The following is a 44814-nucleotide window of genomic DNA, read 5'->3' as shown; positions in this document are numbered from 1 at the left end:
GTCAAGGGCTTCTTTCGTTTAGGTACTTTCCTTGTGAAGTATCTCGCCTGTTCTAGAACTCCCATATCTAGTTTTTTTGTATATTGCTGTAAATATTACTTACTGGCCGTATGAGAATTTGTTTGATCATCGTCTGTCTTCTCTTGTTGAATGTGAGATCAGGTATTTGCCAAGATAGACAGGATTACATTTTTGTTTCTTATCAAAACTACCTTCCAACCCCGAAGATAGGTATTATCGATTTTTATAGGCAGTTAAATGAAAAATGGAAACGTGATATGGATATGCTTAATGATGAGGCTCATGTTGGATTCGAGGTTTATAAGGATAGCACTATCAGAGTTGTTTCTAGCAATTTTGGTCATGTAGATAAGACTGAAGAAATGAATCAAAAATTTTCGTCCATATCAAAGTGGATACCGGCAAATAAAGATGGTAGATCGACCAATATAGCGCGTGAATATATCATTCATCTTGGGGAAAGGTCCTCTATTGGGGAATTGGGGACATATACGCGGAGTAAGGATACAATGGTTGTCATCGATCCAGGTCATATCCAATTTATTGGCGGCAAATGGTTGAATGCACTGTATTATCAAACACTTGATTATTTTTATACAAATGGCAGGCTAAAAAGAATTGAAATATTGGTTTCAAGAAATAGGAATAGGTTTTATGGCTATTTGTCATTTAAAGAATTTGAACAATTTTTCGTATTCTATTACGGTTTACCTACTTATTATGATAATTCTCCCAGTTTAGCTGTTAAAAGCAGTTATTTTGATTTGGAGAATGCAGTTAAGGATAGTTTGTATAAATTATCTTGGGAAGATTTTCGTGATGGCCGTATCAGTTTAACATTTGATCCTGAGAAAATAATGGTCACATATGATTTTTATTGAGTAACTTTGCAGCGGAATGGGTACATTATTGGACAACGGAATTAAACCGTATAATCATTACGGGGCTTATTTAAAGCAAAAGTATAACGGACAGAAAGTGTTTAAAGTGATTGTGGATGGTAATTTTACCTGCCCCAATCGTGATGGTAGTAAGGGCTATGGTGGTTGTACGTACTGTAATGTAGATTCTTTTACACCGGATACTGCCCGGAAAATTCCTTCTATACGCGAGCAGGTGGAATCGGGTATTGAAAGAGCACGTAATAGCTATGGCGCTGAGAAGTTTATTATTTATTTCCAGCCAAATACAAATACATATGCGCCGACTCATCTACTGAAGATGATGTATGATGAGGCTTTAAGTATTGATCCTGAAAATACTTTGGGTCTTTCTGTGGGTACACGTCCTGATTGTTTGGATTTTGAAAAGATTGCATTGTTGGAGTCTTACACAGATCGTTACGATGTAGATTTGGAGATGGGTATGGAATCTATCTACAATGATACATTGGAGCAGATCAATAGAGGCTGTTCTCACGACGAATTTGTTCAGGCCATGAATATGCTGAAAGATACTCCGTTGGAGCTTTGTGTGCATACCATCTTTGGCTTCCCGTGGGAATCTGAAGAAATGATGTTGAAATATGCAGATGAAATCAACCGCTTTCCACAAATTAAATTTGTGAAGTTGCATCACTTACATATTGTAGAGGGATCTATTATGGGCGTTAAGTTCAAACGTGAGCCTTTTGAACTTTTCTCGATAGAAGGTTATACGGAATTCTTAGCAAAGTTTATTCCTCGATTGCGTCCTGATCTGATCATTCAACGTATTTTCGGGATTGCAGATAAAGAATTGTTAATTGCTCCGAATTGGGGCTTACCGAAATCAGGTATTCAAACATACATCGATAAGGGATTGGAAGCACGTCAGGTCGTGCAGGGGAGTCTTTTTTAGCCGTTCCTAATATTTTATACTCTTTTGATAGATCATTGTATGCTATCGCGTTTAATGAATATATTCAGCGCTATAAAAACAGCAAAGGCTTCTCTAATGAAGCCTTTGCTGTTTACCTACAAAAAAAGGGTACGATTACCATCTTTATTTAGCCCTCAACAATTGTTTTTAGATCGGCTGGAGAGTAATTGATGGATTTTAACGTTTTATTGTCAGCTGTTCTGAATACCAGAAATTTGCCATCAACTTCTTTATAATAGGATTCTACACCTTTTAATTTATAGTGCTCCTGTGTAGCGATGGCTTCTGCTTCGTCTTTACATGCTTTGCTCATATTGGAACGTTGAACTTCATCAAAAAGAGCAGAGAATTTATCTTTTAAACCAAATTCTAATACCGCTCCAGCAAGTACATATTGAATGTCACATAGCGCATCTGCAATCTCGACCAAATCTTTATCCCGGATGGCCTCTTCTAATTCTTTTAATTCCTCAGCGATCAACGATACCCGTAAGGCACATCTTTGTTCAGATGGAATAGTAGGCGTGTCTAGGATTGGATGTTGGAATGTTTTATGGAATTCCGCAACGGATGAAAGTGTTTTCGGATCAGTCATATTCTTTGTTTTATTATTTGAAAGAGCAAATATAAAAAATAAAGGACGCTTAACTGAATGACCGTCCTTTATTTTTATTTATCTGCTTAAGCGATTAAATCAGGTGCTTTAACTGCACGATTTCACGCTCTTCTAAATATCTCCAACGGCCACGTGGAAGGTCTTTTTTCGTTAAGTTTGCATAAACCACACGATCCAATTTAACGACTTCATATCCTAATGACTCAAAAATACGACGTACGATACGATTTTTCCCCGAGTGGATTTGGATACCGACTTCACGTTTCGATCCGCCTTGAACATAGCTCAAGTCATCTGGTTTAATTACACCGTCCTCTAATTCGATACCAAAGCTGATTTTGTTAAAATCGCCTTGTGTAAGGCTTTTGTTTAACTCGACATTGTAGATTTTGCTGATGCTGTTGCGCGGGTGTGAAAGTTTTTCAGCAAGACTACCATCATTTGTCATCAAAAGTAGTCCTGTTGTGTTTCTGTCAAGACGACCAACAGGATAGATTCTTTCTTTTGTCGCTTTAGAAACAAGTTCCATTACGGTATGACGCTCCTGCGGATCATCTGTAGTCGTGATATAATCTTTTGGTTTGTTCAACAAAACATAAACATTTTTTTCACGTTTTAGGCGTTCGTTGTTGTAACGGATTTCATCTGTTGCAGGATCCACCTTGGTACCCAATTCCGTAACAGGTTCTCCATTTACCCAAATAACACCAGCAGTGATAAGCTCATCCGCTTTACGTCTTGAACAGATACCAGCATTGGCGATGTAACGATTTAAACGAACTAAGCCGTCATCTTCTGCATCCTCTGCTTTTTTCTTTGGACGTTTAATATATTGTTTATCACCAAAGTTTTTGTTGTCGTCAAAATTTCTACTTTTATCGCCATCAAACTTTCTGTTAGAAGGTCTTGAAGAGTCATTTCTGTCTGAACGTTTGAAACTGTCTCTTTTGTCAAAAGAACGCTCTGATCTATCGAATGATCTTGGGCTGTCATTTCTGTCTGAACGTTTGAAGTTATCTTTTTTATCGAAAGAACGCTCTGAACGGTCAAAAGATCTTGAGGAATCATTTCTATCTGTACGTTTGAAACTATCTCTTTTATCAAAAGAACGTTCTGAACGGTCAAAAGATCTTGAAGAGTCATTTCTATCGGAACGTTTGAAGTTATCTTTTTTGTCAAAAGAACGTTCTGATCTATCAAATTTATTGAAGGAATCTTTTTTGTCAAAAGATCTTGAAGAATCATTTTTATCAAATGAGCGGCCTCCTCTACCAAAGGATTTTTCTGAATTATCTTTTGAACGGAAGGAATTGTTATCTCCTCGGAAGGAAGGTTTGTCTGAGAATTTTTTAGATCCGAATGATCTGTTCTCACGATTATCATCTTTTCTGAAAGAGCCTCTTTCAGATTGGTCATTCGACCCATATGATTTTTTTCCGAAACTATTGTTCTTATCGCCTCTAGATTTGAAACTATCTGAGTTGCCTCGTGACTTTCTGGAGTTGTCATCACGACTGTTCCTTTTATTGCTGAATGGCATTGTGTTTTGCTAAAATGTGAACGACAAAGTTAGGTATAATTTTGGGTTTTGCGAAAAAATCCTTATCTTTTTGTCTTTTCTTGAATTTGCTGCGTTTTTACGATAACAAAGCCGCTTTAAGTTGTCTAGAATGTAACTATTTGTTTTTTAAATAAATAGTGTTTACCTTTGTACCCTTGAATTTGAACCAAGCTATTTTTTGATCGATTGCAGTCGTGGATAGGGTAGCATTAAGGGAGTGAATGATAAGAAAGAGAGTTTTATGTAGTAGTTTGATTTTGTTTGCTTTATTGCTGTCAAAGTTATACTCAACCCCACACAACAATGCTTCAAACGGCGATAAGATCGTTGAACCGAAGCTCGTAGTAGTTCCCGTTCATCATGGGGATGAAGAAGAAAAAAAAGAAAAAAGCAATTCCTTTGAATCGTATATGAATTCATTGACATTTGCCGAAGATTCATTACCGATGGATCGTCCGCTTGTGGAAAGTAAATTGCGTAAATTTTTCAGTCGATTCTCGTTTAAAAAAACAGGATCGTACGATATGCACAAAAAGGCAGAGACCTACTTGCCTATGATTGCAAAGATCCTTAAATCACATGGTATTCCGGAAGATTTCAAGTACATTCCATTGGTGGAAAGTGGCCTTAGTAAAGCTGTTGTTTCATCGAAGGGAGCTGGTGGCTATTGGCAATTTATGCCGGCAACAGCCCGTTTGTATGGATTAAAAGTCAATGGTACGGTAGACGACCGAAAGGATCTTGTTAAATCTACGCATGCTGCAGCGAGATACCTCAAATACCTCTATGGCCAATTTGGTAACTGGACCTTGGTTGCTGCGGCGTATAATGTTGGTGATGGCAGTTTAAGAGGTTCTATAAGAAGACAAAAAAAGGACGACTATTTTGCCTTGAAATTGAATAATGAAACGGGTTCGTATGTGTACAAACTTGTTTCTATGAAGGAAATTATCGAACATCCACAGAAGCATGGCTATTCACGTTATGCCAATAAAGAAAGTGAGACGTTGGATAAGGAACCGAACATGCTGTAAAATAGTGTACTTCACAATAAAAAGGGCTTTCCACTGCATAGTGGAAAGCCCTTTTTATTTTACTGTCTTTAATCAGACCTGTAGTATTGTTCTATTTTTACCTCAGATCGACGATGTCGAAGCCTTTATAATCATTTTTGTTGAATACGAATAGACTACCGGAAAGCGCCTTATTACCTTCCTGAGAAGTTAATGTATACGTATAGCGATTACCACTTTTATCAAATACGGTGGTATCATAGATCAGACTGCTTGCTTTGTTAATGCGCAGCTTGATCTTTGAATAGTTTTTTTTGCTATCAAGAGGACTTAATTCAACAACACTTAGTGTAAGCCCTTTTACCTTTTCTGTATTGGTCAAGGTATATTTAAAACCGGTGGTATAAAAGCTGAATATATTTGTTGGATTGATCTCGTTGGTCGAATTGCTTGCTTCTGAGATTTCAACTTCTTTTTCCGCTTTCATGATATTCCACTGTGTCTTGGAATCCGATATCAATACTTGATTTTTGGTATTGACCTGGTACTTGTTGTTACTCTTGTCCAGGTATATTGTTCCGGCATCAGTATGCGAGCCGCCATTAGCTTGTTTAATATCTAATGAGAAATTGGCCTGTATTGTTTTGTATGCATTGTACTTTTGGCTTACTTTCGTCAGTAGCGCCTTGGCAGCAGCGTCATTTTGTGCATAACTGTTTTGGCTGTATGCCATGATTAGCAGACCTACAATAAACCATACTTGTTTTTTCATCTTAGTTGTCCTTTCTTAACGTCTCCAAAAATTGTTCTAATGAATACTCATCTGGATAAAGCACTTCGCGGGCCTTACTTCCTTCAAATGGACCTACAATTCCTGCAGCTTCCAATTGATCGATGATTCGTCCTGCTCTGTTATAACCCAATTTTAATTTACGTTGGATTAATGACGTAGAGCCTTGCTGATGCATGACAATCAATCGGGCAGCTTCTTCGAACAACTGATCGCGGTCTTTGGGATCAAAATCTACACTACCAGAACCATCTCCGTTTTCGTCTACGTACTCCGGAAGCATAAATGCCGAAGGATAGCCTCGTTGCGCACCGATGTAATCGGAAATTTGTTCAACCTCAGGCGTATCCACAAAAGCACATTGAATACGTATCAAATCACTTCCAGTCGCTAGAAGCATGTCACCCCGACCGATCAACTGATCTGCACCGCCTGTATCTAGAATGGTCCGTGAATCGACTTTCGACAACACACGGAATGCCAGACGTGCAGGGAAGTTGGCCTTGATTGTACCGGTAATGATATTGACAGAAGGACGCTGGGTTGCAATAACCAGGTGAATTCCTACCGCACGGGCCAATTGTGCCAATCGTGCAATCGGTGTTTCGACCTCTTTTCCTGCTGTCATCATCAAGTCGGCAAACTCATCAACAATAAGAACGATATATGGTAAGAATCGATGACCCTCCTCAGGGTTTAATCTGCGATTGATAAATTTTGCATTATATTCCTTTAAATTCCGTACCTGCGCATTTTTTAACAAATCATAACGTTGATCCATTTCTATACAGAGGGAATTTAAGGTGTTGATTACTTTCTTCGTATCGGTGATAATCGCATCTCCGTCGTCAGGCAATTTTGCAAGGAAGTGGCGCTCTACTTTTTTGAATAGAGAAAGTTCCACTTTCTTAGGGTCAACAAGGACAAATTTTAGTTCGGCTGGATGTTTTTTATACAGTAGAGAGGTCAGAATCGCGTTAATACCTACTGATTTACCTTGCCCGGTAGCCCCCGCAACCAGAAGGTGAGGCATTTTAGCTAAATCGGCAATATACACTTCATTTGAAATTGTCTTACCTAAAGCGATCGGGAGATCCATATCTGTTTTCTGAAACTTCTCCGTAGCAAGGACCGATCGCATGGACACCATTTCCGGACTGGAGTTTGGTACCTCAATACCAATAGTTCCTTTTCCGGGCATCGGTGCAATGATCCGGATACCTAAGGCCGCAAGACTTAAGGCAATGTCATCTTCCAGATTTTTGATTTTTGAAATCCGTACACCTGGTTTTGGTATAATTTCATACAAAGTCACCGTTGGTCCTATCGTTGCCTTGATGCTTTCGATCTCGATGCTATAGTTTCTCAGTGTATCAACAATCCTATTTTTGTTCGCTTCGAGTTCCTGTTGATTGATGGTAATTTTACCACCACCATAGTCCTTCAATAAATCCAATGCCGGATGTTGGTAGCCAGAAAGATCCAATTTTGGGTCATACTGTCCGAATTGGGCCACAAGATCACTGGCGGTAATTTCTTTTTCCTCTTTGATATCTTCGACCACCAGACCGGGTACTGCATCGGGTTCAATAATAGCTTCTGGCTCTCGTTGGGGTTCTGCTTCGATTTTCGGCGCTTGATATTCCTGGATTAACGGTAAGTCTTCGGCTTCAAATTCTTCATTTGGCTGATCAATTGTAAAACTGATTGAAGGTGTATTCTCTGTTCTTTCAAGCGGACTATCGTCGAAGGTGAGCACCACTTTGTCCTTCGGATCAATTTGTACTTCGGGTACAGGGTGATGCGTAAAGGCAGGACGCTGAAGTTCTTCCTGTACCTCTTTGTCCCGAGCAGATTGAAATCGCTCATTGATTGACGTTGACCGTTGGAAAGATTCTCGCACCGACTGGATGGAATCATCTTCAATATGAATTTTGTTTCTAAGATTTTGTGGAGCGTATTCATCCTCATCCTCTTCGTCCGTATCTTCAGAGAATGACTTGGATTTCCTGTTACTGAATAGGACAAATTTAAAATCGAGGTTGTAAAGTAAGATCAATGTCGTCAGGTAGGCAAAAGCCAATATACAGCCAACGCCGACAATGCCAACTTGTGCTTCCAGTAATTTATTGGTCCAAAAGCCAAATTTACCCTCGAGCATATGCGGTGTATCGGCCATAAATCCATGCAGGAAGCCTAAAGTTACCGAGATAAAAACGATAGCAACAAAAGAATAGACTACAGTACGGTACAAAGGAAGTAATGATTTCTTGAACAACAAGCGATATCCTAAAATGAATAATACGGGGATAAAAAGAAAAGATGCGACGCCAAACCATTCGTACATGAATTGGTTGGCTAGCAATGCGCCAAATTTCCCTAGTTTATTATCGACAACGGGTAGATCAACAGCTTCATCATGAATTTCTTCTGCGGATCGGAATAATGTCGACCATCCACCATTGGTTTTTGCAATATAACTTTGATCGTCTTCCCAAGTGAATAAGTAGGAGACGAAAGCTGTAGCAAATGCCAATGAAAGTAAGATCAATAAAATCCCTAATATCTTGACAGCCTTTTGCTGTGCATCAGAATAATCTCTTGGTACACTGTTTTTTTGACTTTTTTCTTTTTTAAATGTTGTCGATTCCTTTTGAGGGGCACGTTTGCCGGAAACTGAATTCCCTGTCTGCCTAAATGTATTTCCTTTATTTGACATTGAAAAGCTCACAATTATACTGCTTACAAACTTAGTTATTTTGATAGTATTTTAAAGATGCTGATCGCCTATTATTTTAAGTTTGTCGTTTTTTATGAATGAATAAATTTAGATGTAGCTAAAAAGCTTGATAGGTATAATGGCTAGCAAATACTATGCCCTGCAAGTGGGGTGGGCTAAAGAATATGGGATATGGCTAAAGATTGTTTCTGTTTTTGCCTATTCTTTAGAGTTGCTCTAAAATATGTAGTTTTACGAATAAAATAAGAGATAGCATGAACAAGTTTGAAATACGAAAAGCGACATTAGCTGATAAAGGACGGATTTGGGAAATTATACAACAAGCAATTGCCCTCAGGAAAGAACAAGGTAGCCGACAATGGCAAGATGGTTATCCGAATGAAGATGTGGTTCAGTCGGATATTGATAAGGGCTACGGGCATGTCGTTGAAGTGGAGCGTAGGATTGTAGGTTATGTTGCTATTATTTTTGATGTCGAACCTGCATATAATGATATTGACGGAAAATGGTTAAGTGATGGTTCTTATGTCGGTATACACCGACTGGCCTCGGCGCAGGATCCGCATATGAAAGGTGTGGGGACGGCTATTATGTCCGGGGTGGAAGAGATAGCCATCGATCATGGCGTTTATAGTATTAAGGTGGATACTAATTTTGACAATGGGGGTATGCTGCATGTGTTCGAAAAGTTAGGGTACCGCTATTGCGGGGAAGTACATTTTAGGGGAGCGTCACGCAAAGCATTTGAAAAACTATTAAAATAACCGAACCGATTTCTTCTGCGGAGGAAGAATAACATTGGATTTCATAAAAAAGTCCCTTTTACTTTGTTCAAAAGGGACTTTTTTATGTTTATGGATTATTAAATCAGGATACTGCTGATCATTAATCTGCAATAATCAAGTAGTAATTCTTTTTACCGCGTTGTGCAACAATATATTTATTGTTTACAAGGTGATTGTCCGTAATCGAATCTTCAATATCGGTTGCTTTTTCTCGGTTGATAGAAACGCCGCCGCCCTGAAGCATTTTGCGGGCTTCACCTTTTGACGGAAATACCTGTGTCTGAACAGCTAGTAAATCAAGAATATTGATGCCTGCTGCGAGATCTGCTTTAGCGACCTGAAACTGCGGAATGCCTTCAAATACCTCTAAAACTGCGTCGTGATCTAAGTTGTTTAAGAATTCTAAAGAGCCATTTCCAAAAAGAAATTCAGAAGTTTTGATCGCAGTTTCGTACGCTTCTTCGGAGTGGGTACGAATGGTGATATCTTTTGCCAGTGCTTTTTGAACTAAACGTAAGTGTGGCGCTGCATCATGTTCTGCAATAATGGACTCAATTTCTTCCTGAGGTTTGAGTGTAAAAATTTTGATCCAGTTTTTAGCATCATCATCTGACGTATTCAACCAAAATTGGTAGTACTTATACGGAGAAGTTTTTTTTGGATCTAACCATATGGCACCAGATTCGGTCTTTCCAAATTTCTGGCCGTCGGCTTTTTTGATTAATTGCGTCGTGATGGCATAGGCTGTTCCCTGATCTTGGCGACGGATCATTTCGCTTCCTGTTACGATGTTACCCCATTGGTCCGACCCGCCCATTTGAACTTTACAGTTGTGGTGCTTCCAAAGATAGTAGAAGTCATATCCTTGAATCAATTGATAGGTAAACTCTGTAAATGAGAGACCATTGTCGCCTTCCAGACGTTTTTTTACAGAATCTTTTGACATCATATAGTTAACGGTAATCATTTTACCGATATCACGAATAAAATCCAAAAATTTAAAATCTTTAAACCAGTCGTAATTATTAACCATTTGGGCGTCATTTTCCCCTTCTCCAAATTCAAGAAATTTGCCTAACTGCTTTTTCAGACAAGCGACATTATGCTGTAAGGTAGCTTCGTCCAACAAGTTACGCTCTGCAGATTTGAAAGAAGGGTCTCCGATCATGCCTGTTGCTCCTCCAACCAGGGCAACTGGTTTGTGGCCTGCATTTTGGAAATGGATCAACGTCATGATTTGCGTCAAGTGTCCTACGTGTAGAGAGTCGCCTGTGGGATCAAAGCCGATATAACCAGCGACTTTTTCTTTATTCAGTAAGTCTTCAGTGCCTGGCATAATATCTTGCAACATGCCTCTCCAACGTAATTCTTCTACAAAGCTCATTGTTAAATGGATTTAATTTTTTAATTTACAAGATGCAAAGATAGGAGATTAAGCGTATATTGAGCGAATAATTTCCCATAAAAGCACACGCTAATAAGCTGGTATGAATTTTTTATCACATTTCTATTTTGAACGGTTTGCAACTAATCCCGAACGTATGGTGGGTGGATTGTTACCCGATCTATTAAAAAATGCGGATAAATCCTTTATGCTAAAACCGCGTCAGTATGAAGATGAGCTCTTGGACAATCCTTTACTGGAACAATTGTACATAGGCTGGAACCGTCATATCGAGGTCGATCGTCTATTTCACAATTCACCTTACTTTTTTCATCATACACATCAGCTGAAACTAAAAATCCAGTCTAGTTTAGCCGGGCTGCCTATCCGTCCGTCCTTTATGGCCCATATTGCGTTGGAGCTATTGTTGGATCATATCCTAACACAAAATAAAGCGGTCTCCATCGATAAATTCTACGCTGCACTGGTACATGTCAATGAAGATGCTGTTCGGAAGTTTTTGAAAATTAATCAGCTGAGTGATATTCCTAAGTTTGAAAAGTTCTATCATCAGTTTATTGAGTGGGCGTATATTTATGACTATGCACAGGTAGAAAAAATCGCAGGTGCGCTTTTCAATATTTGTAAGCGATTGTGGAAATTTGAAGTTTCAGTGGAGCAAAGACAGCTTCTGACAGAACAGCTGATTTCCTATTTACATACGCAGATGACCGATTATCAAGAAATTTACCAGTATATTCAATATGAGCTGGTGGACTTTAATTAGTCTGTCAGAAAATACCAATAGTATAAGACCTTGAAAATATTTATTTTCGCATAATTTTAAGTATCAAAAACTAAATTTACATGTCACATAGACTTTTTCGGAAGAAAAGTGTTGATCAGATTCTGCATGACACTCAAAAAGAGGAGGGGACGGGCCTTGCAAAGGTATTGGGGGTAACAGATCTGGTTTCGTTGGGTATCGCCGCTATTGTAGGGGCTGGAATCTTCAGCACAATTGGATTGGCGAGTTATGAAGGTGGACCAGCGGTATCACTCCTCTTCGTTTTTACGGCTTTTGCCTGTGTTTTTACGGCATTGGCCTATGCGCAATTTGCCAGTACAGTTCCTGTGTCTGGCTCAGCATATACATACGCTTATGTGGCCTTTGGTGAGTTGTTTGCATGGATTATAGGTTGGGCATTGGTCTTGGAGTATGCTGTTTCCAATACGGTTATTGCCATTTCCTGGTCGCAGTATTTTGTCTCCATGCTGGAGGGCTTTGGACTCCACATACCGGCTTGGTTGTCCATGGCGCCAGGCTATGCTTATGATGCTGTAGAGAAGATGAACCAACATGGTGCGGCTGCACTGACCGCAATCGACCAACATGGTCTGGATGCTTTTAATAGTGCACCACGAATAGGAGGAATGCCTATTATTTTCGATTTACCAGCAGGTGTCATTACATTTTTGGTTACTTGGTTGGTTTATATCGGAATCAAAGAGTCCCAGAAAGCGAGTATGATTATGGTTATGATCAAGGTAGCGATTATCCTTGCCGTAATTTTTGGGGGTATATTTTTCATTAAACCTGAAAATTGGACACCTTTTGCGCCGAACGGCCTCAAAGGTGTACTCGGAAGTGTGGCCGCGGTTTTCTTTGCCTTTATCGGATTCGATTCGATCTCCACAACTGCCGAAGAGTGTAAAAACCCGCAGCGCGATCTACCTAAGGCGATGATCTATTGCCTATTGATTTGTACTGTATTGTATGTCGCTATTACCTTAGTCTTGACGGGGATGGTTAATTACACCGAATTAAATGTGAAGGATCCGCTTGCTTTCGTGTTTAAATATGTGGGCTTTGACCATATGGCCGGAATTATATCGGTGACCTCTGTGATTGCCATCACCAGTGCCTTGCTGGTGTATCAATTGGCGCAACCAAGAATCTGGATGACGATGAGTCGGGATGGTTTGTTGTGGAAGAAATTTGCGACCATTCACCCAAAATATAAAACACCTTCGTTTGCAACTATTGTAACGGGTTTGGTGGTTGCTATCCCTTCGTTATTTTTTAAAATGGATTTCTTTGTGGATTTAACGAGCGTCGGTACCTTTTTTGCCTTTATACTTGTGTGCGCCGGTGTATTGTATATGGATTATTCGGGTTTATCGGCAAAATCCAAATTTAAAGTTCCTTACATCAACGGTAAGTATTTGGTTGGTGCAGGGCTACTGATTGCTATTGTGTTTATTTTTAGCTATGCGCAAGAGACGATACAGGAGTGGAAATCGCTTACCATCCTTGAAATTCTAGAACATAAAATGTTAGTCATCATATTTTGGTTAACTTGGCTTGGACTGGGGATTTATAGCTTTAAAATGAACTTTTCCCTATTGCCTGTCGTTGGTATTCTGATCAATCTGTATTTAATGACGGAGCTGGGGGCAAGTAACTGGATAATATTTGTGATCTGGCTCGTGATTGGATTGGCTGTATATTTTATGTATGGCTATAAACATTCAAAGTTAAATAAACAGGCGCAAGCCTAGTATAGGAGAAGCGTCGTACAGTAATGGATCAAAGAAAAGGAGCTATCTGCATAAAAGATAGCTCCTTTTTTTTAATATCATGGACTTATTAGAATCTCCATAAAAGGATCCGGCTTACCTTATTACCTTGTTCCATGCGGATCACTTCGGTCTCTTTTACGTTTATTTTCTTTAGTTTGTGTTGTAGAAAGCGAATGTCTTCGCGGTGGGCAACTAATGTTGTGAACCATTTTACTTGATCTTTGTGAAATTGGCTTTCAAAGATCATGCGTGACAAGAACGCTTTTTCACCACCATCGCACCATAACTCGCTTCCTTGTCCAGAAAATGCCTGTGTGACCGGTTTTTCGTCTATTTTAGCGTCTTTGATACCTGTGGTCTTACGGATGGACTGCTGTAAAGCCTCGGTCTGAGAGCTAAAAAATGGGGGATTACAGATCACCACATCATATTTTTCCCCTGGAAGAATAATGTCTTTGAATATGGCCTTCGGATTATTTTGGAGGCGGATCTGTATGCTCTTTTTTAAGCTCATATTTGTCCGTGTTATCTCGATGGCGTTTTTGTATGCGCTCTTGATGATTTCAGACCCTACAAAGCTCCATCCATACTCCTGATGTCCGATGATGGGGTAGATACAATTTGCACCAACACCGATGTCGAGGACGTGGATGTTTCCGCCTTTTGGAATTTCACCATTATTGTCCCTTGCAAGAACGTCTGCGATATAATGAATATAATCTGCCCGGCCCGGAATAGGGGGGCAAAGATTCTCTTTGGGGATATCCCAGTGTTGAATGTGGTAATATTTTTTTAGAAGTGCCTTGTTTAACGTTTTAACAGCATCGGGGTTGTTAAAATCAATGGACTTTACTTTATACGCATTTTCTATAACAAAATCTTTGAGCGAAGGTTCCACTTTGCTCAATTCTTCAAAATTGTAGTTATCGAGATGTCTATTTCTAGGATGTAATTTCTTTTTTGGATTAGCGTCTGCCATGATGTATTATTTGCAACAAAAGTAATGCAATTCTATTGAATAAAAAAGGTGATGCTTGAGCATCACCTTGAGGAGTCTTAATCTTTCCGTATGAGATGGACCTCTGAAGTCTGTGGAAAATTGAGCGGAACCCGTTCAATTGTAACAAAGCTGGAATCTAAACCAAAACCTTTTTCTTCGGACAAACTCATTTTTTTGAGGTAACCATAGATGTCCATAATTACTTTTTCTATCCATGTCATCTGGTTGGTTTTGGAGAGTACTTTTTCCAAAACAACAAACTTAAAGTCACCAGGAATATTGTGTTTACGTAGGGTGTCGTATTGACTGGTGATGTCAATTTCACCTTTTTTCACCATTTCCTCAACTACTTTTCTGAACAGTAGACTGATGCGCTGTTCCTCTCTAAAGCCAAGTTTAAAATCAACCCGTATTAACTTACCCGGGATAAGCTGATCGATTGAATATTCTTTTGTATGTGGATGATCCATCACATCAACGTGGACGAGCCAATATACATCCGCACGTTTTGGCTTTTTATTAATAATTGAATAAATAATTTTAGCCTCTATCTCGGATTTGAAATTTGCACTTGTCAGATAGACCAAATGCGACGCATAGGGAGGGACGGATTTGTCCTCGCTCAATTCGGAGATAATGGGGTAGTATTTATTGATGTTAATGAAGTTAACAAAACGATTTTTAATTTTTCGCGCTGTGTACCAGCAATACATTGTTATATATAGCGCAGTAGCAAGCAGAAGAGTCAACCAACCACCATGGGCTATTTTGACACCATTTCCTATTAAGAAAGTTAGTTCAATAACAAAATAAGCAATCAAAAATACCGCAATTAGTACACGGTTGACTTTTTTCATGGCGAGGAAGTATCCCATTAAAATCGTGGTCATCAATACCGTTAAATTGATCGCAAGACCATAGGCTGCATCCATACGGCTTGATTCTTCAAAAACCCAGATGACAATCATACAGCCGACCCATAAAATTAAATTGATGGATGGTACATACAACTGACCTTTATGTTCACTGGGGTAGCGGATAGCCACCTTGGGCCATATATTCAACCGTACTGCTTCCGAGATTAAGGTATAGGATCCGGATATCATGGCTTGACTGGCGATGACCGCTGCAATCGTCGCGATAGCGATACCGTAGCCTATAAACCAATCGGGCATGATTGAGTAGAACGGATTTTCACCTCCAAGGACGCGTCCTTCCTGTGTCAACAACCAGGCTCCTTGTCCGAAATAATTTAGTATAAGTGTGATTTTTACGTAGATCCAGCTGATACGGATATTGTTTTTACCACAGTGTCCCATATCCGAATACAATGCTTCGGCACCTGTAGTACATAAAAACACGGCACCGATCAGTAATAGCGAATGGGGGTAGGTAATCAAAATATGGAAAGCATAATAGGGGTTGATCGCTTTCATCACTTCTGGTGCGAGGTGAAGATGAGATAAACCGATTACACCAATGATTGTAAACCAGATGGTCATCAATGGGCCGAAAACCTTTCCTACAACAGATGTTCCAAATCGTTGGATAATAAACAATAAGGAGATAATTGTAACTACAATAGGTACTGTAGGTAATCCTGGGAATTTGAGATCCAAACCTTCAATAGCCGAGGATATTGTGATGGCAGGGGTGATCATTCCGTCCGCTAACAAGGTCGCTGCACCGATCATCGCCGGGAAAATTAACCAAGGGGCACGTTTGCGTACCAATGAATAGAGGGATAGGATACCGCCTTCACCTTTATTGTCTGCCCGGAGTGTGATCCAAACATACTTTACTGTTGTTTGGAGCGTCAGTGTCCAAAAAACACAGGATAGCCCGCCCAAGACTAAGTCTTTTTGAATGGCTCCTTGTCCCATGATTGCTTTGAAAACATACAATGGAGAAGTTCCGATATCTCCAAAAACGATTCCTAAACTGATCAATAATCCGGCGAAACTCACCTTATTGATACTGTTGTGATGACTGTTGTCTGCCATTTATCAATTATTTTATTTCAAAATATACTGCAAAAATATACTTTTTGCCTGTACTTTAAGTAGGTACATTTCCTGCGCCAAATTTTAGCATTTACTTTGACATGCGCAAGAGCTGTTAAAATTTGTTAAAAGAAACTTAGAATGAATCTATTTGCTGAAAAACTTTTAAACAAAATACTAACTTTGTTGTTGATAATTCAAATAGTTAGCGTTATATTTGATTAAACCGTAACCAGTATTTGAAGTCTAATTTAACACTATGGGGAGAAATCTACTTAAAGCAGCTTGTTTAACACTTTTATCCGCACTGACATTGTGTAGCGGGTTGACTCGGGTGTATGCAAAGTCTCCTTATGACCATACTATTTCGCAACATATTTGGGACGGCAGTGAGGCATTCGGAGAAGATAATAACATCAAGGAGACAGAGAAACTTATCAATAATGTGAAGGTTTTCTACAATCCGATTGCTGAACAAATAAATCTTTCTTTTAAATTGGCAAAATCGTCGAGTGTGTCTATCAAAGTAATGGATGCATTGGGCAATGAGATTCTCCAATTAATGAATGGTAATCTGGATTCAGGAATTCAAAATCTTTCCTTTGAGCATGGTGGGAAATTAACGACAGGATTTTACTTTGTACGCGTAGTTGCAGGTTCGGAAACCGTGGTGAAAAGATTTTCTATTCGATAAGAAAGTAACATTTTTCGATAAAAAGGTAATTTGTAATGTACGTTCATTCGTATACATAAAACAGCAAAGGGGATCAAATGATCCCCTTTGCTATTTTATGTATAGCTTGATTTGTTAATTTTGGTCTTGTTGTAGTTCTTCGATCCACAGTCCATCATCTTGAATGATCTTGATCAATTCATCTAAGGCATGGGCTGAACTCACATTTTTCTTAACCACCTGCTGACATCTATATAATGTCACTTTATCAGGGCCCGCCCCAACATAACCATAGTCTGCATCTGCCATTTCTCCAGGGCCATTAACAATACAGCCCATGATTCCAATTTTTAAGCCTTTTAAGTGATTGGTACGGCTTCGGATCATCTGCGTGGTTTCTTGGAGATCAAATAAGGTTCTGCCACAGCTTGGACAGGAAATATATTCTGTCTTGGATATTCTGGATCGTGTCGCCTGTAAAATTCCGAACGAAAGTGAGGCGATATTTTCCAATGCCGTTGCCGGAGAGTCAATCCAAATTCCTGAACCTAAACCATCAATTAATAATGCCCCTAGATCTGTAGAAGCGTACAGCTGTATTTTTGATATCGGTTCTTCGGGATTCATAAAATCACCAATGGGTCCTGAGAATTCTTCCGCTAAATAAGAACGCTTGATAATGACAGGATTGTCAATACCGATTTCCTGCAGATTTCGAAAGAACTGTCTTTGATCTGCCATACCGTGCAAGTAATCGGTTTCTACGATAAATACGATTGTTTTGTCTAGCTGTAAGGATTCAAACAATGGGGTTAATAAATCTGAATTACAGATTTTGACCATATTCAGGACTTTATCCTTATTGTCTGACTTTACGAATTCTTCTAAGGTAAAGAGGGGATGAATATTGGTTTGATCGGTAAGTTTTGACCAGGTATTATAGTTATATACTTGCTTCAGATTTGCCGGCATCGTAAAGGATGGTAAACTGTCTGCGAGATAAACAAAGTCTACAGACTGCTCACCCATGTGGTATTTATCTAATAGGATATCGTAGCGATAACCTACTTTGGTAAGGATCTGAGCGTCCTTTAGATTTTCCTTAGAAATGTCGACCACAACCCTAGGTACCAAAGAGCCGCCGATGAAGGTATTTACTTCTTGGCTGGCATAAGCAATATGTGGTGTCTCCGGAGAGAGCTGAACAATCTCTTGTTTGGGCTGACTCGCGATGTTTGCCTTTCTTTTGCTATATCTATTGACAAGTGCTATAGCGACCGGAGCTTCCCGTTCAGGCTCTTCGGTTAGCGATACACGTACCGTATCGCCCAATCCATCTTCCAACAGTGTTCCGATACCGACGGCAGATTTTACACGACCATCTTCACCGTCTCCAGCTTCAGTTACACCGAGATGTAGGGGATAGTTCATGTTTTCGGAAACCATTTTTTCGACCAGCAATCGATAGGCTTTGACCATGACCTGCGGGTTGGACGATTTCATGGAGATACAGAGATTGTAGAAACTCAGATCTTCACACATCCGGATAAACTCCATGGCTGATTCGACCATCCCTTCCGGAGTGTCACCATAATGACTCATGATCCTATCCGAAAGTGAGCCGTGGTTGGTACCAATACGCATAGCGGTACCATTTTCCTTACAGATATTTACGAGCGGAGTGAATTTTTGATAGATGCGATCTAACTCGCGCTTGTATTCAGCATCGGTATAAGATAGCTGATCAAATTTCTTCTTGTCTGCATAGTTACCGGGATTGACCCTTACTTTCTCGACGATGCGCGCAGCGACCTCGGCAGCATTTGGTGTAAAATGAATATCAGCGACTAAAGGGACTTTATAGCCTCTTCTGCGAAGTTCATCTTTTATGTTAGCTAAATTTTGCGCTTCTTTAATACTTGGAGCGGTAATACGAACGTATTCGCAGCCCGCCTCTACCATTCGAATGGTCTGCTCAACTGAGCCCATCGTATCCATTGTATCTACCGTAGTCATACTTTGAATACGAATGGGATTATCGCCACCCATGGGAATATCACCGATCTGAATTTCCCTTGTTTTCCATCTCGAATAATCTACCTTGGAATTGCAATAGATTCCAGGTAATGTCAACATATTACTTGTGTCCATATCTAACACAAAGTTAGCTTTTCTTGACTAAAAATCGGGTGTCAATTAATATCTTCTAATTTTTATTGACGCGATGCCACCGTTGATATCGAAATCGAATTTTTGAGCGGCAGAGTCGTAATTTGTCGATTTTACTTCGCCTTCACTTTTTAGGAAATCGCCCTCATAATCTGTCGAGGATAATGCATTGTCGCTTGTAATACGACAGGCCGCGTTTTTGGGGATGGAGATTTCAATAGAGGAGGCTCCAGCATCCATAGAAATTTTAGTTGTTGCCAGCGGTTGACCTAATTTTAACTTTAGACTAGTCGCTCCAGCATCGATATCCAATGTTTCTATCTTGTAGGGTGAAAGATCTAACCTGGCATCAATTGCACCTACATCAAAATTCAGATTCCATAGGATGTTGGGGTTTAAAGCGATAAACGTATTGTTGTTTTTGCTGTTAAAATCCTTGTTTTTGAATTTTCCCTTTAGGTTGATATCTAATTTGTCTGCAGATTCTCCATGTACAGTTATGCCCAGTAGATATTCTTTTGAGGTGTTAAATGCCGAGAAGATTTCTGAAGTAGTGCTACTATCATTTCTTAATGAAGTGGCCCCCAAATCGAGGTTTAGGGTAGCACTATGGATTTTATCATCCAGCGGGACGTTTAATTTTTCTGTTGTATAATTTGTTTTATCGTTGGGATCGTCGACATTGATGTTGACGCCTTTACTTTTTAAAAGCTGTGTTAAAAGTGGTTCCTTTGGTGTCGACAGCCCTATGTAAGTCAAAAAACCTAAAATTACGACGGTAGAACCGATGGCGACAAACTGTCCAATCTGTTGGTCTTTGGGTACCAGCATACGAATTCCGGCAAGCACAATAAACAGCGGCCAGTATCTAAAAATACCTACCCAGTTGAAAGAAATTGTGTTGAGCTGTGATAATAATAAGACAACTCCTATAAAGAGAATGGTGATACCAGTTGTTATTCTTCGTGTATTCATAACTAATTCCGTTTGTTAATATATCTCAAAAGTAAGTCGCTTTGGGAGATACCGTATGAATGTTTAGGCTATTATACATAAAAAATCGGTAAATGTGACTAATTGATCGGTAAGTAATTTCGTTTTTCGTATACTTTTTGGGTTTTTGCTTGTTTATATATTTGCTGGAATTAATTACCTTTAATGGATAGCTTGGCTCAGTATAGCCGTTAAATTGGCGTAATACATTGAAATTAAATAGATAATATGATCTTTCATCACATTGGTGCATATCTCATACTCCTGAAATCAGTTTTTAAAAGACCGGAGAAAGGGCGAATTTATTGGAAGGAAACAGTATTGGCAATGACCGATATTGGTATAGGATCTCTAGGACTTATCGTTATTATTTCCACCTTCATTGGCGCTGTTATGACCATGCAAATTGCCTTTCAGATGGTATCCGACTTGATCCCAAATTCAATTATAGGTTCGATCAACCGGGATTCAAATATTTTGGAATTAGGACCGACGATCTCGGGATTGGTCTTAATGGGGAAAATTGGGTCGTCTATATCTTCACAGATCGGATCCATGCGTGTTACAGAGCAGATTGATGCTTTGGAAATTATGGGGATCAATGCTCCTGGTTATTTGATATTACCCAAAATATTGGCGGGTATCACCATGATTCCGATGTTGGTGATTATTTCTATCGTGTGCGCTTTAGTGGGCGGTTTGTTAGGTGGATCCCTTTCGGGCGCTGTGACACAGGCGGATTATATTTTAGGAATTCAAGATGGCTTCAACGGCTTCACGGTGACAGTTGCCCTTGTTAAAGCTGTTTTGTTTGGGTTTATTATTACCTCGATATCTGCTTATAAAGGGTATAATGTAAAGGGCGGAGCGTTGGAAGTTGGGCAAGCTAGCACAGAAGCAGTTGTCGTTGGCTGTATAACTATTCTTGCGGCGGATTATGTGATAACCGCATTAATGCTTTAAAAAGATTTTATGATTCAAATCGAAGATATTAACAAATCGTTTGGTGACAACCATGTTCTGAAAGGAATTAGTGCAAATTTCGAACCCGGAAAGGTGAGTCTGATTATTGGAGGGTCGGGTTCGGGAAAGAGTACTTTATTGAAATGTATCGTAGGCCTGCACCAACCGGAAAAAGGAAAGGTAATTTTTGATGGCAAGGATTTTACTCGGATGAATTTTGAAGAGCGTGTTCCTATTCGAAAAGAAATAGGTATGCTTTTTCAAAATTCAGCGCTGTTTGATTCGATGACGGTAGAGCAGAATATCATGTTTTCGTTGGACATGTTTACGGATATGTCCAAAGCGGAAAAATTAGACCGTGCAAATCATTGTTTGGAACAGGTTAATCTGGAGGGACGAAATAAACTGTTCCCTGCGGAGCTTTCGGGGGGGATGAAAAAGCGGGTTGGAATTGCACGTGCAATTAGTATGAACCCTAAATATCTATTTTGTGATGAACCCAATTCGGGATTGGATCCGGAGACTTCGATTGTTATTGATGAATTGGTACTAAAAATTACGCAAGAGTTGAAATGTACGACAGTCGTTGTTACACATGATATGAATTCTGTGATGGGAATTGGTGAGTATATTTTGTTTCTCTATAAAGGAGAGAAATTCTGGGAAGGTTCCAATAAGGATATGATGCGGTCAGATGTGGAGGAATTGAACAACTTTGTTTTTGCAAGCCCATTAATGAAAAGTGCGAAAGCTTCTATGGGGCAATAAGGGCTGGGAACGTGGCTTTATTGCGCGTAATTTTATGTGTTTGATCTGTGTTAGCATCATGCAGATTTCTTTTATATTGAAATTTAGCTTAGTTTTGTCGGAAAATTTTGATTTTGGCAGCAACAAATATACAACTATTGACCCCACAGCATTGGAAGGACTATGAACTCATTGATTGTGGTGATTTTGAAAAACTGGAACGTTTTGGTGATTTAATTTTAATCAGACCAGAACCTCAGGCTGTATGGCCTAAGGCATTGACTGATGCGGAGTGGAACAAGCGTTATCATATCAAATTCAAAGGTCGTTCGGCTACTTCAGGAGAATGGTTGAAGAAAAATCCTCAAGCCCAAGACCGTTGGCATATCGAATATAAAAATAAGGATGTGGCCATCAAATTTAGATTGGGCTTGACATCTTTTAAACACGTCGGGATATTTCCGGAACAGGCTGTAAATTGGGACTATATTTCGGAATCTGTACGTTCATTTAAGACGGAAAGACCGAAGGTCCTAAATCTTTTTGCATACACTGGTGGAGCATCTTTAATAGCAAAGGCTGCGGGCGCGGATACGACTCACGTAGATTCGATTAAACAGGTTGTTACCTGGGCAAATGAAAATATGGAAATTTCCAATTTGGATAACATTCGTTGGGTGGTTGAAGATGCTTTGAAATTTGTAAAGCGTGAGCTGAAAAGAGGTAATACATATAATGGGATTATTTTGGATCCACCCGCATATGGGCATGGGCCAAAGGGCGAGAAATGGAAATTGGAAGATCACATTATGGAAATGATGACTGAAGTCGTTCAACTATTGGATCCTAAAGAGCATTTCTTGATTTTGAATACGTATTCATTAGGGTTTTCCTCTGTTATTGTTGAAAATTTAATTAAGACAGCTTTCCCAAAAGTGGAAAACTTGGAAATAGGCGAGTTGTTCTTACAAGCAACAGCAGGACCGAAACTTCCACTTGGGGTATTCGGTAAATTTCGCAAAATAGCGAAGTAAGGCTTGTCAAAAGATTCCTGATAATAACACGGGGCGCTTATTGAAGCGCCCCGTGTTTGTTTAAAGTTATATTAGGAGGTTACATATGGATGTCTTTTAAACGTAGTGATGCCAGTTCAAGCTGTCTGGGTATCGCTGTGCTGATATTTTGTGGAATAAGCGATAAGTGCTGGGTAAGTTCGTTGTAATAAGCTATTCCAGCTTGTAATTGTGCTTTGAATCTAGCTACATATTTTATCTTTTTATCGTTCATGATATTTTTATTGTCTGTTACATATTTTTGAATATGATCGATATACAGGTTGAGTTCGTTGATCATAACAAAAGGTCTGTTGTCATTTTCAAAAACTGATATACGGCCATAGATGTGGTCGATCATTTCCCGCAAAGAATATTGTTTTTTGAACCAGACAAGATTCGGGCCTGGGCAGATGGATACAGCGGTCTGTTCTTTGCTCTTTTGGATATTGTACTTAAGATAAGCTGGTGCTGCGAGCCCTTCACAAAGACAGGTTTTTTCTGTAATGTCGTCAAAGGATTTATCGTATTCCGCAGCGGACAGATTTTGTTTTTGTAGTTCCTGGATCTTTTGATGTTGATAGACGCGTGATGCAGTGCAGATCGGTTTATCACCAAACTCGGTGTTCGAAATAAGGTATTCTTTTTTACAAGGGCTACCGGGGCGCCCTTTTTTTATACGTTCCAACCGTAGGTACTCTGCGCCACTTTGTCTGAAATTGTTAAAGGGAATTCCCAATGGAGATGCTCCACTACAGTAGAAGTCTTCTTTCTTGGCAAGTTCCAATGCTTTCAGGGTTTCTTGATCTACTGTGGTTGCTTCGGGAACCATCAGGAATGGGGATCCCCATCCTACGGCATCGAATCCATAATAGTCTAATAAGAACTGATGTTCTGAAGCTGTTCCCACGCCTCCTTGAACTGTATATTTGATGCTGGGAGGAGTTGTTAATGAGCGCTCCTGGGAAACCCAATATGCGTGGTATATCTCGAAAAGTTCGGTTTTCAAACTTTCTTTTTTCTCTTTAAACTCTTGAAGGATTGGTCCCAGAAGAAGACCATCGGTTGCGAAAGCATGACCACCGCAGTTCAAACCGGATTCTATTCTGAATTCAGATACCCATACACCACGCTTAGCGAGATATTTTGCCTGGATGAGCGCCGATCGAAAGTCACTTACTTTCAAAACGACTTTTTTGTCAAATAGACCTTCACTATTGGGGAAGAAAGCCGGTAATTCAGCGAGGTAAGCGTATAGGTGTGGATTCATCCCTGCGGAAAGGATAAGGGAGGAATGCAAGTTGGAATTTGCAAAACCACGTAAGGCTGCTGAAGCATCAGAATAACGCTGATCCAATAGGTTACCATCCTGGTAATTCATTTTATCTACTTTGGACATAATATTAACATCGATGTCTCCCGGTTTGAGATAATTGATCAATAGATCTTGCAGCTCGGTTTTAATCGCGCGATTGGTTTCCATTTCCATCGCGTGATAAATCGGTTTTGAAGGATGTGACTCGGGTAAAAGCTGAAAATATTTGGTAAGTTCTGAATTTTCGGTAAAGGGCTGACGCTTCAAGGCCACGACTTGCTTCTTGACCACAAACTGTACGAGATTGAGATAGGCCGTAATTCTTTTTGCCCGGTAATCTTCTTCTGTTTTAGTGATCGGATGATAGACGATTTGATATTGTCCGCAGTAATAGCGGCGCATGCGCTCGATGAGTTCATCGTCAACAATAGACATTACGGTGGAGATACCATATTGTGCGACCTTAAGTGCGGAGTCGATGGAGAAAGCTAAGCCTAATACGGGGATATGAAAAGTATGCGTCATTCTTAAATATTTCTTTTACGAAATAATAGAGAATAACGCTGAAAAAAAGTAATGATTGTTTTATCTGGACATGATTGTAATCACTATTCAAATACAATTGTCTTGTAATCGTTGCGCATCACACGATCTTCACTAAGCAGACGAATTGCTCTGCTCAGAACAGCCTTTTCTATTTCTTTGCCGGCAGTTACCATATCTTTTACAGTATAGGTGTGATTGACATGTCGTATATCCTGTACGATGATGGGGCCTTCATCGAGTTGGTCGGTAACGAAATGCGCTGTGGCACCGATGATCTTAACGCCTCTTGCATGAGCCTGCTTGTACGGGTTGGCACCAATAAAAGCGGGTAGAAATGAATGGTGTATGTTGACCAGTTTATTTTCAAAGGTACTGACAAACTGAGGAGACAAGATTCGCATGAACTTCGCCAGAATGATGTAATCGAAATTATAGTTTTGGATTTGTGCGATCAGTTGTTTTTCGAATGTTTCCTTTGTTAGGTTTTCATGTGAGATGCAATGAAAAGGAATATCAAACTTTTCCGTAAAGGAGCGTAATGATTCATAATTACCAATTACGGCCTGTACTTCGGCTCCCCATGTTTCGAAGTGTTGACGTACCAGGATATCGGCAAGGCAGTGATGCTCTTTGGTCACGAGGACGACGATTTTTTTGCGGTTATTGGGATTTATCTGTATCTGAGCAGATGGGGGAAGTACTTCGGCAAGGGAATCCGAAAGCTGTTTCTGCTCAGGCACGATACCGTTACACACGACACGCACGAAGAATTTGTTGGCTTCTTCATCCACATATTCACGCATGGTGACAATATTGAGTTGATATTTTGCCAGCGTATTTGAAATGTTGGCGACCAATCCAACGGCATCTTGACATTGGATCAGAATTAAGGTTTGGTTGTGCATGAAAGGTGGTTGTAGGTTGCTAAAAAAGCGGGTTATTTTAACCCGCTTTTTTTGTTAGTTCTTCTTCAAGGTCAACTTCAACACGCAGATTTTCGACAATATGCTTTTGTCGATCTGGTGTGTTTTTGCCCATGTAATATTCTAATAACTGTTGAATTTTATTGTCTTTGGACAAGATAACCGGGTCAAGACGGATATCTTTTCCGATAAATAATCCAAATTCGGAAGGTGATATCTCACCCAAACCTTTGAATCGGGTAATTTCAGGTTTAGCGCCTAATTTTGCGATTGCTTTTTGTCGTTCTTCATCGGAATAGCAATAGATCGTTTCCTTTTTGTTGCGGACACGGAAAAGTGGTGTCTGTAAGATGGAAACGTGGCCAGCTTTGACAAGGTCTGGGAAAAACTGCAAGAAAAATGTCAATAGCAACAGGCGGATGTGCATGCCGTCGACATCGGCATCGGTAGCAATTACGATATTGTTGTAGCGTAATCCATCGAGACCGTCTTCAATATTAAGCGCATGTTGTAAGAGGTTAAATTCCTCGTTTTCATAAACAATCTTTTTGGACATACCGTAGGAGTTTAACGGTTTTCCTTTCAGACTGAAAACAGCTTGAGTCTGCACATCCCGCGATTTGGTAATAGAACCAGATGCAGAATCCCCCTCGGTGATAAACAACGTTGTTTCTTGGTTACGTTCATTTTTATCGCTGAAGTGCACTTTACAGTCACGTAGTTTACGGTTGTGCAAAGAGGCTTTCTTCGCTCTTTCGTTGGCGAGTTTTTTGATACCGGCGATATCCTTACGTTCACGTTCCGATTGAAGAATACGTTTTTGAAGAGCATCTGCCGTAGCCGGATTTTTATGTAAGTAATCATCCAATGCTTTTTTAACAAAGTCATTGATAAATCCTCTTACCGTAGGGCCTTCTGGGCCTACACTTTGAGATCCTAGCTTTGTTTTGGTCTGTGATTCAAAAACGGGTTCCTGCACTTTGATGGCGATGGCACCGATAATTGATGAACGAATATCCGATGCGTCAAATTCTTTTCTGTAAAAATCGCGGATTGTTTTGACTAGTGCTTCACGGAAGGCTGCCTGGTGTGTTCCACCCTGTGTGGTGTGCTGACCGTTGACAAAAGAATAATATTCTTCTCCATATTGCTGGCCGTGAGTCATCGCGATTTCAATATCATCCCCCCGTAAGTGGATAATTGGATAGCGCATGGACTCGGCATCAATATTTCGTTCCAGTAGATCTTTTAGTCCGTGCTCAGAAATAAACTTTTGCCCATTAAAGTTGATCGTAAGACCTGAGTTTAGAAAAACATAGTTCCAGATCATATTCTCTACAAATTCGGGACGGTATTTGTAGTTTCTGAAAATAGAATCGTCTGGATAGAATGTTACAGATGTACCATTCCGTTGCGTCGTATCTTTTTGTTCATCATTGACTAATTCCCCTTTAGAGAATTGGGCAATGCGTGTTATATTTTGACGGTATGACTGGACGGTAAACTGACTGGACAAAGCATTTACGGCTTTTGTACCGACACCATTTAAACCGACGGACTTTTGGAAAGCCTTACTATCATATTTACCACCCGTATTGATTTTAGAAACAACATCAACCACAGAACCAATTGGGATACCACGTCCATAATCGCGTACGGAAACTTTATTTTCGTTTACCGTGATATCAATAGTTTTACCGGCACCCATAACAAACTCATCAATTGAGTTGTCAACGACCTCTTTCAATAAAACATAGATACCATCATCATAGGCCGAACCGTCCCCCAACTTTCCAATGTACATTCCCGGACGGAGGCGGATATGCTCTTTCCAATCCAGGGACCTAATGCTGTCTTCGTTATATGTACTCATAAATTAATGTAGAACTTAGCTAACAAAAGTAAAAAAAATAAACTACGATAAGTAGTTTAAAAGGCTAAATTTTTTAGATATCGCTAGTTTGCGTACTGCTGGAGAAAATTGCCGGTTTGCGGGGAAATGTTTACATTTAGTGTAAGTAATTGTAAAGAGAATAATTTATGGGATTATTTGATAAAATCAGGAATGAGTTTGTCGATATTATCGAATGGGTCGATAATAGCACAGATACGATTGTGTGGAAGTTTCCACGATATCAGAATGAAATAAAAATGGGGGCACAGTTGACTGTGCGAGAAGGGCAGGCTGCGGTATTTTTGAATGAAGGCGTGGTTGCGGACGTCTTTCAGCCTGGTCGTTACGAACTGACGACCCAAAATATGCCGACCATGACAACCCTCAGAGGTTGGAAATATGGGTTCAATAGTCCATTCAAAGCCGATGTTTATTTTGTCAACCTTCGACAATTTGTCAATCAGAAATGGGGAACTAAAAATCCGATTATGTTGCGGGATCCTGAATTTGGTCCCATTCGACTTCGGGCTTTCGGTAATTTCTCTTTTCAGGTGAAGGACGTTACTGTTTTTATGAAACAGCTTGTTGCGACGACGCCTGTATTTACAGTTGAGGATATCACAGAGCAGCTTCGAAACATTGCGGTATCGCGGGGGATGGATGCTATTGCTGAGTCGAAGATACCGGCCTTGGATCTTGCATCCAACTATGATGAAGTTTCGGCCTTGATACAGCAAAAAATTGGGGTTGATTTTGATGAGTTGGGTTTGAGCTTAACGAAGTTCTTAATTGAAAATATTTCATTCCCAGAAGAAGTCGAGAAAGCCCTTGATAAGCGAAGCAGTATGGGGGTCGTTGGTAATCTGGGGGCCTATGCCCAATTCCAAGCCGCAAATTCAATGGAGAAAGCTGCTGAGAATCCCAGTAGTGGAGGGATTGTAGGTGCTGGATTTGGTGCTGGGTTGGGAGCAGGAATGGTTGGTCAAATGGGTAATGTATTTCAGCAAAACAGTTTTGATGGGAATAATCCTACTGGTACGGGATCAGCTGCTGCGGCTTCGTCTGCAGGGGCCGTTGGACCTCCTCCATTGCCCAAAGCGGTCGCTTATTACCTGGCCGTTAAAGGCAAACAGGAAGGGCCCTTTGATTCGGAACAGCTGCGCGCTCTGATAAAAGAGGGGACGATGACACTTGCTACCTTGGTCTGGAAAGAGGGACTTGAAAACTGGATTGAGGCTGAAAAGGTAGTCGAATTAAAGGATCTGTTTTCGCAGAACCCGCCACCGATACCAGGAGTTTAGGGTAAAATGCATTACCGAGTTTTATGAGTTTTGAAGAAAAAACCTCCGAAATAGAGCAGGGGTTAAAATGTCAGGGCTGTGGTGCTATTTTGACTTATCAGCCCGGTACGTCCTATTTAGCGTGTTCCTATTGTGGAACCAGGAATGAAATAGCGGATCAGCTACCGGAAGATGGGCATATTGAATCTACAGATTATAAAGTTTTTGGACAAGCAATGGAGGGGCTCGCCGATGAGCGCTATAGCTATTTGGCTGAAGTTGTGCATTGTAGTAACTGTGGGGCAAACTCGCGTTTGAATCCTCATGTTACGGCAGATTTATGTGCTTTTTGTGCTTCACCATTGGTAATTGACCATCAGCAAAAGCGTATTTTGAAGCCACATGGTCTTGTTCCCTTTTCCGTTGATTACAAAAATGCTTTTAGGCTATTGACACAATGGGCGGGTAAGATATGGTTCGCTCCGAATGACTTTAAGCGAATTTTTAATTCAAGAAATGATCGTTTAAAAGGGGTGTATGTGCCATTTTGGTCCTATGATGCAGATGTACAATCTGATTACGTAGGATCACGTGGAGAATATTATTATGTGACGCGTACAAGACGCAATTCGGATGGCGAGACGGAAGAATACGAAGAAAGACGCACAAACTGGTATCCGGCTTCAGGAAGTATCTATAGCCAATTTAAGGATATTGTTATATCGGGATCAACATCTCTTCCCGAAAAGTTTTCTGATAAAATTGGACCTTGGAATTTGGGTTACCTAAAACCTTTCAATGAGCAATATTTAAGTGGCTTTATCGCTGAAACTTTTAGCGTGGATCATGTAAAAGCGGCGGAGACTGCCCGGACTATTATGGATCGGGAAATCGAACGTCAGGTTGAGCATGACATCGGTGGTGATACACAGGATATTGATTCTATTGATAGCGATTTTAAATCCATTAAATTGAAGTACATTCTTTTACCTGTATGGTTATCTGCTTATCAGTACAAAGGAAAGAGTTATCAGATCATGGTCAATGCTTTTAACGGTAAAGTTTATGGACAACGACCTTATAGCTTTTGGAAAATTGCTTTTTTGGTATTGGCGATCATTGTTGTGTTGTATCTATTGAGTTTTATGGTATAACAAAAACGGTTATAAAAAAAGCGCTGTTCTCAATAAAAGAGAACAGCGCTTTTTTATGCTAATCGTCTTGACTATTTGTTTAGTGAAAGTAGGAATCCGATCGTGAAATTGGCATCCCAATCAAATACGAAGGTGTCGCAATTGGTTGCATCTTTAATTGCTTTATAGATGTTGACACCGCTCTTTGTTTTTACTTTATCTGCTTTGTAAGATGCTGGATCGTTCAAAACTGTAAAACGCTCTTCACCTTGGCGTGTCTGCGATGCTAATTCAAAAGGAACCCCGCCAATAATAAAACAAACCTCTCTTTTATTTGCCGGAATTTTTTCGCCTAATTTTTTTACTTCTGTATAGACCGCATCATCTTTAAGGTCTTTTTCATAATATTTCGCACCAGGTGCTTCTACCGATTTTGTGTCACCGTCGATCCAGGAGATTTTGGTGTTACCGGAGCCAATGTCAACAACAAATGAATTGTCTTCGTAAGCTTTCGGAAGAACCGATTTTAACGCTAATTTTCCTTCCTGCTCTGCTGTAACTAGGTTGACCACAAAGCCCATTTTTCTAAGTTCAGCACTGATAACTGAAGTTTTAGGTTCTTTTTGAGCTCCGGAGCTAATAACGAAATGTATGTTTTTGGATTTGACGCCTTTATCGAGCATCATGCCTATATAATCTTTTAATCCTTTACGGATGTCTTCCGTATTTGCCAATCCTTCGTAGGCAAATGACTTTCCGAAGTCTTTGGAAATGATCTCCCAGCGATTTTCTTTGTCCATATTGACGACAAAGGAATTGAAACCCGAAGCGCCGACTTCAACGACACCCTTGTATTCGCCGTCGACTGGTTTTTCGGGTTGATAGTTGAATGAACGAGTCGTTTCTGAGCCTGATGAAGGTGCGGCCGCATGACCATTATTGCTTGTTGAATCTGTTGTTTGGACTGTCGAATTAGCATCAAATTTGCCTGATTGAATGGCCCAATAACCGATTGCGAGAATAGGTAAGGCGATGATAATTGCTTTGATTGGCCATCTTAATCTTGCCCATGTTGATTTTTCTTCCATAATGTTCGTATAGTAAGTTTGATTTTAGTTAATATTAATCGAGTAATGTAAATCCTTTATCTACTTTTTCTTCGGGTTTGAGTTCATAGCTGGCATCGGCCATTTGCGTTACGTTTAATACATTTAGATTACGTTCGTCAACTTTTCGGATAAACTCTTCCAGTTCACCTTGAGTAGGCGTACCACCCACTGTGATATTGTTGTTTTGATCCAAGAAATCAAGATTGGATCGGATAGAGGCAATATTTTGACTGATGGCACCTGTTGCTGCATTCATGGCCTCTTGAAATGCCCAGCCATCTTTAATATTGAACACATCGGCTAGGCCATCGGTGGCATTTTTCATCTTTTGCGTTGCTTCCAGCTTCTTGGAAATAATGGAAATGCTGCTATCCAAGGTGCTGACATAGATACGTGCTGCGCTTTCATTATCTTTTAGGACTTCCAATACTTTTGCAAATTGATTGGCATATTGTACATAACTGCGCGCATTTTGCTCTTCAGATTCACCTTCTTTTCCCAATAGAAATGCTTTGGTGCGTGTTTCTTTGGCATCTCTTGCATAAGCATTGGCCTTCTCTGCATTATTTTTGCTCGTTTCCTCCTTTGATTTCTCGTCGAGATTAGCCGCTTCTGCGGTGAAACGTTTCGCATAGGTGTACTTCTCTTCGGCTGTTTTTTGAGCAGTTTCACCGCTTTGAATCATGTCGATGCGGACACCGTCTACATTGCTGATTTTTTCCTTCACACGTTTCAGGGTGTCTTTTGCATCTCTTGATAACAGTTGTAAGGTTTCTATGGGGTTATTTCTAATGATGGATTTTTCACCTTTAAAAAGTAGGACGGTTCCCAATCTGTGCAATAGCGCAATGATCTTTGGCGCTAGCAATAATAAGGTAATTAGGATTATACTGAATAGCACAAAAAGTATACTTTTTCCGGCATATTCCAGCATAATCGGTAAGTATTTGAAAAAAGCAAAGGCTCCGCCAAGTAAAAGCGCCCAAAAGAAGATCGACGAAGCTGTCTTCTTCGCTTCTGGTGATTTTAATTGTGCAGGCAAATGATCGCCCAGTACTTGAAATATCGGAAGTTGCGTTTTTATCTCAGCGGGAATATTAACATACTGATCTTTTCTTTCCATTGATTTGTTTTTATGTTATTGATTGATTAATCATACGCAATGCAGTGTTGATTTCGGTGACCACTTCATCAACGGCCGCGTTGCCGATGTTTATTTTTTGTTCGATATCTTTAATCCTTGGTTCGTACTTTTCATTAATTTGTGCCAAAGCGAGTTGTTTTTTCTGTAGATCATCTTGCAATTTGGCGATATTCTCCGTTATTGTTTTGATTTCAGTGTTCAGATTTGCAATCTCCATGGTTCGGTCCTGTTCAGTCTTTTTCTTTTCAGCCTGTTTTTGTTCCGATTCTTTGGCAATGGTTTCTTTCAATTTATTAGCATAATTTGTGCCAGTTGCTACCAGTTTATCCTTGGTTAACGAACTGTCTACAAATTTCAATGAAGTATAGGCCGCTTTTAATGTGTTTTCCTCTACTTTTCCCATTGCGGCAGCAGCGTTCCATACTTCGAAAAAATCGACACCCTGCTCGTTGAGTTTTTCAAGAATGGCATAGACCTTTAATTTCATTTCTTTGAGGTCGGTTGTTCCGTCATTGGCTGTTAGGGGGATTGGGGGAGGTGTTTTTCCAGTTGGAGCCTGGGCCGTGGGCGATGTATATGCCGGTGGTACATGGGGTCTTTCTGGAGCAGCGTTAGTAGCTGGTGCTGGAGGGGCTTGTGCCGGTGGCGTTTGCTGCGGCTGATCGTCCTCAAAAATTAATTTCTTTAGACTGTTTAATATACTGGATCCTCTTTTAGTATCGTCGTTACTCATCATATCATAGTTGATTATATCTGTACTAAAATAATAAAAATTAATATTCTCTTCTAATGAATTGCGCTATGGAATACCTGAAATGGATACAGGAGGTATAGGAGCTTGGATAGAAGCGATGAAATGGACCTGTAGGGCGAGTGAATCAGCTGCTATCGCATTTTATGTTAGGGATAAAAACAAAGATTCCCAATTGTTGATTGGGAATCTTTGTTTTGGTGGTCATGGTCCTGTGGGACTACTATCTGCCAAAATCATCTTGTACGCGAACAATATCGTCTTCATCAGAAGGGTTGTTGGCATCGGTGTGTTGCCAGATCTCGGCTAGAATACCGAAGCCATCCAATCCAATTAAACGGTGACGCTGTCCTTGGCGTAATCTAATTGTTTCGCCTTCTTTCAAGGTTGAAACAACCGATTCTTCATCGGTGTCAGAAACCATAACACCTACGTTACCTTGGATAACACGCCATATTTCGGCACGACGGTGGTGATATTGCCATGAAAGTCTTTTTTCTGGTGCAACAATTAAAATTTTTGGACTTAATTTTCCTGAGATTCTTAATTCTTGTACATCCATTCCGCCGAAGTACTCATCGGCAAATTCTTGCGCTTGGGATTCGTCGATTACGAAAAATCCTCCCCAAGGGCGTGCAGCATCTGATTTATCAATACGAAAACCTTTGGATGTCAGCATTTCCTGTACTTTTTCAAACAATGCGATTTTATCTATAGCCATATTAAAAATTCTAAAAATTTGTTATTCGTTAATTCAGTTGCTAAATATAAAAAAAATCCATTTAATATTTTAAATTAACCGTTTTAGCTTAATCTAAATCCTTTATAATGGAGCTGCGTTAGATACCCTAAGCTATACTATATCGCGTAAAGTTAAAAATGAAATTGCTAATTTTGTGATCAATCTAATTTCAGGATATGTCAAACTTTCAAGTCGATCGGGAAAATACTGCATTTATGCAGGCTGTTGCTTTTGTTAACCAAACGAACCAGAATGTATTTATTACAGGAAAGGCGGGTACCGGAAAAACGACTTTCTTGAAGTATATCCGTGAGCATAGCTACAAAAAGATGGCTATTACTGCACCTACAGGTGTTGCGGCGATGAATGCGGGCGGAACAACTTTACATTCTTTATTTTGGCTTCCTTTTGGGACTTTTATTGAAGATTATGAGTTACGTTGGGACGAACAGGATAGTCATATCTACAATAAATCACGTTTATTCAGCACGATTAAATTGACCAAGCAGCGTCGGGCCATCTTGCAGGAGCTAGAGCTTTTGGTGATTGATGAGGTTTCGATGGTCCGTGCAGATACATTAGATGCGATTAATTTAATTCTGCAATCTGTTCGTCGCGATATGCGGCCTTTTGGTGGATTACAAGTGCTGTTTATCGGAGATTTGTACCAGTTGCCGCCAGTTGTGAAAGATGCCGAATGGAATGTTTTGCGGGATCATTATTCTTCTGTTTTCTTCTTTAATGCTAAAATTTTGAGGGATAATCCGCTGGTGATGTTAGAGCTCAATAAAATCTATCGTCAACAAGATGAAGGTTTTATTTCAATTTTGAATGCCATACGAAACAATCAGTGTACAAGTGACATGCTCACGACCTTAAATGGTTATTATCAACAGGACTTTGTTCCAAATGAAGAGGAACAGTATATTACATTGACCTCCCATAATCGAAATGCGGATGAAATAAATGGAGCCAAGCTGGCATCATTATCGGGTAAAATGTTAAATCTTAAAGCAGTTGTAAAGGACGATTTTGCGCAGGGCTCCTATCCTGCTGAAGAAACGTTGTCCTTAAAGATAGGGGCTCAGGTGATGTTTATTCGAAACGATTCCGGTGATGAACGTAAATATTACAATGGAAAGATCGGTACGGTAAAGGACATCGATACGGTGCAGGGCACGGTAACGGTTACATTTCCTGATGGGTCGGAATCTGTAACGGTAAAAAGGGAGACCTGGGAGAATATTCGGTATAATTACGATAAGGGGCAAGATCAGATTAAAGAGGAGATATTGGGTACATTTTCGCAATTTCCACTTCGATTGGCTTGGGCTATCACTATTCATAAAAGTCAGGGTTTAACTTTTCAAAAAGCGATCATTGACGCAGGGACCTCGTTTGCCGCGGGACAGGTGTACGTTGCATTGAGCCGTTTAACGAGTTTAGATGGACTTGTATTAAAATCCATTATCCCTTCTTATGCCATCCGTACCGATTACCAAGTGGTCGAATTTGCACAGCGTGCTCAGGGGCAGGCTGACGTCAATGAGATTTTGGAGCAATGCCAACGGAATTATCTTGGCCAGATTTTAATGCACGGTTTCCGTTGGGACGGACTATTGGCCGAGACTTCGGAGCTGCTGAAATCACTTGAAGAGCGTAATATTGATGGAAAGGAACAAGCCGTATTATTTTTCCAACAATTGGTCAAGCACCTTCAGACCCAAGAGAAAGTTGCACATAAATTTATTGTTGTACTGTATGATTTGTTGCGGGATAAAAACGCAATCGATTATGATGTCATCTGTGAACGTTCTACTGCTGCGGTCAATTGGTTTTTACCGAAAATGGATGTAGATCTGATTGAGGCTTTAACCAAACATATTGAGGAGTACCAGATACGAAAACGTACGAAGAAATATATTGATGAGTTAAAAGCATTATTGCTTGATTACAAGCGAAAACGCGAGCAGTTGCAACATTGTCTACTTATTGCTGATACGCTTTCAAAACGGGAAGATTTTCAAACAGCGATGCTCGATGTTGCTGCTAGTGTGAAGACCAAAGAAAAAGATGAATTGGCTGCGCAAAGTGCAGATGAAGAAGGGCCGAAGAAGTTGGATACAAAGGAGATTTCCTTAGAAATGTTTAAAGATGGTATGAGCATTGCTGATATAGCGGTTAAGCGCGGGATGGTCGCAGGTACGATATATGGACATTTAATTAATTTTGTTGGTACGGAAGTGGAAGCAACAGAGTTGATCGAGCAGGAGAAGTTGGATCGTATTCTTGGTGTTATTCGTGCAAATCCGGATAAATCCTCTTCGGAACTTAAGATGCTTTTGGGCGTGGATATTGATTATCCGGATATTAAAATTGGACAAAAAGTTTTGGGATTGTAGGCAATAAAAATTTATAGCGTATATTTGTAACAAATTGTGTGATATAGTTTGTTGAAAGCCCATTGATAACCTTAAGATTGCTTATGGAAGACAAGAAAGATCCTAACAAGTGGCTTGTGCTGACGACTATTTCAACCCAGATGGTTTTTACCATTTATGTATTTTATTTATTAGGGGATTGGCTGGACGGTAAGTTTCATGCGGAGAACCAACTATGGATGAAGATCTGTACCCTTGGCGGGATTGGATTTTCTCTATATCAAGTCATTAGACAAGTGAATCGATTAAACGATAGATGATAGTATATATAAAGCAGACCCTTATTTTATTTTTTGTTGCGGTTTTGATTTTTGCCGTTCATTTCTTTTTATTAAAATCTTTTGATGGTATTCATTCCTTGGAAGATCTACATTTTCCATTGTATGAAATTTATATTTTTCAACTGATATTATCCGTGATCATCATGGTGGGGATAAGTTACTGTTCGCAGAAATTTCCGCAGTATGTTGGTTTTGTTTTCTTGGGATTATTGACTTTAAAGTTTGTCCTAAATTATGTATACATCCATAATGGGTTGGCAAAACCGCAGGCTGATATTTTAAAATATAACTATTTGATCGTTGTCGTTTTATTCCTTTTTTACGATGTTATATTTGCTTACAAGGCTTTAAACAAATCCTAAGGGAGAAAAACGATAGTTTTTTCAAAAAAATGTAATATTAAAGTAGCTTTTGTGCTTTATATATAGTATTTTCGCAAAAAATTTTAAATAACATAATAGTAGTATCGTGAGTCTTAAAAGAACACTTCAATTTTTAGCAGTTATTCTGTTTGCAGTTGCGCCATTTTTAACAAAGGCGAATGAGAATGCACACGGAGAAAAATCGCAGGCTGAGGAAATCAATAGCCATATTGAGCATCACTTACAAGATGATTATTATTTTAGCTTCTTTTCGGATGAAGAGACAGGTAAACATTATGGCTTTTCATTGCCCGTTATTTTGATCGATAATGGCTTGAAAGTTTTTATGGCTTCGGCATTCGATCACGGTAATAAAGTTGCTGAGGTTGACGGTCAGTATTATGCATTGTACCACGGAAAAATTTATAAGACTGATGCTGCCGGTAATTTGGCTGGTCATGAGTATCGTAAAAATGCTGATGGTAGTTATGTTATGACTATAAATGAAGATGGAAAAGAAGAGAAAAAGGAATTTGAAACTTCTTATGTGATTGGTTCTCATGAAATTCATGATGCTGTTGATTTTCATCCATCTGTAGCGATGCCTTTAGATTTCTCGATCACTAAAAATGTTGTCGGTTTGTTTTTGGCTGCATTTTTAATGTTTTGGGCATTTATTAGTTTGGCTAAAACGTATAAAAAAGGTGCTAACAATTTGCCAAAAGGTGTTGGACGTGTATTGGAGCCTTTGGTTATCTATGTACGTGATGAGATGGCTATTCCAAACATTGGTCATCGTTACAAGGAATTCATGCCTTATTTATTGTCTGTATTCTTTTTGATCTGGATTTTGAATTTGGTTGGTTTGACACCACTAGGGTTTAACGTTACAGGAAACATCACAGTCACTTTATGTTTGGCTCTTTTTACATTCTTAATTGTCAATATCAAAGCAAACGCAAACTACTGGAAGCATATTTTTTGGATGCCAGGTGTTCCGGTTCCATTTAAATTTGTTTTAGCACCAATTGAAGTATTGGGATTGTTTACAAAACCATTTTCGTTGATGGTACGTTTGTTTGCAAATATTACAGCTGGTCACACTGTCGTAATGGGACTGATTGCAATTGTTTATTTATTGCAACACCAATTGACTGTAGTGGGTAGTATCGGTGTTTCCATGTTCTTGACAATCTTCTTGATGGTTATCGAATTATTGGTAGCATTCTTACAAGCATTTATTTTTACGATGTTGTCATCCTTATTTATCGGTATGGCTGTTGAAGAACATCACGATCATTAATTAGTAAATTTTTTAATTATTCAAATCATACATTATGTACAATTTAATTGGAGCCGGTTTAATCGTTATCGGTGCAGGTTTAGGCTTAGGTAAAATTGGTGGTTCTGCAATGGAAGCTATCGCTCGTCAACCAGAAGCAGCATCTAAAATCCAAACTGCAATGATTATCATTGGTGCCTTACTTGAAGGTTTAGCATTCGGTGCTTTATTATTAGGTAAATAGTCACAACGGTTTTATAATATAACCTGCAACGGTTGGTTGCAGGTTATATTATTCCTGAATCTTAAAAAATAAGAATTATCATTATATAGTATAACAATGGATAAATTAATACATTCGTTTTCGTACGGTTTGTTTTTTTGGATGGTCATCGTCCTTGTGGTTATTATCTTTTTATTAGGTAAATTCGCTTGGAAACCAATTGTTGATGCCCTAGACGAACGTGAAAAAGGTATTGCAGGTGCTTTAGAGGCTGCTGAAAAAGCGAAATTAGAAATGGCTCGTTTAACAAATGAGAACGAACAATTACTAAAAGAAGCTCGCGCAGAACGCGATGTTATCCTTAAGGAAGCAAAAGAACTTAAAGATAAGATTGTAGCTGAGGCAAAAACGCAGGCACAGGCTGAAGGTGCAAAATTGATTGCACAAGCAAAAATCGAGATCAACGAACAAAAGAACAAAGCTTTGGCTGAGGTTAAGTCTCAGGTTTCTTCTTTGTCTTTGGATATTGCTCGTAAAGTGTTAAACAAAGAATTTGAGGACCAAGGAAAGCAAGAAGCTCTAGTAGCAGATTTGCTTAATGACGTTAAATTGAACTAATCCGGTCACTCAAATTACGAAATAGAATTATGTCAGTATTTAAAGTAGCATCAAGATACGCTAAGTCATTAATTGACTTGGCTAGCGAGCAAGGCTCACTGGAGACAGTCAAGGCGGATATGGATTCATTCATTGCTGTTTTAAAATCCAGTACAGAATTGCAAGCTGTTTTTGCCAATCCTATTGTTCCTTTGGACAAGAAGAAAAACATATTGGATGCGCTATTTAAAGATAAGATCAATCCCAATATCGTGGCATTCTTTAAGATCATGATCAACAAAGGTCGTGGCGAGATTGTGTATGCCACTGCTCAAGAATTTATTCGTGAGTATAACGAGGTAAAAGGAATTGTGAAAGCTACAGTTACATCTGCAGCGCCACTTTCTGAAGCTAATTTGGCAGCGATGAAAGATGTACTTGCGAAGGAAACCAACGCTCAAGTGATATTGATCAATAAAGTTGATCATAGTTTGATCGGTGGATTTGTAGTCAATATCGGCGATCGCCAAATTGATGCAAGTATTGCTGGTAAGTTGAATAAATTGGAAAGATATTTGAATCAGAATAATTAATTTGTTCTGATACTTGAAGTAAAATAAATCAAAAAACCCCTTATAATAATTAAAATGATAGAGGTAAGACCAGATGAAGTTTCGGCAATTCTAAGAGAGCAATTGTCGGGCTTTAAATCAGAAGCCGAACTAGAGGAAGTGGGTACCGTACTTGCTGTAGGTGACGGTATTGCTCGTATTTACGGCTTAACTAAAGTTCAGTCCGGTGAGTTGGTTGAATTTGATAACGGATTACAAGGTATTGTATTAAACTTAGAAGAAGACAACGTTGGTGTTGTACTTTTAGGTCCTTCGGATGAGATCAAAGAAGGAGATACTATTAAACGTACCAACCGTATTGCATCCATCAAAGTTGGTGAAGGCTTGTTGGGACGTGTTGTAAATACTTTAGGTCAACCAATCGATGGTAAAGGACCTATTCAAGGTGATTTGTATGAAATGCCTATCGAGCGTAAAGCTCCGGGTGTTATCTACCGTCAACCGGTAACTGAACCATTACAAACAGGTATTAAAGCGATCGATGCAATGATTCCAGTAGGTCGTGGTCAACGTGAGTTGGTTATTGGTGACCGTCAGACAGGTAAAACAGCTGTTTGTATCGATACAATCTTGAACCAAAAAGAATTCTATGATGCAGGAGAACCTGTATTTTGTATCTACGTTGCCGTAGGTCAAAAGAATTCTACAGTTGCGAATATCGTGCGTACATTGGAGGAGAGAGGCGCTATGGCTTATACAGTAGTTGTGGCTGCATCTGCTGCTGATCCAGCTCCACTTCAGTTTTATGCACCAATGTCAGGTGCTGCTATCGGTGAGTTTTTCCGTGATACAGGTCGTCCAGCATTGATCGTTTATGATGATTTGTCTAAGCAAGCAGTAGCTTACCGTGAGGTTTCTTTATTGTTACGTCGTCCACCGGGCCGCGAAGCATACCCAGGTGACGTATTTTATCTACACAGCCGTTTGTTGGAGCGTGCAGCGAAAATCAACTCTTCAGATGATATCGCGCGCAACATGAATGATCTACCTGAATCGATCAAACACTTGGTGAAAGGCGGTGGCTCATTAACTGCCCTTCCGATCATTGAAACCCAAGCTGGTGACGTTTCTGCATATATCCCAACCAACGTAATTTCAATTACAGACGGTCAGATTTTCTTGGAGTCTAACTTGTTTAACGCAGGTATTCGTCCAGCGATCAACGTAGGTATCTCTGTATCTCGTGTAGGTGGTAATGCGCAGATCAAACCGATGAAAAAGGTATCTGGTACATTAAAGTTAGATCAAGCTCAGTACCGTGAATTGGAAGCTTTTGCGAAATTCGGTTCTGATCTAGATGCTGCTACTAAATCTGTCTTAGATAAAGGTGTTCGTAACGTTGAGATCTTGAAACAAGGTCAATATTCTCCAGTTTCTGTAGAGAAACAAGTTGCGATTATTTATATCGGAACTAAAGGTTTATTGCGTAATGTTCCTGTAAATAAAGTGAGAGAATTTGAAGAAGAATTCTTGACTCAATTGGAACAACGTCATCCAGAAGTATTGTCAGCTTTCAAAGCTAATAAGTTCTCCGATGAATTAACTGCAGTGTTAGAAACAGTAGCTAAGGATTTAGCATCAAAATATTAATAGTAATGAGTATTTGGTATTGAGTCTATTGACTAGGCTCGATACTCAATACTAGGTACTTAATACTTAAAACAAATATGGCAAATTTAAAAGAAGTAAGAAACCGGATTACCTCGGTATCATCAACACAGCAGATCACGAAAGCTATGAAAATGGTTTCGGCTGCTAAATTGAAGCGCGCTACTAACGCTATCTTACAATTGCGCCCATATGCGAATAAACTAAGAGATATTTTGGCGGATGTTTCTGCGAGTGTTGAGGGAAGTAACTCTCCTTTTACAGTGGATCGCGAGCCAAATAAGGTATTAATCGTTGTTGTTTCTTCTAATAGAGGTTTGGCTGGAGCATTCAACGCAAATGTTATCAAAACGACTAATAACTTGATCTTTAACAAATATGCTGAGCAACATGCTAAGGGCAATTTGAGTATCATTGGTATTGGTAAAAAGGGTTATGACTTCTACTCGAAACGTAACTTCAATGTGGTAGCTAATCACTCTGATTTGTTTTCTGATTTAAATTTTGGTTCTGTATCTGTGGTGACTGAATTTATCATGGAGCAATTCAAAGAAGGTAATTTTGATCGTGTTGAAGTGGTTTATAATCAGTTCAAAAATGCTGCAGTTCAAGAGTTGACTGCAGAACAGATTTTACCATTATTACCTGCGGAGGAAAACAAACAACATACGCATAAAGCAAAAATAGAAGCTGAGGTGGATTATATCATCGAGCCTTCCAAAGAGAAGATTATCGAGGAATTGATTCCTAAAGCAATCAAGATTCAATTATACAAAGCTGTTTTAGACTCGAATGCTTCTGAGCATGGAGCACGTATGACGGCAATGGATAAAGCTACAGAGAATGCCGGTTACTTAATCAAATCACTGAAGCTATCTTACAACCAGGCACGTCAAGCTGCAATTACAACAGAATTGACGGAGATCGTATCTGGTGCAGCGGCATTATCAAACGGATAATCCTTTATTTGGAAATATATAAAAAAGGTGATAATCGAAAGATTATCACCTTTTTTATATATGCTATTTTTTACCATCGAATTAAGGCTGAACCCCACGTAAATCCTGCTCCAAAAGCTGCCAAACATACGAGATCACCGTCTTTAATCTTTCCTTCTTCCCAAGCCTCGCATAGTGCTATCGGTACAGAGGCTGCAGTGGTATTACCATATTTCTGAATATTGTTGAATACCTGATCCTCCCTTAATCCAAGTGTTTTCTGTACAAATTGCGAAATGCGAAGATTGGCCTGATGTGGAATTAATAAATCGATATCATTAGTTTTTAAATTATTTTTTGCTAGCGCTTCATGAATAACCTCAGGGAATTTGACAACAGCTTTTTTGAAGACGGCCTGTCCATCCATATTTGGAAACGCAGTCCCATCTTCGAGCATCTCCTTGGTCATCAATAATCCCCCCAATTCTTGGTCCGGCCAATCGGGCATTTTATCCAGCCAAATTCCACTGGATGCACCGGGATAATACATAGCTAGCTTTTCGGCATCGTCTCCGTCTGAATGTAAGTGCGTGCTCAGGATTCCTTTGCCGTTTTCGGCTGTGGGTTGCACAACCACTGCTCCGGCACCATCGCCGAAAATAACAGAAACGGCTCGTCCTCTCGTAGAAAAGTCAAGTGCAAAAGAGTGTTTCTCCGAACCAACCACTAGCACATTTTTGTACATCCCTGTTCTGACAAATTGATCGGCAATAGAAAGTGCATATATAAAACCTGAACATTGGTTTCTAATATCCAGTGCCCCGACCTCCTTCATCTTCATTTCCCGTTGCAGTAGAACGGCGCAGCCCGGGAAATAATAATCTGGCGATAAGGTGGCAAAGATGATGAAGTCGACATCTTCAGGTGTAATATGGGCTCGTTCGATAGCAATTTTAGCGGCTTCGACCCCCATAGTGGTGGTGGTTTCGCCTATTCGGTCTGCATATCTACGTTCTTTAATGCCAGTTCGTTCTTGAATCCATTCGTCACTGGTATCCATAAAGCGTGTTAGGTCATTATTGGTATATACATTTTTTGGAACGTAATAGCCAATTCCTGCAATTTTTGACTGTAACATAATAAATTCCTCTAATTGATTGTATTCTTCCCTTTTATATTATCGTTAATTTAGAAAAAAATATTCTATTTTTGCAGCATGGGTACCCAAACTGCTGAAGAAACCTTTACGTTAGAAGAGATATTAGCCTCTGTGAAAGAGTCTAATCGACTCATTTTGTGGAATGATGAAACCAATACGTTTGAACATGTGATTCATTGTCTCATCTATCATTTACAATATACCGAGAAGCAAGCTGAGAAGATTGCCTGGAAAGTACACACTGAGGGGAAATGTGCTGTATTGGAAGGCACCTATACGGAGATGGAAATCTATCGTAAAATTCTGAAAGCCGAGGGATTGACTGTTTCTGTGGAGTAATTTACTATTCTTTTGTTACCGTAATAATATGGTTACGCTTCAGTTTTGTCTATAAGTTTTAGTTTTCTTTGCACTATAACATATAAACTAAGCTGAAGCATGTTTTTTTACGCTAAATCGTTTAAATCTTTCTTATTTGTATTTTTTTTACCTGTTGTCCTTTTTGCTCAAACAGGTCAAATCAAAGCTATTTTAGTTGATAGCGAAACCTCTAAACCTATTTCATCGGCTAGTGTCGCGCTCTTGGACGCCCATAGTAACGTTCTTGTTAAGGGGGGACAGTCTGTATCCCAAGGATTCCTTTTGTTGTCTGATATTAAACCTGGTAAATATATTGTCCGTATCACTTATGTTGGCTACGAAACACAAACTATAGATAGTATAGCGGTCTTAGGGGGTAAAAGTAAGGACTTAGGTCGAATTGCTTTGAAACCTACGGGTAATATGTTGAATGAAGTTGTTATTGAAGGACGAGCTCCAGCCATGCAGATTGGTATAGACCGTAAAATCTTCAATGTAGGTGAGAGTTTGGTCAGCGCGGGTGGAACAGCGACTGATGTGCTTGCTAATGTTCCCACTTTGCAAGTTGATCAGGATGGATCGGTCAGTTTGCGTGGATCAAGTAGTGTGAAGATTTTAATCGACGGCCGGGAGTCTGCTTTAGCAGGAAATGATGTAACTTCTTTGCTTCAGAGTCTACCTGCCAATTCAATTGAAAAAGTTGAAGTCATCACAAATCCATCCTCTAAATATGATGCAGAGGGCCAAACTGGGATTATCAATATTGTTTTAAAGAAAAATATTCGAACAGGGCTGAACGGATCGATAAATACATCCGCTGGTTCTTATGATAATTATATGGCTGGTATAACATTGAATTATCGTGATCGGAAATTCAATTACTTCGGATCCTATAACTTCAATAAACGAAACATGTTGGGAAGTGGGAAAACGGACAACACGTTTTTTGGTGATAGCACGCGTAATTATAGCGAATCCGAATCGTCAAGAAAGGGCAATAGCCATACGGTAAAAGCTGGGTTTGATTATAATATGTCAGATCGAACTTCATTGAGTTTTTCGGGTAATTTAAGTATACGTGATAACAAGCGAATAGAGGACTTGAATTATGAGTTCTTCAAGCAATCGCAGATGACAGGAA

General features: G+C 39.6%; 40 protein-coding genes (1 of these 40 only partly in view). 23 read left to right on the top strand and 17 right to left on the bottom strand.

From position 1 onward, the window contains the following. The first annotated feature begins 110 nt into the window (after positions 1-110). Positions 111-902 (top strand): hypothetical protein, encoded by a 792-nt coding sequence (locus B4Z90_RS16000; RefSeq protein ID WP_070570066.1) that lies wholly within the window; start codon positions 111-113, stop codon positions 900-902. A gap of 16 nt (positions 903-918) precedes the next feature. Beyond that, positions 919-1860: a TIGR01212 family radical SAM protein gene (locus B4Z90_RS15995; protein ID WP_070570068.1), complete on the top strand. Its 942-nt coding sequence runs from the start codon at positions 919-921 to the stop codon at positions 1858-1860. A gap of 148 nt (positions 1861-2008) precedes the next feature. Here the strand turns inward: B4Z90_RS15995 and B4Z90_RS15990 are convergent, their stop codons facing one another. Together B4Z90_RS15990 and B4Z90_RS15985 are read right to left on the bottom strand one after the other, a co-directional pair. After that, positions 2009-2476: a nucleoside triphosphate pyrophosphohydrolase family protein gene (locus B4Z90_RS15990; protein WP_070570070.1), complete on the bottom strand. Its 468-nt coding sequence runs from the start codon at positions 2474-2476 to the stop codon at positions 2009-2011. 94 nt (positions 2477-2570) lie between these two features. Then, positions 2571-4037: a pseudouridine synthase gene (locus tag B4Z90_RS15985; RefSeq protein ID WP_286802738.1), complete on the bottom strand. Its 1467-nt coding sequence runs from the start codon at positions 4035-4037 to the stop codon at positions 2571-2573. 242 nt (positions 4038-4279) lie between these two features. On the opposite strand from B4Z90_RS15985, the gene B4Z90_RS15980 reads away from it, so the two are divergent. Continuing rightward, positions 4280-5092, top strand: coding sequence for a lytic transglycosylase domain-containing protein (locus B4Z90_RS15980; RefSeq protein ID WP_070563224.1), 813 nt, complete (start codon positions 4280-4282; stop codon positions 5090-5092). Positions 5093-5189: 97 nt separating this feature from the next. On the opposite strand, the gene B4Z90_RS15975 is transcribed toward B4Z90_RS15980, so the two are convergent. Beyond that, a complete protein-coding gene (locus B4Z90_RS15975) occupies positions 5190-5843 on the bottom strand; it encodes a LolA family protein (RefSeq protein ID WP_070563221.1) in 654 nt (217 codons plus the stop codon). 1 nt (position 5844) lies between these two features. Continuing rightward, entirely contained in the window at positions 5845-8580 is a 2736-nt protein-coding gene (locus tag B4Z90_RS15970; RefSeq protein WP_070563219.1) for an FtsK/SpoIIIE family DNA translocase, read from the bottom strand. 275 nt (positions 8581-8855) lie between these two features. Here B4Z90_RS15970 and B4Z90_RS15965 point away from each other — a divergent pair, with 275 nt between their 5' ends. Beyond that, positions 8856-9365 carry a GNAT family N-acetyltransferase gene (locus B4Z90_RS15965; RefSeq protein WP_070563216.1) on the top strand — a complete coding sequence of 170 codons (510 nt, stop codon included), beginning with the start codon at positions 8856-8858 and terminating at the stop codon, positions 9363-9365. A gap of 121 nt (positions 9366-9486) precedes the next feature. Here B4Z90_RS15965 and tyrS read toward each other — a convergent pair whose 3' ends face one another. Beyond that, entirely contained in the window at positions 9487-10770 is a 1284-nt protein-coding gene (gene tyrS / locus B4Z90_RS15960) for a tyrosine--tRNA ligase (RefSeq protein WP_070563213.1), read from the bottom strand. Between the two features lie 103 nt (positions 10771-10873). On the opposite strand from tyrS, the gene B4Z90_RS15955 reads away from it, so the two are divergent. Both B4Z90_RS15955 and B4Z90_RS15950 read left to right on the top strand, forming a co-directional pair. After that, positions 10874-11557: an ACP phosphodiesterase gene (locus B4Z90_RS15955; RefSeq protein ID WP_070563210.1), complete on the top strand. Its 684-nt coding sequence runs from the start codon at positions 10874-10876 to the stop codon at positions 11555-11557. 80 nt (positions 11558-11637) lie between these two features. Continuing rightward, positions 11638-13332 (top strand): amino acid permease, encoded by a 1695-nt coding sequence (locus tag B4Z90_RS15950; protein ID WP_112375480.1) that lies wholly within the window; start codon positions 11638-11640, stop codon positions 13330-13332. A gap of 88 nt (positions 13333-13420) precedes the next feature. Here B4Z90_RS15950 and rlmF read toward each other — a convergent pair whose 3' ends face one another. Further along, positions 13421-14332 carry a 23S rRNA (adenine(1618)-N(6))-methyltransferase RlmF gene (gene rlmF, locus B4Z90_RS15945; protein ID WP_070563205.1) on the bottom strand — a complete coding sequence of 304 codons (912 nt, stop codon included), beginning with the start codon at positions 14330-14332 and terminating at the stop codon, positions 13421-13423. 77 nt (positions 14333-14409) lie between these two features. Then, a complete protein-coding gene (locus tag B4Z90_RS15940; RefSeq protein WP_046671947.1) occupies positions 14410-16356 on the bottom strand; it encodes a KUP/HAK/KT family potassium transporter in 1947 nt (648 codons plus the stop codon). A gap of 259 nt (positions 16357-16615) precedes the next feature. On the opposite strand from B4Z90_RS15940, the gene B4Z90_RS15935 reads away from it, so the two are divergent. After that, positions 16616-17050: a T9SS type A sorting domain-containing protein gene (locus B4Z90_RS15935; protein ID WP_070563202.1), complete on the top strand. Its 435-nt coding sequence runs from the start codon at positions 16616-16618 to the stop codon at positions 17048-17050. Positions 17051-17164: 114 nt separating this feature from the next. Here B4Z90_RS15935 and ispG read toward each other — a convergent pair whose 3' ends face one another. Together ispG and B4Z90_RS15925 are read right to left on the bottom strand one after the other, a co-directional pair. After that, positions 17165-19180 (bottom strand): (E)-4-hydroxy-3-methylbut-2-enyl-diphosphate synthase, encoded by a 2016-nt coding sequence (ispG, locus tag B4Z90_RS15930; protein WP_286802737.1) that lies wholly within the window; start codon positions 19178-19180, stop codon positions 17165-17167. Positions 19181-19225: 45 nt separating this feature from the next. Beyond that, positions 19226-20173, bottom strand: coding sequence for a LiaI-LiaF-like domain-containing protein (locus B4Z90_RS15925; protein WP_112375482.1), 948 nt, complete (start codon positions 20171-20173; stop codon positions 19226-19228). A 246-nt stretch (positions 20174-20419) separates the two neighbouring features. On the opposite strand from B4Z90_RS15925, the gene B4Z90_RS15920 reads away from it, so the two are divergent. The 3 genes from B4Z90_RS15920 to B4Z90_RS15910 all read left to right on the top strand — a co-directional run bounded on the left by B4Z90_RS15920 (position 20420) and on the right by B4Z90_RS15910 (position 22935). Beyond that, positions 20420-21154, top strand: a complete 735-nt coding sequence (locus B4Z90_RS15920; protein WP_112375483.1) for an MlaE family ABC transporter permease — start codon at positions 20420-20422, stop codon at positions 21152-21154. A gap of 9 nt (positions 21155-21163) precedes the next feature. Further along, positions 21164-21922, top strand: a complete 759-nt coding sequence (locus B4Z90_RS15915; RefSeq protein WP_070563195.1) for an ABC transporter ATP-binding protein — start codon at positions 21164-21166, stop codon at positions 21920-21922. Positions 21923-22029: 107 nt separating this feature from the next. Further along, positions 22030-22935 (top strand): class I SAM-dependent methyltransferase, encoded by a 906-nt coding sequence (locus B4Z90_RS15910; protein ID WP_112375484.1) that lies wholly within the window; start codon positions 22030-22032, stop codon positions 22933-22935. Positions 22936-23014: 79 nt separating this feature from the next. Here the strand turns inward: B4Z90_RS15910 and B4Z90_RS15905 are convergent, their stop codons facing one another. The 3 genes from B4Z90_RS15905 to B4Z90_RS15895 form a co-directional block, all read right to left on the bottom strand. Further along, positions 23015-24793: a hypothetical protein gene (locus B4Z90_RS15905; protein WP_112375485.1), complete on the bottom strand. Its 1779-nt coding sequence runs from the start codon at positions 24791-24793 to the stop codon at positions 23015-23017. 83 nt (positions 24794-24876) lie between these two features. Then, positions 24877-25719, bottom strand: coding sequence for a formyltetrahydrofolate deformylase (gene purU, locus B4Z90_RS15900; protein WP_112375486.1), 843 nt, complete (start codon positions 25717-25719; stop codon positions 24877-24879). A 37-nt stretch (positions 25720-25756) separates the two neighbouring features. After that, on the bottom strand, positions 25757-27610 hold the full coding sequence (locus tag B4Z90_RS15895) for a DNA topoisomerase IV subunit B (RefSeq protein ID WP_070563183.1): 1854 nt from the start codon (positions 27608-27610) through the stop codon (positions 25757-25759). A 167-nt stretch (positions 27611-27777) separates the two neighbouring features. Between B4Z90_RS15895 and B4Z90_RS15890 the strand changes: the two genes are divergently transcribed. Then, a complete protein-coding gene (locus B4Z90_RS15890) occupies positions 27778-28932 on the top strand; it encodes an SPFH domain-containing protein (protein WP_112375487.1) in 1155 nt (384 codons plus the stop codon). A 23-nt stretch (positions 28933-28955) separates the two neighbouring features. Beyond that, positions 28956-30065 (top strand): zinc finger domain-containing protein, encoded by a 1110-nt coding sequence (locus tag B4Z90_RS15885; protein ID WP_112375488.1) that lies wholly within the window; start codon positions 28956-28958, stop codon positions 30063-30065. A gap of 71 nt (positions 30066-30136) precedes the next feature. Here the strand turns inward: B4Z90_RS15885 and B4Z90_RS15880 are convergent, their stop codons facing one another. From B4Z90_RS15880 to B4Z90_RS15865, 4 genes are all read right to left on the bottom strand, one after another. Further along, positions 30137-31132 (bottom strand): hypothetical protein, encoded by a 996-nt coding sequence (locus tag B4Z90_RS15880; protein ID WP_112375489.1) that lies wholly within the window; start codon positions 31130-31132, stop codon positions 30137-30139. A gap of 34 nt (positions 31133-31166) precedes the next feature. Beyond that, on the bottom strand, positions 31167-32276 hold the full coding sequence (locus B4Z90_RS15875; RefSeq protein WP_112375490.1) for a hypothetical protein: 1110 nt from the start codon (positions 32274-32276) through the stop codon (positions 31167-31169). A 10-nt stretch (positions 32277-32286) separates the two neighbouring features. Continuing rightward, positions 32287-33033 carry a hypothetical protein gene (locus tag B4Z90_RS15870; RefSeq protein ID WP_112375491.1) on the bottom strand — a complete coding sequence of 249 codons (747 nt, stop codon included), beginning with the start codon at positions 33031-33033 and terminating at the stop codon, positions 32287-32289. A 238-nt stretch (positions 33034-33271) separates the two neighbouring features. Next, positions 33272-33769, bottom strand: a complete 498-nt coding sequence (locus B4Z90_RS15865; RefSeq protein WP_046671961.1) for a cupin domain-containing protein — start codon at positions 33767-33769, stop codon at positions 33272-33274. Positions 33770-33966: 197 nt separating this feature from the next. On the opposite strand from B4Z90_RS15865, the gene B4Z90_RS15860 reads away from it, so the two are divergent. From B4Z90_RS15860 to atpG, 9 genes are all read left to right on the top strand, one after another. Continuing rightward, on the top strand, positions 33967-36192 hold the full coding sequence (locus B4Z90_RS15860; RefSeq protein WP_286802736.1) for a helix-turn-helix domain-containing protein: 2226 nt from the start codon (positions 33967-33969) through the stop codon (positions 36190-36192). 83 nt (positions 36193-36275) lie between these two features. Then, positions 36276-36491, top strand: coding sequence for an AtpZ/AtpI family protein (locus tag B4Z90_RS25230; protein WP_112375493.1), 216 nt, complete (start codon positions 36276-36278; stop codon positions 36489-36491). Beyond that, the gene (locus B4Z90_RS15855) at positions 36488-36874 is read left to right on the top strand and encodes a hypothetical protein (protein ID WP_046671964.1); all 387 of its coding nucleotides are present in this window, start codon (positions 36488-36490) and stop codon (positions 36872-36874) included. The genes B4Z90_RS25230 and B4Z90_RS15855 overlap by 4 nt, the downstream gene beginning before the upstream one ends. Positions 36875-36980: 106 nt before the next feature. Beyond that, a complete protein-coding gene (atpB, locus tag B4Z90_RS15850) occupies positions 36981-38177 on the top strand; it encodes a F0F1 ATP synthase subunit A (protein ID WP_239468755.1) in 1197 nt (398 codons plus the stop codon). Between the two features lie 34 nt (positions 38178-38211). Continuing rightward, complete coding sequence (atpE, locus tag B4Z90_RS15845) at positions 38212-38400, top strand: ATP synthase F0 subunit C (protein ID WP_021188666.1); 189 nt, start codon at positions 38212-38214, stop codon at positions 38398-38400. 96 nt (positions 38401-38496) lie between these two features. Then, entirely contained in the window at positions 38497-38997 is a 501-nt protein-coding gene (locus B4Z90_RS15840; RefSeq protein WP_112375495.1) for a F0F1 ATP synthase subunit B, read from the top strand. Positions 38998-39026: 29 nt separating this feature from the next. Beyond that, positions 39027-39569 carry an ATP synthase F1 subunit delta gene (gene atpH / locus B4Z90_RS15835; protein WP_112375496.1) on the top strand — a complete coding sequence of 181 codons (543 nt, stop codon included), beginning with the start codon at positions 39027-39029 and terminating at the stop codon, positions 39567-39569. Positions 39570-39623: 54 nt separating this feature from the next. Continuing rightward, positions 39624-41198 (top strand): F0F1 ATP synthase subunit alpha, encoded by a 1575-nt coding sequence (gene atpA, locus B4Z90_RS15830; RefSeq protein ID WP_070563151.1) that lies wholly within the window; start codon positions 39624-39626, stop codon positions 41196-41198. Between the two features lie 77 nt (positions 41199-41275). Further along, positions 41276-42175 carry an ATP synthase F1 subunit gamma gene (gene atpG / locus B4Z90_RS15825; protein ID WP_286802734.1) on the top strand — a complete coding sequence of 300 codons (900 nt, stop codon included), beginning with the start codon at positions 41276-41278 and terminating at the stop codon, positions 42173-42175. Positions 42176-42245: 70 nt separating this feature from the next. Here atpG and B4Z90_RS15820 read toward each other — a convergent pair whose 3' ends face one another. Further along, the gene (locus tag B4Z90_RS15820) at positions 42246-43292 is read right to left on the bottom strand and encodes a 3-oxoacyl-ACP synthase III family protein (protein WP_112375497.1); all 1047 of its coding nucleotides are present in this window, start codon (positions 43290-43292) and stop codon (positions 42246-42248) included. 78 nt (positions 43293-43370) lie between these two features. Between B4Z90_RS15820 and B4Z90_RS15815 the strand changes: the two genes are divergently transcribed. Both B4Z90_RS15815 and B4Z90_RS15810 read left to right on the top strand, forming a co-directional pair. Then, complete coding sequence (locus tag B4Z90_RS15815; protein ID WP_046671971.1) at positions 43371-43652, top strand: ATP-dependent Clp protease adaptor ClpS; 282 nt, start codon at positions 43371-43373, stop codon at positions 43650-43652. A 99-nt stretch (positions 43653-43751) separates the two neighbouring features. Then, a protein-coding gene (locus tag B4Z90_RS15810; RefSeq protein WP_204990851.1) for a TonB-dependent receptor domain-containing protein crosses the window boundary here: on the top strand, positions 43752-44814 show its 5' portion. It continues 1379 nt past the right edge of the window; only the first 1063 of its 2442 coding nucleotides appear in the window; the start codon lies at positions 43752-43754; its stop codon lies beyond the right edge, outside the window.

This window comes from Sphingobacterium sp. UBA5639 (assembly GCF_002421245.1).
Classification (GTDB): Bacteria; Bacteroidota; Bacteroidia; order Sphingobacteriales; family Sphingobacteriaceae; genus Sphingobacterium; species Sphingobacterium multivorum.
This window is presented reverse-complemented; position numbering and strand designations above follow the sequence as displayed.

What these genes read in the sequence shown, in the direction of transcription:
- B4Z90_RS16000 (WP_070570066.1), top strand. Translation starts at nt 111, where the DNA reads ATGAGAATTTGTTTGATCATCGTCTGTCTTCTCTTGTTGAATGTGAGA.
- B4Z90_RS15995 (WP_070570068.1), top strand. Translation starts at nt 919, where the DNA reads ATGGGTACATTATTGGACAACGGAATTAAACCGTATAATCATTACGGG.
- B4Z90_RS15990 (WP_070570070.1), bottom strand. Translation starts at nt 2,476, where the DNA reads ATGACTGATCCGAAAACACTTTCATCCGTTGCGGAATTCCATAAAACA.
- B4Z90_RS15985 (WP_286802738.1), bottom strand. Translation starts at nt 4,037, where the DNA reads ATGCCATTCAGCAATAAAAGGAACAGTCGTGATGACAACTCCAGAAAG.
- B4Z90_RS15980 (WP_070563224.1), top strand. Translation starts at nt 4,280, where the DNA reads ATGATAAGAAAGAGAGTTTTATGTAGTAGTTTGATTTTGTTTGCTTTA.
- B4Z90_RS15975 (WP_070563221.1), bottom strand. Translation starts at nt 5,843, where the DNA reads ATGAAAAAACAAGTATGGTTTATTGTAGGTCTGCTAATCATGGCATAC.
- B4Z90_RS15970 (WP_070563219.1), bottom strand. Translation starts at nt 8,580, where the DNA reads ATGTCAAATAAAGGAAATACATTTAGGCAGACAGGGAATTCAGTTTCC.
- B4Z90_RS15965 (WP_070563216.1), top strand. Translation starts at nt 8,856, where the DNA reads ATGAACAAGTTTGAAATACGAAAAGCGACATTAGCTGATAAAGGACGG.
- tyrS (WP_070563213.1), bottom strand. Translation starts at nt 10,770, where the DNA reads ATGAGCTTTGTAGAAGAATTACGTTGGAGAGGCATGTTGCAAGATATT.
- B4Z90_RS15955 (WP_070563210.1), top strand. Translation starts at nt 10,874, where the DNA reads ATGAATTTTTTATCACATTTCTATTTTGAACGGTTTGCAACTAATCCC.
- B4Z90_RS15950 (WP_112375480.1), top strand. Translation starts at nt 11,638, where the DNA reads ATGTCACATAGACTTTTTCGGAAGAAAAGTGTTGATCAGATTCTGCAT.
- rlmF (WP_070563205.1), bottom strand. Translation starts at nt 14,332, where the DNA reads ATGGCAGACGCTAATCCAAAAAAGAAATTACATCCTAGAAATAGACAT.
- B4Z90_RS15940 (WP_046671947.1), bottom strand. Translation starts at nt 16,356, where the DNA reads ATGGCAGACAACAGTCATCACAACAGTATCAATAAGGTGAGTTTCGCC.
- B4Z90_RS15935 (WP_070563202.1), top strand. Translation starts at nt 16,616, where the DNA reads ATGGGGAGAAATCTACTTAAAGCAGCTTGTTTAACACTTTTATCCGCA.
- ispG (WP_286802737.1), bottom strand. Translation starts at nt 19,180, where the DNA reads ATGGACACAAGTAATATGTTGACATTACCTGGAATCTATTGCAATTCC.
- B4Z90_RS15925 (WP_112375482.1), bottom strand. Translation starts at nt 20,173, where the DNA reads ATGAATACACGAAGAATAACAACTGGTATCACCATTCTCTTTATAGGA.
- B4Z90_RS15920 (WP_112375483.1), top strand. Translation starts at nt 20,420, where the DNA reads ATGATCTTTCATCACATTGGTGCATATCTCATACTCCTGAAATCAGTT.
- B4Z90_RS15915 (WP_070563195.1), top strand. Translation starts at nt 21,164, where the DNA reads ATGATTCAAATCGAAGATATTAACAAATCGTTTGGTGACAACCATGTT.
- B4Z90_RS15905 (WP_112375485.1), bottom strand. Translation starts at nt 24,793, where the DNA reads ATGACGCATACTTTTCATATCCCCGTATTAGGCTTAGCTTTCTCCATC.
- purU (WP_112375486.1), bottom strand. Translation starts at nt 25,719, where the DNA reads ATGCACAACCAAACCTTAATTCTGATCCAATGTCAAGATGCCGTTGGA.
- B4Z90_RS15895 (WP_070563183.1), bottom strand. Translation starts at nt 27,610, where the DNA reads ATGAGTACATATAACGAAGACAGCATTAGGTCCCTGGATTGGAAAGAG.
- B4Z90_RS15890 (WP_112375487.1), top strand. Translation starts at nt 27,778, where the DNA reads ATGGGATTATTTGATAAAATCAGGAATGAGTTTGTCGATATTATCGAA.
- B4Z90_RS15885 (WP_112375488.1), top strand. Translation starts at nt 28,956, where the DNA reads ATGAGTTTTGAAGAAAAAACCTCCGAAATAGAGCAGGGGTTAAAATGT.
- B4Z90_RS15880 (WP_112375489.1), bottom strand. Translation starts at nt 31,132, where the DNA reads ATGGAAGAAAAATCAACATGGGCAAGATTAAGATGGCCAATCAAAGCA.
- B4Z90_RS15875 (WP_112375490.1), bottom strand. Translation starts at nt 32,276, where the DNA reads ATGGAAAGAAAAGATCAGTATGTTAATATTCCCGCTGAGATAAAAACG.
- B4Z90_RS15870 (WP_112375491.1), bottom strand. Translation starts at nt 33,033, where the DNA reads ATGATGAGTAACGACGATACTAAAAGAGGATCCAGTATATTAAACAGT.
- B4Z90_RS15865 (WP_046671961.1), bottom strand. Translation starts at nt 33,769, where the DNA reads ATGGCTATAGATAAAATCGCATTGTTTGAAAAAGTACAGGAAATGCTG.
- B4Z90_RS15860 (WP_286802736.1), top strand. Translation starts at nt 33,967, where the DNA reads ATGTCAAACTTTCAAGTCGATCGGGAAAATACTGCATTTATGCAGGCT.
- B4Z90_RS25230 (WP_112375493.1), top strand. Translation starts at nt 36,276, where the DNA reads ATGGAAGACAAGAAAGATCCTAACAAGTGGCTTGTGCTGACGACTATT.
- B4Z90_RS15855 (WP_046671964.1), top strand. Translation starts at nt 36,488, where the DNA reads ATGATAGTATATATAAAGCAGACCCTTATTTTATTTTTTGTTGCGGTT.
- atpE (WP_021188666.1), top strand. Translation starts at nt 38,212, where the DNA reads ATGTACAATTTAATTGGAGCCGGTTTAATCGTTATCGGTGCAGGTTTA.
- B4Z90_RS15840 (WP_112375495.1), top strand. Translation starts at nt 38,497, where the DNA reads ATGGATAAATTAATACATTCGTTTTCGTACGGTTTGTTTTTTTGGATG.
- atpH (WP_112375496.1), top strand. Translation starts at nt 39,027, where the DNA reads ATGTCAGTATTTAAAGTAGCATCAAGATACGCTAAGTCATTAATTGAC.
- atpA (WP_070563151.1), top strand. Translation starts at nt 39,624, where the DNA reads ATGATAGAGGTAAGACCAGATGAAGTTTCGGCAATTCTAAGAGAGCAA.
- atpG (WP_286802734.1), top strand. Translation starts at nt 41,276, where the DNA reads ATGGCAAATTTAAAAGAAGTAAGAAACCGGATTACCTCGGTATCATCA.
- B4Z90_RS15820 (WP_112375497.1), bottom strand. Translation starts at nt 43,292, where the DNA reads ATGTTACAGTCAAAAATTGCAGGAATTGGCTATTACGTTCCAAAAAAT.
- B4Z90_RS15815 (WP_046671971.1), top strand. Translation starts at nt 43,371, where the DNA reads ATGGGTACCCAAACTGCTGAAGAAACCTTTACGTTAGAAGAGATATTA.